47 protein-coding genes, 2 tRNA genes and 2 pseudogenes (1 of these 51 running past the window's edge) are annotated in these 57,671 nt (G+C 36.7%); 33 read left to right on the top strand and 18 right to left on the bottom strand.

Annotation, left to right across the window (positions count from 1 at the left end; genetic code table 11):
* Positions 1 to 442 carry the 5' portion of a RidA family protein gene (locus ACFIKR_RS06085; protein ID WP_375607219.1) on the bottom strand. 20 nt of this gene lie to the left of the window's left edge, so 442 of the gene's 462 nt are visible here — the first part of the coding sequence; its start codon is at positions 440 to 442; the stop codon falls past the left edge of the window.
* Positions 443 to 587: 145 nt separating this feature from the next.
* Between ACFIKR_RS06085 and ACFIKR_RS06080 the strand changes: the two genes are divergently transcribed.
* The 13 genes from ACFIKR_RS06080 to lpxB all read left to right on the top strand — a co-directional run bounded on the left by ACFIKR_RS06080 (position 588) and on the right by lpxB (position 14,691).
* Positions 588 to 1,424 carry a cell envelope integrity EipB family protein gene (locus ACFIKR_RS06080; RefSeq protein ID WP_273788136.1) on the top strand — a complete coding sequence of 279 codons (837 nt, stop codon included), beginning with the start codon at positions 588 to 590 and terminating at the stop codon, positions 1,422 to 1,424.
* 167 nt (positions 1,425 to 1,591) lie between these two features.
* Positions 1,592 to 2,371 carry a 30S ribosomal protein S2 gene (gene rpsB / locus ACFIKR_RS06075; RefSeq protein WP_012755041.1) on the top strand — a complete coding sequence of 260 codons (780 nt, stop codon included), beginning with the start codon at positions 1,592 to 1,594 and terminating at the stop codon, positions 2,369 to 2,371.
* A gap of 102 nt (positions 2,372 to 2,473) precedes the next feature.
* Positions 2,474 to 3,397 (top strand): translation elongation factor Ts, encoded by a 924-nt coding sequence (gene tsf / locus ACFIKR_RS06070; RefSeq protein WP_375659232.1) that lies wholly within the window; start codon positions 2,474 to 2,476, stop codon positions 3,395 to 3,397.
* Positions 3,398 to 3,554: 157 nt separating this feature from the next.
* Positions 3,555 to 4,274, top strand: a complete 720-nt coding sequence (gene pyrH / locus ACFIKR_RS06065; RefSeq protein ID WP_375659231.1) for a UMP kinase — start codon at positions 3,555 to 3,557, stop codon at positions 4,272 to 4,274.
* 37 nt (positions 4,275 to 4,311) lie between these two features.
* Positions 4,312 to 4,872 (top strand): ribosome recycling factor, encoded by a 561-nt coding sequence (gene frr, locus ACFIKR_RS06060; RefSeq protein ID WP_375659230.1) that lies wholly within the window; start codon positions 4,312 to 4,314, stop codon positions 4,870 to 4,872.
* Positions 4,873 to 5,617: 745 nt separating this feature from the next.
* Positions 5,618 to 6,433 carry a phosphatidate cytidylyltransferase gene (locus tag ACFIKR_RS06055; RefSeq protein WP_375659229.1) on the top strand — a complete coding sequence of 272 codons (816 nt, stop codon included), beginning with the start codon at positions 5,618 to 5,620 and terminating at the stop codon, positions 6,431 to 6,433.
* A 15-nt stretch (positions 6,434 to 6,448) separates the two neighbouring features.
* Positions 6,449 to 7,597 (top strand): RIP metalloprotease, encoded by a 1,149-nt coding sequence (locus ACFIKR_RS06050; protein WP_375659228.1) that lies wholly within the window; start codon positions 6,449 to 6,451, stop codon positions 7,595 to 7,597.
* A 203-nt stretch (positions 7,598 to 7,800) separates the two neighbouring features.
* Complete coding sequence (bamA, locus tag ACFIKR_RS06045) at positions 7,801 to 10,197, top strand: outer membrane protein assembly factor BamA (protein WP_375659227.1); 2,397 nt, start codon at positions 7,801 to 7,803, stop codon at positions 10,195 to 10,197.
* 65 nt (positions 10,198 to 10,262) lie between these two features.
* The gene (gene lpxD, locus ACFIKR_RS06040; protein ID WP_375659226.1) at positions 10,263 to 11,309 is read left to right on the top strand and encodes a UDP-3-O-(3-hydroxymyristoyl)glucosamine N-acyltransferase; all 1,047 of its coding nucleotides are present in this window, start codon (positions 10,263 to 10,265) and stop codon (positions 11,307 to 11,309) included.
* Position 11,310: 1 nt separating this feature from the next.
* On the top strand, positions 11,311 to 11,778 hold the full coding sequence (gene fabZ, locus ACFIKR_RS06035) for a 3-hydroxyacyl-ACP dehydratase FabZ (protein WP_375626256.1): 468 nt from the start codon (positions 11,311 to 11,313) through the stop codon (positions 11,776 to 11,778).
* Positions 11,779 to 11,802: 24 nt separating this feature from the next.
* Positions 11,803 to 12,627: an acyl-ACP--UDP-N-acetylglucosamine O-acyltransferase gene (lpxA, locus tag ACFIKR_RS06030; protein ID WP_375659225.1), complete on the top strand. Its 825-nt coding sequence runs from the start codon at positions 11,803 to 11,805 to the stop codon at positions 12,625 to 12,627.
* A gap of 2 nt (positions 12,628 to 12,629) precedes the next feature.
* On the top strand, positions 12,630 to 13,502 hold the full coding sequence (locus ACFIKR_RS06025; protein WP_375659224.1) for an LpxI family protein: 873 nt from the start codon (positions 12,630 to 12,632) through the stop codon (positions 13,500 to 13,502).
* Positions 13,495 to 14,691, top strand: coding sequence for a lipid-A-disaccharide synthase (gene lpxB, locus ACFIKR_RS06020; RefSeq protein ID WP_375659223.1), 1,197 nt, complete (start codon positions 13,495 to 13,497; stop codon positions 14,689 to 14,691). Before ACFIKR_RS06025 ends, lpxB begins: the two co-directional genes overlap by 8 nt.
* 20 nt (positions 14,692 to 14,711) lie before the next feature.
* On the opposite strand, the gene ACFIKR_RS06015 is transcribed toward lpxB, so the two are convergent.
* The 7 genes from ACFIKR_RS06015 to gltX (ACFIKR_RS05985) form a co-directional block, all read right to left on the bottom strand.
* Positions 14,712 to 15,485 carry an amino acid ABC transporter ATP-binding protein gene (locus ACFIKR_RS06015; protein ID WP_375644674.1) on the bottom strand — a complete coding sequence of 258 codons (774 nt, stop codon included), beginning with the start codon at positions 15,483 to 15,485 and terminating at the stop codon, positions 14,712 to 14,714.
* Between the two features lie 78 nt (positions 15,486 to 15,563).
* On the bottom strand, positions 15,564 to 16,271 hold the full coding sequence (locus ACFIKR_RS06010; RefSeq protein WP_375659222.1) for an ABC transporter permease: 708 nt from the start codon (positions 16,269 to 16,271) through the stop codon (positions 15,564 to 15,566).
* The gene (locus ACFIKR_RS06005; protein ID WP_375659221.1) at positions 16,268 to 16,990 is read right to left on the bottom strand and encodes an ABC transporter permease; all 723 of its coding nucleotides are present in this window, start codon (positions 16,988 to 16,990) and stop codon (positions 16,268 to 16,270) included. The genes ACFIKR_RS06010 and ACFIKR_RS06005 overlap by 4 nt, the downstream gene beginning before the upstream one ends.
* Before the next feature lie 79 nt (positions 16,991 to 17,069).
* The gene (locus ACFIKR_RS06000; RefSeq protein WP_375659220.1) at positions 17,070 to 17,822 is read right to left on the bottom strand and encodes a transporter substrate-binding domain-containing protein; all 753 of its coding nucleotides are present in this window, start codon (positions 17,820 to 17,822) and stop codon (positions 17,070 to 17,072) included.
* Positions 17,823 to 18,312: 490 nt separating this feature from the next.
* A complete protein-coding gene (locus ACFIKR_RS05995) occupies positions 18,313 to 19,065 on the bottom strand; it encodes a transporter substrate-binding domain-containing protein (RefSeq protein ID WP_375659219.1) in 753 nt (250 codons plus the stop codon).
* Positions 19,066 to 19,786: 721 nt separating this feature from the next.
* Positions 19,787 to 21,082, bottom strand: a complete 1,296-nt coding sequence (gene gltA, locus ACFIKR_RS05990) for a citrate synthase (protein ID WP_375659218.1) — start codon at positions 21,080 to 21,082, stop codon at positions 19,787 to 19,789.
* A 262-nt stretch (positions 21,083 to 21,344) separates the two neighbouring features.
* Positions 21,345 to 22,775, bottom strand: coding sequence for a glutamate--tRNA ligase (gltX, locus tag ACFIKR_RS05985; protein WP_375659217.1), 1,431 nt, complete (start codon positions 22,773 to 22,775; stop codon positions 21,345 to 21,347).
* A 112-nt stretch (positions 22,776 to 22,887) separates the two neighbouring features.
* Between gltX (ACFIKR_RS05985) and ACFIKR_RS05980 the strand changes: the two are divergent.
* From ACFIKR_RS05980 to gltX (ACFIKR_RS05950), 7 genes and pseudogenes are all read left to right on the top strand, one after another.
* Positions 22,888 to 25,226 (top strand): annotated as a pseudogene (locus ACFIKR_RS05980) (ComEC/Rec2 family competence protein).
* Between the two features lie 396 nt (positions 25,227 to 25,622).
* Positions 25,623 to 26,327 carry a ribose-5-phosphate isomerase RpiA gene (gene rpiA / locus ACFIKR_RS05975; protein WP_375659216.1) on the top strand — a complete coding sequence of 235 codons (705 nt, stop codon included), beginning with the start codon at positions 25,623 to 25,625 and terminating at the stop codon, positions 26,325 to 26,327.
* A 111-nt stretch (positions 26,328 to 26,438) separates the two neighbouring features.
* Positions 26,439 to 27,008, top strand: a complete 570-nt coding sequence (locus ACFIKR_RS05970) for a DUF2059 domain-containing protein (protein ID WP_375659215.1) — start codon at positions 26,439 to 26,441, stop codon at positions 27,006 to 27,008.
* Positions 27,009 to 27,212: 204 nt separating this feature from the next.
* A complete protein-coding gene (gene gor, locus ACFIKR_RS05965) occupies positions 27,213 to 28,604 on the top strand; it encodes a glutathione-disulfide reductase (RefSeq protein ID WP_375659214.1) in 1,392 nt (463 codons plus the stop codon).
* 68 nt (positions 28,605 to 28,672) lie between these two features.
* Entirely contained in the window at positions 28,673 to 30,052 is a 1,380-nt protein-coding gene (locus ACFIKR_RS05960; RefSeq protein ID WP_012755064.1) for a class II 3-deoxy-7-phosphoheptulonate synthase, read from the top strand.
* Positions 30,053 to 30,174: 122 nt separating this feature from the next.
* Positions 30,175 to 31,836, top strand: a complete 1,662-nt coding sequence (locus tag ACFIKR_RS05955; RefSeq protein ID WP_375659213.1) for an NAD+ synthase — start codon at positions 30,175 to 30,177, stop codon at positions 31,834 to 31,836.
* Positions 31,837 to 31,846: 10 nt separating this feature from the next.
* Entirely contained in the window at positions 31,847 to 33,220 is a 1,374-nt protein-coding gene (gltX, locus tag ACFIKR_RS05950; RefSeq protein WP_375659212.1) for a glutamate--tRNA ligase, read from the top strand.
* Between the two features lie 59 nt (positions 33,221 to 33,279).
* On the opposite strand, the gene ACFIKR_RS05945 is transcribed toward gltX (ACFIKR_RS05950), so the two are convergent.
* Together ACFIKR_RS05945 and ACFIKR_RS05940 are read right to left on the bottom strand one after the other, a co-directional pair.
* Complete coding sequence (locus ACFIKR_RS05945) at positions 33,280 to 34,683, bottom strand: DEAD/DEAH box helicase (protein ID WP_375659211.1); 1,404 nt, start codon at positions 34,681 to 34,683, stop codon at positions 33,280 to 33,282.
* Positions 34,684 to 34,829: 146 nt separating this feature from the next.
* A complete protein-coding gene (locus ACFIKR_RS05940; protein ID WP_375659210.1) occupies positions 34,830 to 35,603 on the bottom strand; it encodes an NAD kinase in 774 nt (257 codons plus the stop codon).
* 263 nt (positions 35,604 to 35,866) lie between these two features.
* On the opposite strand from ACFIKR_RS05940, the gene ACFIKR_RS05935 reads away from it, so the two are divergent.
* The 5 genes from ACFIKR_RS05935 to ACFIKR_RS05915 all read left to right on the top strand — a co-directional run bounded on the left by ACFIKR_RS05935 (position 35,867) and on the right by ACFIKR_RS05915 (position 39,286).
* A tRNA-Arg gene (locus ACFIKR_RS05935) sits at positions 35,867 to 35,943 on the top strand.
* Positions 35,944 to 36,427: 484 nt separating this feature from the next.
* Complete coding sequence (locus ACFIKR_RS05930) at positions 36,428 to 36,631, top strand: YbfB/YjiJ family MFS transporter (protein WP_375659209.1); 204 nt, start codon at positions 36,428 to 36,430, stop codon at positions 36,629 to 36,631.
* A gap of 137 nt (positions 36,632 to 36,768) precedes the next feature.
* Positions 36,769 to 36,906 carry a YbfB/YjiJ family MFS transporter gene (locus ACFIKR_RS05925; RefSeq protein ID WP_375659241.1) on the top strand — a complete coding sequence of 46 codons (138 nt, stop codon included), beginning with the start codon at positions 36,769 to 36,771 and terminating at the stop codon, positions 36,904 to 36,906.
* A 214-nt stretch (positions 36,907 to 37,120) separates the two neighbouring features.
* Positions 37,121 to 37,330 (top strand): hypothetical protein, encoded by a 210-nt coding sequence (locus ACFIKR_RS05920; RefSeq protein ID WP_375659208.1) that lies wholly within the window; start codon positions 37,121 to 37,123, stop codon positions 37,328 to 37,330.
* A 1,608-nt stretch (positions 37,331 to 38,938) separates the two neighbouring features.
* On the top strand, positions 38,939 to 39,286 hold the full coding sequence (locus ACFIKR_RS05915; protein WP_375659207.1) for a DUF6990 domain-containing protein: 348 nt from the start codon (positions 38,939 to 38,941) through the stop codon (positions 39,284 to 39,286).
* A 513-nt stretch (positions 39,287 to 39,799) separates the two neighbouring features.
* Here the strand turns inward: ACFIKR_RS05915 and ACFIKR_RS05910 are convergent.
* The gene (locus ACFIKR_RS05910) at positions 39,800 to 41,368 is read right to left on the bottom strand and encodes a TerC family protein (protein ID WP_375659206.1); all 1,569 of its coding nucleotides are present in this window, start codon (positions 41,366 to 41,368) and stop codon (positions 39,800 to 39,802) included.
* A gap of 437 nt (positions 41,369 to 41,805) precedes the next feature.
* Here ACFIKR_RS05910 and ACFIKR_RS05905 point away from each other — a divergent pair.
* Positions 41,806 to 41,881: transfer RNA gene (locus ACFIKR_RS05905), tRNA-Lys, on the top strand.
* A gap of 829 nt (positions 41,882 to 42,710) precedes the next feature.
* Positions 42,711 to 43,100: a hypothetical protein gene (locus tag ACFIKR_RS05900; protein WP_375659205.1), complete on the top strand. Its 390-nt coding sequence runs from the start codon at positions 42,711 to 42,713 to the stop codon at positions 43,098 to 43,100.
* 350 nt (positions 43,101 to 43,450) lie between these two features.
* Here ACFIKR_RS05900 and ACFIKR_RS05895 read toward each other — a convergent pair whose 3' ends face one another.
* The 4 genes from ACFIKR_RS05895 to ACFIKR_RS05880 all read right to left on the bottom strand — a co-directional run bounded on the left by ACFIKR_RS05895 (position 43,451) and on the right by ACFIKR_RS05880 (position 49,254).
* Positions 43,451 to 44,404 (bottom strand): YbhN family protein, encoded by a 954-nt coding sequence (locus tag ACFIKR_RS05895; protein WP_375659204.1) that lies wholly within the window; start codon positions 44,402 to 44,404, stop codon positions 43,451 to 43,453.
* Between the two features lie 15 nt (positions 44,405 to 44,419).
* Positions 44,420 to 46,171 (bottom strand): YbaL family putative K(+) efflux transporter, encoded by a 1,752-nt coding sequence (ybaL, locus tag ACFIKR_RS05890; protein WP_375659203.1) that lies wholly within the window; start codon positions 46,169 to 46,171, stop codon positions 44,420 to 44,422.
* A 99-nt stretch (positions 46,172 to 46,270) separates the two neighbouring features.
* A complete protein-coding gene (gene secD / locus ACFIKR_RS05885) occupies positions 46,271 to 48,784 on the bottom strand; it encodes a protein translocase subunit SecD (RefSeq protein WP_375659202.1) in 2,514 nt (837 codons plus the stop codon).
* Between the two features lie 92 nt (positions 48,785 to 48,876).
* Positions 48,877 to 49,254, bottom strand: a complete 378-nt coding sequence (locus ACFIKR_RS05880; RefSeq protein WP_375659201.1) for a hypothetical protein — start codon at positions 49,252 to 49,254, stop codon at positions 48,877 to 48,879.
* Between the two features lie 180 nt (positions 49,255 to 49,434).
* Between ACFIKR_RS05880 and ACFIKR_RS05875 the strand changes: the two genes are divergently transcribed.
* From ACFIKR_RS05875 to ACFIKR_RS05860, 4 genes are all read left to right on the top strand, one after another.
* The gene (locus ACFIKR_RS05875; protein WP_375659200.1) at positions 49,435 to 51,810 is read left to right on the top strand and encodes a mechanosensitive ion channel domain-containing protein; all 2,376 of its coding nucleotides are present in this window, start codon (positions 49,435 to 49,437) and stop codon (positions 51,808 to 51,810) included.
* Positions 51,804 to 52,076 carry a hypothetical protein gene (locus ACFIKR_RS05870; RefSeq protein WP_375659199.1) on the top strand — a complete coding sequence of 91 codons (273 nt, stop codon included), beginning with the start codon at positions 51,804 to 51,806 and terminating at the stop codon, positions 52,074 to 52,076. Before ACFIKR_RS05875 ends, ACFIKR_RS05870 begins: the two co-directional genes overlap by 7 nt.
* Before the next feature lie 565 nt (positions 52,077 to 52,641).
* Positions 52,642 to 53,598, top strand: coding sequence for an outer membrane protein (locus ACFIKR_RS05865; RefSeq protein WP_375659198.1), 957 nt, complete (start codon positions 52,642 to 52,644; stop codon positions 53,596 to 53,598).
* 548 nt (positions 53,599 to 54,146) lie between these two features.
* Entirely contained in the window at positions 54,147 to 55,322 is a 1,176-nt protein-coding gene (locus ACFIKR_RS05860) for a tyrosine-type recombinase/integrase (RefSeq protein WP_375659197.1), read from the top strand.
* Positions 55,323 to 55,447: 125 nt separating this feature from the next.
* On the opposite strand, the pseudogene ACFIKR_RS05855 reads toward ACFIKR_RS05860, so the two are convergent.
* The 3 genes and pseudogenes from ACFIKR_RS05855 to ACFIKR_RS05845 form a co-directional block, all read right to left on the bottom strand.
* A pseudogene (locus ACFIKR_RS05855) lies at positions 55,448 to 55,650 on the bottom strand (hypothetical protein).
* Positions 55,651 to 55,781: 131 nt separating this feature from the next.
* On the bottom strand, positions 55,782 to 56,009 hold the full coding sequence (locus tag ACFIKR_RS05850) for a hypothetical protein (protein ID WP_375659196.1): 228 nt from the start codon (positions 56,007 to 56,009) through the stop codon (positions 55,782 to 55,784).
* Positions 56,006 to 56,668, bottom strand: coding sequence for a lysozyme (locus ACFIKR_RS05845; protein WP_375659195.1), 663 nt, complete (start codon positions 56,666 to 56,668; stop codon positions 56,006 to 56,008). Before ACFIKR_RS05845 ends, ACFIKR_RS05850 begins: the two co-directional genes overlap by 4 nt.
* A 181-nt stretch (positions 56,669 to 56,849) precedes the next feature.
* Here ACFIKR_RS05845 and ACFIKR_RS05840 point away from each other — a divergent pair, with 181 nt between their 5' ends.
* Together ACFIKR_RS05840 and ACFIKR_RS05835 are read left to right on the top strand one after the other, a co-directional pair.
* Positions 56,850 to 57,173, top strand: a complete 324-nt coding sequence (locus tag ACFIKR_RS05840; RefSeq protein ID WP_015857128.1) for a type II toxin-antitoxin system RelE/ParE family toxin — start codon at positions 56,850 to 56,852, stop codon at positions 57,171 to 57,173.
* 12 nt (positions 57,174 to 57,185) lie between these two features.
* Complete coding sequence (locus ACFIKR_RS05835) at positions 57,186 to 57,497, top strand: DNA-binding protein (RefSeq protein WP_208439803.1); 312 nt, start codon at positions 57,186 to 57,188, stop codon at positions 57,495 to 57,497.
* The last annotated feature ends 174 nt before the right edge of the window (positions 57,498 to 57,671 follow it).

Here is a 57,671-nt window from a genome sequence, read left to right as displayed (position 1 = left end):
CAACTTCTACAGGAACATCCATAGGAAGAGAGGCAACACCAATAGCAGAACGGGCGTGTTTTCCAATTTCACCAAGGATATTAACGAATAAATTAGAAGCTCCATTGGCAACAAAAGGAATATCGGTAAAATGAGAATCTACAGCCACAAAAACAGTAATTTTTACCACACGTTTTATTTTATTTAAGTCACCTAGAGTTGCCTTGAGTTGAGCGAGAATATTGAGAGCGCAAGCTTCGGATGCTTTTTGGGCTTGTTCGGTATTCACAGTTGCACCAACTTTACCGATGGCTATTGGTTTTCCATTAATAAGAGGGAGTTGTCCAGAAATAAAGAGTTGATTGCCACTTTGTGAAGTGGTGATGTAATTGGCAAGGGGGGAGATTACTTCAGGAAGAGTGATTCCGAATTTCTCTAAGTTTTTTTCAATCATATTGGTCATAATTTAAACTCCATAGCTGCTCTATAATACATTCATTGTATAATCTATTTTTTGATTTAAGGAAATGTGTGGTTAATTGAGAAATTAGCCTTTTTTGCCTTATTGTATGATGTTATGCAACGGGGATAAAGTTTGGAATTTGGGAATGATTAGATCATTATTTATAATAATTTTATATATTGTTTTTTTATGTACAGCGAGAGCTGAAGAGCCTATTTTTATTGTACCTCATCGAGCAATTTATGATTTTCATCTCGATAGCGTTTCTCATGACATGACAATTTCTGCGATGTCAGGGCGAATGGTTTACGAGCTTACTGGTTCGGCATGCCAAGGCTATAGCACACGTTTTCGTTTTATTAGTCGTGTTCACATTGAAGATATGCCGGTACGTTTAACGGATCAACAGACGACGAGTTATGAAACAGGAGACAGCCGTACATTTCGTTTTAATATTACAGATCAAGAGGGAGAAGAGGTTGCGCATCGTGCTGAGGGGGTCGCGGAGCGTACTCAAGATGGTATTACAGTTACCTTAAAAAAGCCAAAAGAAAAAGAGTATAAGCTTGCAATGGCTGAATTTCCAATGATGCAACTAAAAAATATTATCCGCCATGCAAAAGCAGGGCATCATTTTTACAATGTTACTGTATTTGATGGGACAAATAAAGCAGATAAAGTTATAAAAGAAAGTATCGTCATAGGGGAAAAGAAGGCGCTTTTATCTGATAGCGAAACGGAAAAAGTGAGAAAATTGGATGAAGACGAATATTGGCCTGTTACAATTTCTTATTTTGATGATGGAGAAAATAAAGATGGTTTGCCGGTTTATCGTAGCAGTTTTCTCTTACATGAGAATGGTATCATGCGTGATCTTCATATAGATTATGGAACTTTTTCAGTGCGTGCAAAATTGAACAGTCTCGAATTCTTGGAACTTGGAAAAGATCTTAATCAATGTGAAAATGCAAATATTAAATGATTAAAGAAAATGACTTGAAAAAGAATCAAATATTAGTATGTTGGCGCTATTCCACACGCGGAGTTTGGGTGTTTGTAAATAATTTGTGAGAAAATTCTAGCAAGCATCCGCCGGTAGTAGGTTTTCCTGCTTTTTCCGCGGAGGTTGAACCGGAAAGGATAAGATTTATGGCACTACCCGATTTTACTATGCACCAGCTTTTAGAAGCAGGTGTGCATTTTGGTCACCAGACTCATCGTTGGAATCCCAAAATGACTCCTTATATTTATGGTCAGCGTAATAATATCCATATTATTGATCTTGCTCAGACCGTTCCGCTTTTACACCAAGCGCTTAAACTTGTTTCAGATACTGTTGCGCGTGGTGGTCGTATTCTCTTTGTTGGTACGAAACGGCAAGCATCTGACATTATCGCGGATGCGGCGAATCGTTCTGCCCAGTATTACGTTAATGCACGTTGGCTTGGCGGCATGCTCACAAACTGGAAAACGATTTCCAATTCGATACATCGTTTGCGAAAGCTTGACAAAATTCTTGCTGCTGAGGCGCAAGGTTTTACCAAAAAAGAACGTTTAAATCTTGAACGTGACCGTGAAAAGCTTAATCGTGCGCTTGGTGGTATTAAAGATATGGGATCTGTTCCAGATCTTATATTTGTTATCGATACGAATAAAGAAAATATTGCCCTTCAGGAAGCAAAACGTTTAGGCATTCCTGTTATTGCTATTATTGATACAAATTGCGATCCTGATGATGTAACGCATCCGATACCAGGTAATGATGATGCTTCACGTGCAATTTCTCTTTATTGCGATCTTTTTGCTCGTGCCGCCCTTGATGGTATTGCACGCCAGCAAGGAGCAATGGGTATCGATTTAGGAGCTCAAGTTGATGCGCCTGTGGAGCCTATTTTGGAAGAAAATGCGGTTGCAGAAGTTTCTGAATAATATAAAACGCCTAATTAAGGTACTTTTATTGTCTAAAGAAGAAGTTATAGGCGTGCAGAGGGGTTTTGCACGCTTTCACTATTACAAAATAAAGAGGCAAATATGAGCATTACTGCTGCACAAGTAAAAGAACTTCGAGAACTATCTGGCGCTGGTATGATGGACTGTAAAGCCGCTCTAGCTGAAACCAGTGGTGATATGGAAGCTGCTGTTGATTGGCTTCGTAAAAAAGGAATAGCTAAAGCAGATAAAAAGGCCGGTCGTACAGCGGCTGAAGGATTAATCGGTGTCGTATCAAAAGATTTAAATGCGGTTTTGGTTGAGATTAATTCTGAAACAGATTTTGTTGCACGCAATGCCGGATTCCAAGATATCGTGCGCAATGTAGCAACTGCTGCTTTAGATACGCCAGGCGATGTTGAATCTGTTTCTGTTTCTCTTTATCCAGGTTCTGAGAAGACTGTAGAGCTTACGATTAAAGATGCAATTGGTACAATTGGCGAAAATATGACGTTTCGTCGTTCCGCTAAATTGTCTGTTGAGAATGGTGTTGTTGCGACTTATATACACAATAGTGTAGCTGATGGTCTTGGTAAGCTTGGTGTTTTGGTTGCGATTGAAACAACAGGAAAGAAAGAGGCTGCTCTTGCTTTTGGTCGGCAGGTTGCGATGCATATTGCGGCAACCAATCCGTTAGCACTTACAGCACAAGATGTTGCTGCTGCTGCTGTTGAACGTGAAAAAGCAATTTTTTCAGATCAAGCACGTCAGTCTGGAAAGCCTGAAAATATCATTGAAAAAATGGTAGAAGGACGTATGCGTAAGTTTTTTGAAGAGGTTGTATTGCTTTCTCAAGCTTTCGTTATGAATCCTGATATGACTGTTGAGGCAGCTTTAAAGGATGCTGAGAAATCAATTGGTGCACCAGCAAAAATTACAGGCTTTATTCGTTTTGCATTGGGTGAAGGTGTGGAAAAAGAGGAGTCTGATTTTGCTGCAGAGGTTGCTGCTGCTGTAAAAGGCTAGTTATTGCAAACTCTTGATCAGAGATTTAAAATCATATCGTTGGTTGTAGAATCTCTGATGGGAACAATGTAATTGTTGAGAGGGCGTCACGTGAAAAAAGTGATGCCCTTCGTGATGTCAAAAGCAAAAAGTCAATGTGCTTTTGGGGAGATTATTAATGGCATTAGCACTTCCGTATAAACGTATTCTTTTAAAGGCTTCTGGTGAAGCTCTTATGGGGGGGCAGAGTTTTGGCATTGATGTTTCTGTTGTAGACCGTATTGCCGCTGATATTGCAGAAGTGCGCACAATGGGGATAGAAGTTGCGGTTGTTATCGGTGGGGGAAATATTTTTCGTGGCGTTGCTGTTGCTTCGCGTGGTGGGGATCGAGTGACAGGGGATCATATGGGAATGCTTGCAACTGCTATTAACTCTTTAGCATTGCGAACATCTTTGACAAAATTAGGAGTTGAAACTGTTGTACTCTCTGCGATTGCTATGCCACAAATTTGTGAAAGTTTCTCGCAACGTAAAGCAATAGCTTATATGAATCAGGGAAAAGTTGTTATTTTTGCGGGTGGTACAGGAAATCCATTTTTTACCACTGATTCTGCTGCTACTTTACGTGCAGCAGAGATTGGTGCGGATGTCCTTCTTAAAGGAACACAAGTTGATGGTATTTATTCAGCCGATCCAAAGATAGATCCTACGGCTAAGCGTTTTGACCAATTAACACATGTTGAAGTTTTGCAATGGGGATTATCTGTTATGGATTCAACGGCGGTCACTTTAGCGCGTGAGAACAATGTACCGATTATTGTGTATTCCATCCATGAAAAAGGCGGTTTGGCTAAGGTCTTGAATGGAACAGGACGCTTTACAATAGTATCGGAATAAGGGTAAGCTTCAAAGGACAATTGAAGGAGACAGAATTATGAATGTTACATCAATTATGGATGATCTTAAACGTCGCATGGATGGTGCTATTACGGCTTTTAAACATGAATTAGGTGGTTTGCGGACTGGACGTGCATCGGCCAGTTTATTAGAACCGTTGACCGTTGAATCTTATGGTTCTGTTGTGCACATAAATCAGGTTGCTAATATTTCTGTTCCCGAACCTCGGATGCTTTCTGTTTCTGTATGGGATAAAACGATGGTAGGAGCTGTAGAGCGCGCTATTCGCGATTCTGGTCTTGGTTTAAATCCCATAACTGATGGTACGAATTTACGTATTCCTTTGCCTGAGTTAAATGAAGAGCGCCGTAAAGAACTTGTAAAAATTGCAAATCACTATGCAGAGCAGGCGCGTGTTGCTACACGTCATGTTCGTCGGGATGGTATGGACAATTTGAAAAAGTTAGAAAAAGATGGTGAAATTGGACAAGATGAAGCCCATAGTTTGTCTGAAAAAGTTCAAAAACTCACAGATGAAACTATTGCTGATATTGATAAAATTTTAGCCGTAAAAGAATCTGAAATTATGCACGTTTAAGACGGTTTTGTCGCTAGAAAAAGGATGTTATACTTCCAGCCTGTAAATTGTTTCTATGGATAATAGTGGGGAGTAGAGTGCTCTGTGATAGTAAGGTGTGATGCAGGAAGGTACTTTATCGTTTTATCATCTTGATATGGAAGGGATTGATTAGAAAGGGCAGATGTTTTTGTTTTTAATCTGCATGGTAAATCAAGCTCTTTGCAGGAGGACACTATTGAGCAGCATGGTGGGGGCTTTTAGTTTAGCATGTCTTTGTTAAACTACATAATGAAAGTATTATTAGAAATTATTCAAATATTCTAAGATGAGGGTTGGGGAAAGAATATAACGCAAAAAAATAAGCCTAATCTTTCTTTTGTTTCCCATTATAAAACATGTGAGTATAATCGATCAAGCAGATGTTATGTGGCGTAATTCGTTTTTAAATGACGAATAGTTGATAGAGAGACATTTTTATACGAAACCTATATTAGTTAATTTATATGGGACATAGATAGCTGCTTTTTCATTTTATATTTGAGAAAATATTAAAAAAATATTTTAGGATTAATCCTGACGGAGATTTTTGAAGCTGTTTTCATTGATTATTAGTTTCAAAAGCGCTATCTTGGTAGACTGAATTATTTATGATAAATTATAAGAGAAATTTATACAAGTATGGAATAAAAATACTGCGTAGGGAGGTTTTTCTTACGTCAATTTTAGAGCTTGTATTTTCTATTTTTATTGTTTGGATGTTGTTTTGTCTAATTTGGTTTATCGTGTTCTGACAGCTTTTGTGTTTGGCGTTATTGCGTTGTATCTAACATGGTTGGGAGGAATCTTCTTTTTTTTATTTGTATGGGGCATTGGCGGTTTTGTTCTTTATGAGTGGATGAGTATTACTAAAGAGAAATGGTGTATTTTACAAAAAATATTAGCAAGTACCTTTTATTTGATCTTTGGCTTTTTTTTAGTGTTGAGTGTATCTGCTTCATTGATTTTTTGTGTTTTAATCGTTTTGGCTGCGGTGTTGGCTATTATATCTATAAAAAAGAGTGGTTGGGTTTTTTGTGGTTTTTTATATGCATCTTTTCCTGTTGTTGCTTTATGCTTTCTACGGGATCATGAAATGTTGGGGTTCCAAGTTGTTATTTTCTTATTTACGATAGTGTGGGGAACAGATATTGGTGGGTATTTTATCGGACGTGCATTAGGGGGGCCTAAATTAGCACCACAATTTTCCCCTAATAAAACATGGTCAGGAGCACTTGGTGGTACATTTGTCGGAGTTTTCGGTGGTATATGGGTTGCTTTTGGATTTTTTGATATAAATTTAGCAAGTTTTTTTGTGCCACTTCTTACACTTGTTTTGTCAATTGTTTCACAATTGAGTGATTTAGGGCAATCATGGCTCAAAAGACGGTTTTCTGTTAAAGATTCTAGTTCTTTATTGCCTGGACATGGTGGTTTTATGGATCGTATAGATGGATTGGTAGGGGCAGCTTTTCTTCTTTATTTAATTGGTTCATTTATGTCTGATATGGATGCACCTTTTAATCTTTTTAGTATGATCTAATTGGGAGAAGGTAGTTTGGGACTTTTAAATTATATCGTCACTATGGGTGATTTTCTTTTAAGAAGTTTGAGTATTCTTTTCATCATTATGATTATCATTTTTGTGCACGAATTTGGGCATTATCTCATTGGTCGGTGGTGTGGTATTAAGGCGTTAGTTTTTTCGCTTGGATTTGGGCCAGAAATAGCGCGTTATACAGATAAGCATGGCACGAAGTGGCGCTTAGCACTTATCCCCGTAGGAGGGTATGTAAAGTTTGTTGGAGATGAGGAAAAAATCGATATGGTATCATCCCAATCATCTCTGATTGTTGATGGTTCATTTGCTAGTGCGCATGCTTGGAAAAAAGCAGCAACTGTTTTTGCCGGTCCTTTTTTCAATGCCCTTTTTACTGTTGTTATTCTAACATTTTTTTTCTTTATCTATGGTCGTGTAGCCATTGAGCCCGTTGTTGGTTCTTTGGTAAAAGATAGCCCTGCTCTTCAGTCCGGTTTGGAGTTAGGTGATCGTTTTGTTGAAATGGATGGACGACGGGTTGAAAGTTTTGAAGATTTGATGAATTATGTAGCTTTTCATGGAAGAGAACCCATAGAGTTTAAAATAGAACGCATGGGGCGATTCTTTACAACGGTGATTACTCCGAAAATCGTTGAGCGAGATGATGGATTTGGTAATCGAACACGAAGTGCTATGATAGGTGTAGGTGTTCCTATTGATTTAAATAATCCTGCACATTTAGATCCAACTTATATAAAACATATTCGCTATGGTTTTGTAACAGCTGTAAGAGAAGCGTCAGATCGTACTGTGTTTATCGTCACTCAAACCGTTCTTTTTATGAGTCGTTTAATAGGAGGAAAAGAGGACCGTTGTCGGCTAAGTGGACCTTCTAAAACCGTTAAAATTGCTTGGAAAGTGAGCGAGACAGGTTTTGTCTCTTTGTTGAATTTGGCAGCTTTTCTTTCAATAAGTGTTGGGCTTATTAACCTTTTTCCGATTTTACCGCTTGATGGTGGGCATCTTTTATTGCATGTCATTGAGGTCATTACTAGGAGGAAAATATCTGCTAAAATTCAGGGAATTATTTTTCGTTTAGGTTTTTCCATTCTTCTCCTTTTTATGATCTTTGTCTTTTTTAATGATTATTTTTGTTGGTTTAGCTAATTAAATTATGGAAAACGCTTTATAAATTGAGTAATAATAGCGAAAACAAATTGAAGGTTGTTTACCATGTCTGCAAAATGTTGTGGCGTCGTACATTATAATGAGTAATTAAGGAATGAAAAGTCTCGCTGTAAAAAGGTTGTTATGGCAGTTAGCTTTTTAAGGCATCATGTCCAAGGAACAAGAGTAAGGTAAAAAAGCCAATGACTACAAATTCAAAGTTTTTAAATGCAGCATCTGTATTGGTGTTAAAGATGGGGATGATTGCCCCAGCAACGGTTTTTATGTCAATTGCTGCGGTTGGAGAAATACAAGCGTCTGTAGTCCGTTCTATTGAGGTTCGTGGGAATAAGTTTGTAAGTTCTCAGGCGATTCGAGACAATATGGGGATTAAGGCTGGACAAGGGGTTTCCAGTGCTGATGTTGATAATGCTGTGAAGAATCTTTTCGAATTGGGTTTATTTTATGATGTTAAAATAAATCCGGTAGGTGATAAATTGGTTGTATTCGTAAAAGAATATGAGGTTGTCAATCAGATATTGTTTCAGGGAAATAAATCTTTTAAAGACCCAGATCTTAAGCGGTTTATTTCTTTAAAACCGAATGAGCCTTTTAATTCTGCTAAGCTTTCTGCTGATATAAATACAATTCGTGAAGCTTATAAAACTCTTGGTCGTAATAATATCACTGTCAACGTTCAAACGATTAACCTTGGAAAAGGGCGGGTTAATGTAGTATTTAATGTTGTTGAAGGGCGAAAAACAAAGATTGGTGATATCACTTTTAAGGGGAATAGTGTCTTTGGAAGTCGTCGTTTGCGTGATGTGATTTCAACAAAAACTTCAGGAATTTTTTCGAAGTTATTGGGAGGTGATGTTTACAGTGAAGAGCGTCTCGCTGCTGATGAAGAAGCTTTACGTCGCTTTTATTATAATCGTGGTTATGCAGATTTTCGTGTAGTCTCTTCTAAAGCGACTTTTGATGCAGCAAGCAATACATATAAAATTTCTTTCGTTCTTGATGAGGGTGTGCGCTATAAAATTAGTGATATTCAGGTTGAAAGTGATGTTGATGGAATTGACGTTCAATCTGTGAAAAGGGTGCTTAAAACCCAGCCAGGTGATGTTTATAGCGCAGAAGATATTGAACAGTCTGTTGCAATTATTAATAACAAGGTTGCTGATTCGGGATATGCTTTTGCTAAAGTTGAGCCGAGGGGAAATCGTAATTTAGCAAATCATACAATTTCAGTTTTATATAATATTGAACAGGGTACACGTGCTTATATTCAGCGTATTGATATACGTGGCAATGAGAAAACGCGTGATTACGTCATTCGCCGTGAGATTGATTTAAACGAAGGGGATGCTTACAATCAAACTTTATTACAGCGGGCAAAACGTCGTCTAGAAAGTTTAGGTTTCTTCAAAGCCGTTAATATTTCAATGGTTCCCACAGATCAATCTGACCAAGTTATTTTGGTAATAGATGTCGTTGAAGCTTCAACAGGAGATCTCTCTCTTTCTGGAGGATATACAACAGGGGGAACAAGTCCTGGTATGTCACTTGAAGTTTCTGTTACTGAACGTAATCTTGGGGGACGTGGTCAATATGTTCGTTTAGGATTAGGTGCGGGGCAAGAAAAATCTCGTAATTATAATTTATCATTTGTTGATCCTTATTTCTTAGGGTATCGTTTATCTGCTGGCGTTGATGTTTTTCGTAGTACTTATCGTGCTGATAAGGCCTATGATGTACGACAGACAGGTGGATCGCTACGGTTTTCATTACCTATTAATAATCAATTATCTGCTAATGTAGCTTATTCTTATGTACAGGAAGAATATGATTTTGGTGGAGAGTATGATTTTGATAAAGAGAGTGATGTAATAGAGTTATATGGGAAATATTCTGGTGCGATTGTTCAAGCTGCAAAACAAAGCCCTTGGAAACGTTCATCAATTAGTTATGGTTTCACCTATAACACGATTGATGATATGAGATCCCCCCATGATGGGTGGTACGTGCATCTTCTTCAGGAATATGCAGGGCTTGGTGGAAGTGCAAAGTTCTTGAAGACCACGGGTAAGGCGATGATGTACAAGACTCTTTCTGACCAGAAGGATATTGTTGGTTTGCTTTCCTTTGGGGGTGGTTATATCCACGGAATGGGCCGAGATGGTGTTCGTATTTTCGATATGTTTAAAGCGAATACTGATATGATTCGAGGGTTCAAATATAATGGAATAGGTCCGCGTCAGGTTTCCAGTAAGGGTGAGGTTTATTTCTTGGGGGGAACGACATATATGAATGCGACTGCTGAAGTACAGTTTCCTATCCCTGTTGTGCCTGAAGGGTTCGGGTTGCGCGGTGCTTTATTTGCGGATATTGCCACGCTTTATGGCAATAATTATAAAACCGTTTTTAAGGGTGAACCGTCTGTTACCAATACCAAAAGTGCTTGGCGTTCATCTGCAGGTGTGAGTTTGATGTGGGATTCTCCGTTTGGTCCTTTGCGTTTTGATTATGCTTGGCCAATAACGAAGCAGGAAGGTGATCGTTTGCAACAATTGAATTTTGGTATTTCTACGAAGTTCTGATTTGAGCGATTTTAAGAAGGAAAAACTTGAAGAGAATAGCTTAAGCTGGGAGAGAAAGTGTTTTGATGGCGGATACATTTTTTTTTACGCCGTCCCGGCAATTGACAGTTGCAAATGTTGCTGAGTTGACGGGTGCAAAGCTTCTTAATCCAGAGTTTTCTCATAAAGTTATCAATACTCTTTCTTCACTTGAGAGTGCTGTGGAAGGTTCTCTTGTTTTTGTAGAGCATCGGAAGTTTTCTGATGCTTTACAGGACAGTTCCGCTGTTGCTGTTTTTTGTACGAATGAGATTGTTTTTAAAGTTCCCGAAACTATGGCAATTTTGGTAACATCCACACCACAGCGTGACTTTGCTCAGATTGGTCGTATTTTGTTTCCAGATTCTGTCAAGCCAATGCCTTGGTTAGGATCGAAGGGGATTTCATCGCATGCGCATATTCATCCAACGGCTAAGTTGGCACATGATGTGTGTATTGAAGCGGGAGCTGTTATTGGTAGAAATGTTGAGATTGGTGCAGGAACTCTCATTTCATCCACAGCTGTTATCGGTGAAAATTGCCGTATTGGATGTGACTGCTATATTGCTCCTAAGGTAACAGTTCAGTGTTCTATAATAGGTGATAAGGTTCAGCTTTATCCTGGTGTTTGTATTGGGCAAGATGGTTTTGGTTATGTTGGGGGCGTTTCTGGAATCGAGAAAATTCCACAGCTTGGTCGCGTTATTATTGAGGATGGTGCAGAAGTTGGTGCGAACACGACAATTGATCGTGGGACATTTCAAGATACTGTTATTGGTGAAGGAAGCAAGATTGATAATCTTGTACAAATTGCCCACAATGTAAAAATTGGCCGCTATTGTCTTATTGCTGCTCAATGTGGCATTGCGGGAAGTACATCGATAGGGGATATGTCTCAGCTTGGCGGAGGTGTTGGAGTAGCCGACCACATCATAATAGGTAAATGTGTTCAGATTGCTGCTCGTAGTGGTGTTATGAATGATATTCCAGATGGTGAAAAATGGGGAGGTAGTCCAGCGCGACCATTTAAACAATGGTTTCGTGAAGTAGCGACGTTGCGCAGTATGGGAAAAGTTAAAAAGGAGAAACGCTGATATGATCAGCAGTGAAAAGACTAAAAACTTAGAGGCTGTCGATATTGAAAAACTATTATCAATATTACCGCACCGTTATCCGTTTCTATTAATCGATCGTATAGTTGATATTGATGGTGAACAAGGAGCTATTGGTATTAAAAATATAACGATTAATGAGCCGCATTTTACGGGACATTTTCCCGCAAAGCCTGTTATGCCTGGAGTTTTGATTTTAGAAGCTATGGCACAAACGGCAGGAGCAATAGCACTTTTAAATTTAGGCAATAAGCAAACAAATTTAGTTTACCTTATGACGGTTGATAATGCGAAATTTCGTAAGCCGGTTATGCCTGGTGATCAGCTCAAGATTCATGTTCAGCTTTTGAAAAAAAGATCTGGTATGAGACGTTTTTCGTGCGTTGCAAAAGTAGAAGATGTCCGCGTCGCTGAAGCAGAAATTGCTGCGATGATTGTCGAAGAAGAATAAACGATATTTGATGGGAATTTAAAAATGTCCGGTACAAAAATCCATCCAACTGCTCTTGTGGAGAAGGGAGCGCAGCTTGGTGAGAATGTACAAGTTGGACCGTTTTGTCATATTAGTTCAGATGCTGTTATTGGTGATGGATGCAGTTTGATGAGTCATGTTGTGATAATGGGGAAGACAACGTTAGGAGCCAAGAGTAAAGTATTTTCTCATGCAGTTTTGGGGGGAGATCCGCAAAATAATAAACATAAGGGAGAGGCTACGACTCTTTCGATTGGTAAAAACTGCACGATTCGTGAAGGCGTAACAATGCATAGGGGGTCCGATTCGAGTGTAGGAATAACAGTTGTTGGTGATAATTGCCAATTTTTTTGTTATGCTCATATCGCTCATGATTGCCATGTAGGGAATCATGTAACATTCGCAAATAATGCGATGATAGCTGGTCATGTTATTATTGGTGATTATGTGATTATTGGTGGGGGTGCTGCTGTGCATCAATTTGTTCGTGTTGGGCATCACGCATTTATTGGTGGTGTATCGGCATTGGTTGGTGATCTCATTCCCTATGGAACAGCTGTTGGGGTACAGGCAAAACTTGCTGGCCTCAATATTATTGGCATGAAGCGTGCAGGACTTGAGCGTCAAGATATTCATGCACTCCGTCATGCGGTTGCCATGCTTTTTGATCATAGCAAACCATTTAAAGAGCGTGTCAGTGATGTTGCTTCTTTCTATTCTTCTTCTCAGTCTGTTCTTGATATAGTTAATTTTATTAAGGAAGAAGGAAAACGTTTTTATTGTACACCAAAATTTGAAGGTGATAGAATAAAAGAACATAGGGATTAAAAATGCTTATTTGGGGAGCCAGAAGTTTTCTTTCCGGCCGTACTGCTATTATAGCAGGAAATGGTGTTCTACCGATTACTGTTGCGCAGGCTCTTGAGAAGAATGGAGAGAATCCTTTTCTTGTGCTTTTGCGTGGTGAGGCAGATTCTGCTCTTTATCGCTATGAGCATTGCGAGCTATCAATTGTGGAGTTAGCGCGACTCGTTAAAATCTTAAAAGAGGCTAGAGTTTATAATGTTGTTTTGGCAGGTGGTGTGAAAAAGCGCCCACTTCTTAAACAATTGCGGTTGGACTGGACAACATTTTTAGCTCTCCCTAAGTTAATCGGAGCTTTGAAGAGAGGGGATGATGCGTTATTAAAAGTTTTTATACGGATTATTGAAACGTATGGTTTTCGTGTTGTTGGTGCTCACGAGATAGTCGCAGATCTTTTAGCTCCCATAGAGTTTGATTTAACAGTGCGGCGTGCTACGCAAAAAGAGAAAAAAGATATTTTTTTAGCAGCAGAAGCAGCAAAGCTTTTAGGTCAATTAGATATCGGGCAAGCCGTTGTTGTTGTCCAAGGAAGGGTGGTTGCACTGGAGGGCGCTGAGGGAACTGATAATATGTTATGGCGTGTTTGTGAAATGCGAGAAAGAGGGCAAATTCCCCTTAAAGGTGGCGTTCTTGTAAAATGTGCAAAACCACAACAGGATAATCGCGTTGATTTACCATCAATTGGGCCCGCGACAATAATGAATATTGCAAAAAGTGGTTTATCTGGTGTTGCAGTGGAGGCAAATAGAAGTCTAATATTATCGGTGAAAACAACAATAGAAAAAGCCAACAAATATTCTCTATTTATAGAGACATTTGAAAAGTTTGCTCATGAATAATTGTTTCTTAAAGATTGCTGTGGTTTTAGGGGAGGAATCTGGTGATTTACTTGCGTCCGATTTAATTTCTTGTTTATCACAACAAACAGGACGCAATATTCATTTGATTGGTGTTGGGGGGAGGCATTTAAAGGCATTAGGTTTAAAAAGCTTTTTTGATTCCCATGATATTGCTTTAATAGGTTTAAAGGAGGTGTTGAAAAAACTACCATTATTGTTGCTACATATTCGCAATTTATCCAAATTTATTGCACAAGAACAACCTGATTGCCTCATTATTATTGATAGTCCTGATTTCACGCATCGTGTTGCAAAAAAGGTGCGCGTTTTAGCGCCTTCTATTCCTATCATTAAATATGTTGCACCAACCGTTTGGGCATGGCGTCCAGAGCGCGCTAAAGCTATGCGCAAATTTGTTGACCATGTTTTAGCGGTTTTTCCTTTTGAAGAAAAGATTATGCAAGATTTGGGTGGTCCTCCCACGACTTATGTTGGACATCGTCTTTTGACATATCCTCCCCTTTTGATAGTTCAGTCAGAAAAAAAATGCCAATTAGAACAAAGAAATTTGAGCGATACACAAACATCATCGCCTACATTAGTTATTTTGCCAGGATCACGCAATTTAGAAATTCGTTCTTTAATGCCTATTTTTCGAGAAACAGTAGAGATTCTTGTACAACGTATTCCTCATTTACGTATTATTTTACCAACCTTACCACGTTTAGCGGATAAAATTCGTGATTTTGTACAAGGCTGGAAAAGCAAAGTGGAAATTGTAGTTGGTGAAGATGCAAAATGGCGTGCTTTTACACAAGCAGATGTTGCACTTGCAGCATCTGGAACGGTTTCACTTGAATTAGCATTAGCTAAAATTCCAACAGTCCTTTGCTATAAACTTGATCGTTTTTCTAAATTCTTTATTTTCTCTAAAATAATTTTATGGAGTGCAGCTCTTCCCAATATTATTTCTGATAAGCCTATTGTACCGGAATATTTTGATGAATTTTTACGCCCAGGTATGTTAGCAAGACAAGTAGAACAACTTTTGTTTAATCCTTTAATACGACAGGCACAACTCGATGCCTTTGAGATGGTAGAACAGAAAATGAAAACTGAAGTACCATCGGGGGTTGTTGGCGCACAAACAATTATCACTCTTTTAAAAAGCAGGAATAAAATTGTATAAATAAAGCAATATGTTAATGATTAATATTTAATTTTAGCAAGAAAATTACAAGCACGTTGGCTTTTAGGATTAGTAAAAAATTCTTCAGAGGCTGTATCTTCAACAATTTTTCCATTTTCTAGAAAGAGTATTCTTTCTGAGACTTTACGTGCGAAGCCCATTTCATGGGTAACACAAAGCATTGTGATCCCTGTATCGGCCAATCGAGCCATCACGTCTAAAACTTCTCCTACACTTTCTGGATCAAGAGCAGAGGTTGGTTCATCAAAAAGCATGACTTCAGGTTCCATACAAAGTGCACGGGCAATCGCAACACGTTGCTGTTGCCCACCAGAAAGTTGTAAAGGATATTTTTCACAGTGTTTTTCAATACCAACATGCGTTAAGTAGCGAATTGCCCGTTCTTGTGCTTGTTGTTTGGAAAGTCCTTGAACTGTCATAGGTGCTAAAATACAATTTTGTATAACGCTCATGTGGGGAAATAAATTAAAATTCTGAAAGACCATTCCTATCTTACGAAGAACATTTTTTTGCTGTTGTATAGGAGCGGTATGGATATCAACATTATGGATACAGATTGAACCCTTTTGTGCTTGTTCTAATTGATTAATACAACGGATTAACGTTGATTTTCCTGATCCCGATGGTCCACAAATAACGATATGTTCACCAGCTTGAACATTAAAGTTGATATCATGTAGGACCTGAAAGTTTCCATACCATTTATTTAGATTTCGAATAGAGATCACAGGGTTTTTACAGGGAGAGATCGATTTATTATTTTTCAAATTCATCTTATTTTATTCTTTCATTGATGAATAACTTGATTAATTCAACATTTTTGTTTGTAAAGTTTTTTATGATCATTTTATTTACCGTAAATATCGAGTGAGGCGCTGTTCGATAAAAACAATAAAACGATGAATGAGTTCAACGATAAAGAGATAGATAAGAGCAGCCCAAACGTAAACTTGAAAATCGAAAGTCCGTGAATAAGTGAGTTTAGCAACCCCCATTAAATCATAAACAGTAATAAGTGAGGCAAGAGCACTGGATTTAATCATTAAAATCAACTCATTTCCTAGGGGGCGTAATGCTACAATCATTGCTTGTGGAAGAATAACTCTAAAAAATGTGACAGAGTTGCTTAGACCTAAAGCTTTTGATGCTTCACGTTGCCCAATTGTTACGGATAGAAAACTTCCTTTAAAGATCTCAGATTGATAGGCAGCAGAATTGAGAGTAAAAATAAAAAGACAACAATACCACGCGTTTTGAAAAAACCACCACAAACCAACCTGCTGCCAGAAGTCATTCATTGAACCAAGTCCATAATAAAAAAGGAAGAGTTGAGCTAATAAAGGAGAGCCACGGAAAAAATAGACATAAGCATTTGCACAATACTGTAAAAATGTATTTTTTGATAAACGTGCAAAAGCGATAAGCATACCAAGAAAAAAACCAAGAGAACAAGAAATAGAAACAAGCTCAACAGTAACAATAAAGCCATTAATAAATTTTGGCCCATGATGGCTTAAAAGATCAGGATTGAAAAGGAAATAAAGCCACTCAGGAATCATTGCCGTAGCACCTTTTTATCGCCTATTTGAGCGTATGTTTCCAAATGGCGTAAGATTGCCGTAAAAACCGCTGAAAATAACAAATAGAGTAAGCATGCTACAAGATAAAATAGCATGGGTTTATTGGTAGCAGCGACAGCTAAGTTCGTTTGTCGCATGAGGTCAACAAGTGCGATGGTTGAAACAAGGGATGTATCTTTCAGTAAAGTAAGCCAATTATTAGAAAGTCCTGGCAAGGCATTTCGGATGAGCTGAGGGAAGACAATACGAAAAAATGTGGTTGACCGTGAAAGGCCTAAAGCTTTAGCCGCTTCATATTGGCCTTTATCAAAAATATTAAATGCTCCAAGCCAAACTTCACAAGAAAAAGCTGCAAGAACCATACTAAGCGCAAGAACACCAGCAACAAAAGCATTGATACTGAACATGATTTCAAAATTAAAATAGTCAAAGACATTCTGAATAAGGCTTTGTAATCCGTAGTAAACTAAAAACAAAGTTAAAAGCTCTGGTAGTCCACGAAATACAGTTGAAAAGAGGCGTGCAATCGCTTTGGCCATTTTAATATTGGATCGAATCATCACTGCATTTAGAAGACCTAGAGGAAGTCCTAGAAGTCCACAACATAATGCCAATGACAATGTCATTCCTGCACTAGAAAGTATAACCGCTCCCCATCCACCATTGCTAAATGATAGCAATGCTAAATTTTCAATCATTCTTGTGTTCCTCATGAAAGAGTTAGATAATATTTTTTAGAAATAACTAGCGGGTTTCATTTAAACATCATATTGATATTTAATAGATCTCACTTGTAAAATATTTTCTCATAATTTTCTCATAAGTTCCATCTAAACGGATTTCTTTTAGCGCCTTATTGAACTTATTTTTAAGATCATTATTATTTTGACGCAGTGCAATTGCAACAGGAAATTTTGTTTCTTCTAGAGTTCCAAGGAGGAGACAGCAATCTTTTCCTTCATTTTTAAGCCAATTTAATGCTTGTAATTTATCAACAATAATCACATCAAGTCGATGATTTAAAAGGTCACGATTCACTTCTATTGTGGAAGGGTAGAGTTTGATTTTTACCTCTTCAGAAGCATAATGATCTTCTGCATAGAAAGCTTGTGTTGTATTTGATTGTACACCAAGATTTTTACCTCTAAAGTCTTGTGTTGAGATTTTTTTAATTCCCGAAGCTTTGGTAACAATAACAGCCAGTGCTGTATCGTAGTAAGGATCTGTGAAGTCAATTTTTTGTAAGCGCTCTTGTGTGAGAGAGAGGGAGGCAACGATAGCATCATATTTTTTTGCAATAAGTCCAGGAATCATTCCCTCGAAGTCTTGTGTGACAACAGTACACTCAACATTCATTTTTTTACAAAGTGCATAAGATATATCAATATCAAGTCCCTGCAATTTATTATTTGAGTCAATATAACTAAAGGGAGGGTAGGTGCCTTCACTCGCAATTTTTAATGTTTTCGCATCAGCCAATTGGGTGAATAGTGCGGCGCTTATTATAAGAGCTCCTGCTAATAGTTTCATGATGTTCTCCTATTGGATAAGCGGGCAAATATGAAATCACTATGTTTTTATAATCTGTAAGCTTTTTTGGAGCAATTCAAAAATTTATTGATGTTTATTTTAGATCATTATGTTGGACATTATTATCAAAAAAATTATCTTTTTTATTGATAAAAAAAGAATAAATATCTTATTGCTTGTATGATAGGTTAATTTTCACGAAATGATTGATTTGAATCATTTCATGAATAAAAACTAAAGATTTTTCTTGAAAGTAAGGCTATTCAATTTGAACATAAAGAAAAATTAGATTTTGATACGATAAAATACAACCTTATTGTTGTCATTACATTCTATAAAATGTTTAGATATCGAGAAACAATTAAAGTTATTTTGATAAATGTAAATTTTCTTATAAAAATGCCGAATTTCCAATTATATTTGCATGTCCAATAAAGAGTTAAAAAATACTCCTTAAATATAAAAACTGAACTTTAATTCATAGTGATATCTAATCGATATCGAAAGTAAAATACTTTTTCATAATTTTTTCATAGGTCCCATCGGCGTGGATTTCTTCTATTGCTTTATTAAAACTGTTTTTAAGATCATTATTATTTTGACGGAGTGCAATTGCAACAGGAAATTTTGTTTCTTCTAGAGTTCCTAGGAGGATACAACAATCTTTTCCTTCATTTTCAAGCCAATTTAATGCTTTTAATTTATCAAAGATAATGATATCAAGCCGATGGCTTAAAAGATCACGATTAGCTTCTATTGCTGTAGGATAAAGTTTGATATTCACTCCTTCAGAGGCATAATGATCTTCCGCGTATGCAGCTTGTGTTGTATTCGATTGTACTCCAAGATTTTTACCTCTAAAGTTTTGTGTTGAGATTTCTTTAATTCCAGAATTTTTAGTAACGATAACAGCGAGTACAGTATTGTAGTAAGGATCTGTAAAATCAATTTTTTGTAAGCGCTCTTTTGTAGGAGAAAGGGAAGAAACGATAGCATCGTATTTTTTGGCAAGAAGACCGGGAATCATCCCCTCGAAGTCTTGTGTGACAATAGCACATTCAACATTCATTTTTTTACAAAGCGCATAAGATATATCAATATCAAACCCTTGAAGTTCGTTATTTGAGTTAATATAACTAAATGGCGGGTAAGAAGCATCGCTTGCAATTTTCAGCGTTTGAGAATTGGCCGATAGGGTAAACAGTGTTGCACTTATTATAAGAGCTCCTGCTAATAATTTCATTATGTTCTCCTATTAGATAAGCTGGCAAATATGAAACCATCATGCATTTTTATAATCTGTAAGCTCTTTTGGAGCAATGTAAAAAAATTATCTGTGTTCATTTTGCTATCATTATGCTGGATATCATTATCAAAAAAAATGATTTATTCTTATTAAGTATGGGAATAAAAAATACAGGAAAGAAGTAAACCCCTTGTTGATTATATGATGATTTTTAATAATTTTATTTAAAAATCAATAAGTTACCTTAAAATGGAAATTATTAACTTAAATACAAAGAAAACTTCAGCTCTTAAAAGGATAAAATGTAAAGTATTTTTATTCTAATCTACTTGAATGGGGATAAGAAGTTTTTGGCATTTTAAAGAAGCACGTAATGTAAACCTTTTGCAATTTTATCTGGAGAAAATAGAAAGTAAAATTCTGACATTGTTAGATTTTAATATGTAATAAGGTTTTTAAACATGAGGGAATGACAAGGGATACACTTTCATTAAAGATAATGAGAATTATAAGGTAAAATTTTCAATTTCTTTTTGCTAAATGTTTGGCTAATTTGCAGAAGAGTATTATCAATTTAAAACTTAGAATTTTTTAGTAAATTTTTATGATGACGTTACCTATGTAGAGTTTTAAAATCACGTTTTATAAAAATTCTTAAAGGATGTTTTGGGATTATTTTCAATAAAGCTTCAGTAAACTGAAGCTTTATTGATTTTTTTTAATTTGCACGTTCATCTATAGGAACATAGTCACGCATAGCATAGCCTGTGTAGAGTTGTCGAGGACGACCAATTTTTTGTGCAGGGTCCTCAATCATTTCTTTCCATTGTGCCACCCACCCGACACTGCGCGCCAATGCAAAAAGAACAGTAAACATTTCAGTTGGAAAACCTAGAGCTTTTAATGTAATGCCGGAATAGAAATCAACATTGGGATAAAGCTTTTTCTCAATAAAATATTCATCACTTAAGGCAATTTTTTCAAGTTCTATTGCAACATCAAGAAGCGGGTCATCTTGAATGTTGAGTTCTTTTAAAACTTCATGACAGGTTTTTTGCATGATTTTTGCACGTGGATCATAATTTTTATAGACACGGTGCCCAAAGCCCATAAGGCGGAAAGGATCATTTTTATCTTTTGCACGTGAAATAAATTCAGGAATTCTTTCAATAGAACCTATTTCTTGTAGCATTTTTAGACATGCTTCATTGGCTCCACCATGCGCTGGTCCCCAAAGGCAAGCAACACCTGCAGCGATACATGCAAACGGATTAGCACCTGATGATCCTGCAAGACGTACCGTAGATGTAGAAGCATTTTGTTCATGATCTGCATGAAGGATAAAGATTTGATCCATCGCCTGAGCAAGAACAGGGTTTGTTTTATATTCTTCACAAGGAACAGCAAAGCACATACGGAGGAAATTTGCAGCATAACTAAGATCATTACGTGGATAAACAAATGCTTGTCCGATACTGTATTTATAGGCCATAGCAGCAAGCGTTGGAACTTTTGAGATAAGACGAACAGAAGCAATCATTCTCTGGTGAGGATCTGTAATATCAATAGAGTCGTGATAGAACGCAGACATAGCGCCAAGGCAGGCAACCATGACGGCCATAGGATGAGAATCACGGCGGAAGCCATGGAAGAAGCGTGCAAACTGTTCGTGTACCATGGTATGCTGCATAATACATCGATCAAATTCATTTTTTTCTTGCTGTGTTGGGAGTTCACCATAAAGTAAAAGATAACAACTTTCGAGAAAGTCTCCTTTTTCAGCTAATTGATCAATAGGATAACCACGATAAAGCAATATGCCTTTATCACCGTCGATATAAGTAATTTTTGATTCACAAGAAGCTGTTGAAGTAAAACCAGGATCATAAGTAAAAATATCGGCTTTTTTGTAGAGAGAAGCAATTTCAATGACTTCAGGTCCACTCGTGCCTTTACGCAAGGGAAGCTCTACTTTTTTATCATTCATAATAATATATGCGTTATTCTCAGACATTCGGTATTCCTTTCAGATCCTTCACTTCTAAAAAATAAGACTCTGCTTCATCAGAGTAGGGGATGTATAACTGAAGCTTTTCTTACATATGTTTAAGGGTAGATTGCCTCTAAAAGTGAGTACATGCAATTTAAAATATTTCCTTATTGATCATTATTACTCAATAAAAAATGTATTTCAATGATATAACATAAAAAACTCTTCTAGAGCGCGTTGAGATATCTGTATAGATATCTATTTGAAGAAATATACTCAGTACACATTATGAGCATATTGTTGTGATAAGTTGATCCTTGATGCGATGAAGGGATTCATCGCGTCCTAACAAAATAAGAACATCCAAAACACCTGGTGATGTTGCACATCCTGTAAGAGCTGCGCGAAGTGGTTGGGCGATAGATCCAAATTTGAGATTCTGTGTTTGTATACAAGAGCGAAGTGTTTCATCTAGAATTTTTGTATCCCAAGAGGGGCAAGCTTTCAGGGCAAGATAAAGATCATTTAAAATGGTCCGGCCATTTTTATCTAAGAGCATTTGTGCTTTTTCATCAAGTTGTAAAGGTCGTTGCGTAAAAATGAAGGAGGCATTGTCAATCAGTTCGCACAGTGTTTTTGAACGTTCTTTCAAATGCGGGATTGCTTTTAAGAATTGAACACGGCGTTTTTCATCAAGTCTTTCAATAATTTGTGCTCCCCTATCGGTTTCTGGTAGAATATTAAGAGCGGCATCAAAAAGTTCTTGATCATTACTCATGCGCATATAGTGTCCGTTGATGGAATCGAGCTTTTTGAGATCAAAACGAGCAGCACCTTTGTTAATATCCTCAATGTCAAACCAAGAAATCATATCTTTAAGCGACATCAGTTCGTCATCACCATGACTCCAACCTAAACGGACAAGGTAATTGCGCAAAGCAGCAGGAAGATATCCCATTGTTCGGTAGGCATCAACACCGAGTGCACCATGCCGCTTTGATAATTTTGCACCGTTTTCACCATGGATAAGAGGAATATGTGCCATAACAGGAATATCCCATCCCATTGCCTTAAAGATGATCATTTGTCGGGCAGCATTGGTAAGATGATCATCCCCACGTATAATATGTGTGATGCCCATATCATGATCATCAACGACAACAGCATGCATATAAGTAGGCGAACCATCAGAACGCAAAATAATAAAGTCATCGAGATCTTTATTAGGAAAACGAACATCACCTTGAACACGATCATGTACAATCGTTTCTCCATCTTCAGGGGCTTTGATGCGAATAACAGGCTTAACACCTTTAGGAGCTTCAGAACAATCACGGTCCCGCCAACGTCCATCATAACGTGGTGGGCGCCCTTCTGCACGGGCTTTTTCACGCATTTCAGCTAACTCCTCAGGTGAAGCATAACAATAATATGCTTTGCCGTTTTTGACCAACTGTTCGGCGATTTGGCGGTGACGTTCAGCACGTTCAAATTGCGAAATAGGGGTGCCATCATAACTAAGCCCCATCCAGTGCAAGCCATCTATAATAGCTTTTACAGCTGCTTCTGTTGAGCGCTCTCGGTCTGTATCTTCAATTCGTAAAAGCATTTTTCCACCGGTATGTTTTGCATAAAGCCAATTAAAAAGAGCAGTACGAGCGCCACCAATATGAAGGAAGCCAGTGGGTGAAGGGGCAAAACGAGTAATAACAGACACGAAATATTTTCCTTTAAACTGAGATATTACTTATAGAACTTTATAGAAAAATCATGTTAGCATAGGTGATGGGGTGTGCAATAGCCATATTGCGAGTTAAAGTGGGGGGCGGATATTTTATCAAAGTAAAGTTAAAGAGGGCTTATCCGAAAAATCTGTTACAGAAAGAGAAAAGCCATGTCAAATAGGGCAGAGTGTTTTTTCTAGATATGATGATGCAAAGAACGGCAGTTATAACCAACAAAAACTTTTTTTTATTGACGCTCTCAAAAGAAGTCATCATTCGTTTTCGCAAATGGCTAGAAGATTGTATCAATAAAGAAGTTTCTTTTGGTATTCTTTTTTCGCTGATTTTAGTCTTTTTTGCCCTAGGAATCATTTTTTATTTTCATTTAGAGTGGGAGCCAAGTTGGGGACAATTGGGGGCGTTGGTCAGTATTTTTCTGGGAATATTCTATATTGCACGTTTTTATCAAAAAATATGGATTCCTGTGGGATTTTTGTTTTGTATTATATTGGGTGCTTTGGCGGCAAAAATAGAAACGTGGCGTATTGCAACACCCATGTTAAGCAGTGACATTGTCACCACATTGACGGGAAGAATTGTTTCTATTGAGTCAGGCACCAAAGGGGGATTTCGTTTAGTTTTGGATGTTTTGAGTACAGAAAAGCCCATATTATGCCATAGTCTTCATCGTATTCGTTTATCGGCAAGATATTTGCCATCTGGCTTAGCAATTGGTGATGGACTATATGGGAAAGTTAAGATTCGTGCATTTTCTGGGCCAGTGCGTCCAGGAGGCTACGATTTTAGTTTTCATAATTATTTTAAAAGAATTGGGGCACAAGGCGTTTATTTAGGAAAACCAAGAAAAATATCGGTTTCGCAGCCTGATGGAATATTCGCTATCATTCTACAGAAAATTGAAAATTTACGCACGAAGATGACACAAAGAATCCGTATAGCACTTGAAGGAGAAAAGGGGAGTGTAGCTGCTGCTCTCATAACAGGGCAGCGTGCTGGCATTTCAAATGAGACAAATGAAGCATTACGTACGGCTGGATTAGCCCATATTTTATCAATATCCGGTTTACATATGGCGTTGTTAAGCGGCATAGTTCTTTTGAGTATCCGTAGTTTTTTAGCATTTTTTCCAGTTTTTTCTTCCTATTATTCCAGTAAAAAATTTGCTGCTATCGTTGCGTTTATGATAACAGCTTTTTATTTGTTATTGTCGGGCTTAGCAATATCAGCGCAAAGAAGTTTTGTGATGATTGCTGTTATGTTGGTTGCTATATTGTGTAATCGCTCTGCTATAACAATGCGTAATTTTTCTATTGCAGGGTTGATAACTCTGGCGATGACACCCCATGAAATATTAGGTCCTAGCTTTCAAATGTCCTTTTCTGCGACTGCTGCTTTGATCGCTTTTTTTGATTGGTGGAGTGGAAGATCATTTTTTCGTAAAAGAAAAACAACACCCTCTTATGTTGGAGGAGGAGTGATAAATTTTGCTTTCTTATCGATGCTTTCAACATGTGCTTCTTCCCTTGTTGCAGGGAGTGCAAGTGGAATTTATGCTGCGTATCATTTTTCTAATACGGCATCTTTGAGCATTATCAGTAATGCTTTTGCTTTGCCTGTCATTTCAATTTTCGTCATTCCTTTTGGATTAATTGCAGTCCTCGCAATGTTAGGAGGATTCGAATGGCTCCCCCTTCAAATTATGGGGTTTGGTGTTGATCTTGTGATAAAGATTGCGCATGTTATCAAGGCTATTTCTCCTGATTTGAATCCTGGTTTTATGCCGTTATCTGCGTTGGTTTTATTGAGTATAGGCTTGGTTGGACTGACTTTTTGCAAAACACTCATCCGGCTCTTTTTTAGTTTGTTTATTTTGGCTGGTATTTCTATTTGCGTAATGCATTCACCTGTACAACTGATTATAGCAGATAATATGCGTCTCGTGGGCGTTATCCATGATAAAAAATTATATATTGATCGTTACCATATTTCTAAGTTCACGACATCCATATGGAAAAAGTCATTTCGTGTGAATGAAACGATTAAACCAACAAAATATGGTCCTTCGTTGCACGGACAATTTATTTGTGATTATCATGTATGTACGTCATTATTAGAGAATGGATTAAAAGTGGTTGTTTTACAGAGAGAAATAGATCAATGTGTAGAGGCAGATATTCTCATTCATACATTTGTAATGCGTAATCCAACATGTTATAAGAAGGCAAAAATAATATTTACGCCTCAACAATTGTTATCACGAGGAAGCGTTATGATGACCAAAGATGGAGATATTATTTGGTCTTCGCTAGGGTTTCATAGACCATGGAATATGCACAGACAGCATTCATAAAAAATATAATCTATCATATTTTGCTTCACATTTGGATAATGACAAAACAAAAAATAATAGAAGACTCTTCTGATAAAATTTTGCGGTATTTAAATTAGTAAGTTTATCAAAGTTATTGAAACGAGATAATAATCTACAGTTTTCTAGAAATAGATGTTTTTTATATCTGATCATTTTAAATTTTTCAAAAAATTGATATGTGCATCCTATTGATAGCACAAGATAAATCAAAAATTCTTATTGAATGAGAAAAATGCTAACAAATTTTCTCAAAGAAATAAAAAAGATAATTGTTGATTATTCTATTTTATTCTTATCATATATTTCTATAACGAGTAACATCTCTTCAAGCAAAAGATGATGGTAAATTTAAATAGATTGCGTCAAGAGGTTATCTTTTATTATCATTATTATCGGTGGTAATAGGGGTGATAAATGCTGCTTATACGGATAAAAGGCAAAGTTATTCATGAATGTTCCGCAGTTAAAAAAAATGGCAGCTATTAAAGCGCTTGAATTTATTGAAGATGATATGCTGCTTGGTATTGGATCTGGTTCGACAGTCAATGAATTTATTCGTCTTCTTGGTGAACGTGTTGCGGATGGTTTGCGAGTGACTGGTGTTGCTACTTCACGATATTCTGAACAACTCTGTCGTAAGTTCGGAGTGCCTGTTAGCACTTTAGAACAAATACCTGAATTGGATCTTGATATTGACGGAGCAGATGAAATTGGTCCTGAGATGATGCTCATTAAAGGTGGAGGGGGAGCATTGTTGTATGAAAAAATTGTAGCATCGGCATCTCGTGCAATGCTTGTCATTGCTGATGAAACAAAGGTGGTAAAACGACTTGGTGCTTTTGCACTACCAATTGAAGTTAATCCATTTGGTATCCATACAACATGTAGAGCCATCGAAAAAGTCGCTGATGATTTAGGGCTTTCTGGAGAAATTGCATTGCGAATGAATGGAAAAAATCCTTTTGAAACAGATGGGGGGCATTTTATTCTTGATGCATTTTGGGGCTGCATTTTGCAACCAAAACCATTATCGGATGCACTTCTTGCCATTCCTGGTGTTGTTGAGCATGGCCTTTTTTTGGGATTGGCTTCACGTGCAATTGTCGCTATGGCCGATGGTCAAACAAAAATTTTAGAATCTTTTGATCTTTAGAGAAGACAGTTCCATGACAATATGTTAGCACAATACAATAAATCAAAGAGTATTGAAATTTTGAATAAGTAACGCATTTGAATTATAATTAATTATCGGGGTAATCATTAAATGAAAACAATATTTTCTTTTCAGCGTTTTGTCGTATATTTAGGTGTAGTTGCCGTTTTTGTTGTGAATATTGGAATGGCTTATGCACAAGGTGTGAGCGATCAACATTTAGCTTCAGCTAGAAAGGCTATAAGTGCCATTCACGCAACGGATCAGTTTGATAGTTTTTTACCAAATGCGGTAGATGATCTTAAAACTGCACTGATGAGGGATGATCCAAATTTGGCAGAGGCTATTTCTGATATTGTTGATAAGCAGGCGCTTGCTTTAATTAAAAGGCGCTCTGATCTAGAAAAAGAGATTGCTCATGTATATGCAAAATATTTTACTCAAAAAGAGCTTGATGCAATAACAGCATTCTACAGTTCTGATACCGGTAAAAAGTTTTTGACAGAAGTTCCCAATATCGCACGTGATTCTTATTCAGCATTTGATACATGGCGTTCTGCGCTTATGCGGGATTTTGTAGAAAATGTGAAAAAAGAGATGTCTGCAATACTTAATTTGAATAATTCTACTATGCCGACAAATATGCCTATAAAATCAGAATCTTCAGAAAATAAAAAATAGCTTGATTGATATCATGACAACCACTGGGCAATTTCTGATTTTTTTAATAGCGGCGGATTTCCCGCCGTTTTTAATATTTTAATGAGAGTAGGTCTTTTTAGAATACGGCTTTATAAAAAATGCTTATTCAAAAGAAAAAAAGACTTTCATTTGATAATAAATGATCTTAGCCTATTCTTGCAGATACATAAGAAGGAATAATTCGTGGGCTCTTTTGACTTTGATTTATTTGTTATTGGAAGTGGTTCTGGTGGAGTGCGTGCAGCACGGCTTGCTGGAGGACTCGGTAAGCGTGTTGCTATAGCAGAGGAATATCGGATAGGGGGCACTTGTGTTATTCGTGGTTGTGTTCCCAAAAAACTTTATGTTTATGCATCACAATATGTAAAAGAATTTAAGAAAAGTGTTGGTTTTGGGTGGAAATATGCGGATCCAATTTTTAGTTGGGAAAAGTTGGTTGCAGCTAAAAATAAAGAAATATCAAGGTTAGAAGGGCTGTATCGTAAGGGGTTAGAGAATAATAATGTGCATATTTATGAAAGTCGTGCTACTTTTGTAGATGATCACACATTAGAGCTTTCTGCCACGGGTGAGCGGGTAAGTGCAGAAAAAATTTTGATTGCAACAGGGGCAAAAGTTGCACCAAATACTTCCATAGAAGGCGGTGGATTTTGCCTCACTTCTAATGAGATTTTTGACCTTGATCAATTCCCAAAATCAATAGTCATTGTTGGTGGAGGGTATATTGGTGTTGAATTTGCTAATATTTTTCATGAATTAGGTGTAAAAACAACGCTGCTCCATCGTGGTGATTTAATCCTTCGTGGTTTTGATCATGATTTGCGGCAATTGCTCAGCGATGAAATGACTGAAAAAGGGATTTCTATTTTCTACGGCGTAACAATTTCTAAAGTGCAGGCTACAGAAAATTGTTATGAAGTTATTTTATCAAATGGGCAAACGATTAGTGTCGATCAGATTATGTTGGCTACAGGGCGTGTACCAAATACAACGGGTTTAAAACTTGAGCGGGCAGGTGTTCAAGTGGATGAATTTGGTGCAGTTGTTGTTGATGAAAGAATGACAACAAACATACCCCATATTTGGGCTGTTGGTGATGTAACAGGTCATATTCAATTAACACCTGTTGCGATTCATGATGCAATGTGTTTTGTGAAGACTGCGTTTGAGAATATTCCCACGACACCTGATTATGATTTAATTACGACGGCAGTTTTTTCTCAGCCAGAGATTGGAACAGTTGGTCTTTCAGAAGAAGATGCGGTACGTCGTTATAAGCGTCTTGAAATTTATCGTACAGTTTTTCGCCCTATGCGTAATGTTCTTTCTGATAGTTCAGAGAAAATGCTTATGAAACTCATTGTTGATGGTGAAAGCCGTATTGTTGTGGGCGCTCATATTTTGGGGGAAAACGCTGGTGAGATGGCACAGCTTATTGGGATAGCTCTCAAAGGGAAGCTGACGAAGGATATCTTTGATGAAACGATGGCAGTGCATCCAACGATGGCAGAAGAATTGGTAACGATGTATAAACCAAGTTATATATATGAAAATGGGAAGAAAATAGAAAGTTAAACAGCATATATTGTGGTAAAAAGCTTTTGATATGCCAATCTGTAAGATTAATCTTTAGAGAGAGTGTAATGATAAAAGAATGGGCACCTGACTCTTGGAGAACAAGGCCAATTAAACAAGTTCCGACTTATCCGGATAAGTCTATGTTAGAGGATGTTGAACGAAAACTGAGAAGTTATCCTCCTTTAGTTTTTGCCGGTGAAGCACGTGATTTAAAAAATGAATTAGCAGCTGTTGCAAAAGGACAAGCTTTTTTATTGCAAGGTGGTGATTGTGCCGAAAGCTTTGCTGAACATGAAGCTGATAATATCCGCGATTTTTTTCGTGTATTTTTGCAAATGGCGATTGTTTTAACCTTTGGTAGTTCTAAACCGGTTGTTAAAATTGGTCGTATTGCTGGTCAATTTGCAAAGCCCCGCTCTTCTGATATCGAAAGTAAAGAGGGAGTTGAATTTCCTGCTTATCGGGGGGATATTATTAATGGCATTGAGTTTGAAGCCGATTCTCGTATTCCAGATCCGCAACGGATGTCTATGGCTTATCGCCAATCTGCGGCAACACTTAATCTATTGCGTGCTTTTTCACAAGGTGGCTATGCTAATTTAGAAAATGTACACACATGGATGTTGAGTTTTGTTTCTAACAGTCCGCAGGGGGAACGTTATGAATTATTGGCAGAGCGTATTTCTGAAGCAATTGATTTTATGCGTTCCATAGGGATTACATCCAAAACACATTCTTCATTGCGTGAAACATCTTTTTATACCAGTCATGAAGCACTTTTGCTTGGTTATGAAGAGGCTTTGACTCGGATTGATTCAACTTCAGGAAATTGGTATGCAACATCCGGTCATATGTTATGGATTGGTGACCGTACACGTCAGATTGACCATGCTCACGTTGAATATTGTCGCGGCATTAAAAATCCTATAGGATTAAAATGTGGTCCTTCCATTGAGTCTGATGAGCTTTTAAAATTAATTGATATTTTAAATCCAGAAAACGAGCTGGGGCGGCTTACTCTCATTACGCGTTTTGGGTATGATAAAGTTGAAAATTATCTGCCTAAACTCATCCGTGCCGTTGAACGTGAGAAGCGTGCGGTTATATGGTCATGTGATCCAATGCATGGCAATACAATTACTGCCAATGGTTATAAGACGCGTCCCTTTGATTATGTTTTAAAAGAAGTAGAGAATTTTTTTGCAGTACATCATGGAGAGGGAACTTATCCAGGAGGCATCCATATTGAGATGACAGGTCGTGATGTTACTGAATGTACAGGAGGGGCGCATGCTATTTCTGTAGACGATTTATCTGATCGTTATCATACGCAATGTGATCCACGGTTAAATGCAGATCAAGCGTTAGAATTGGCTTTTCTTGTTGCTGAACTCCTTAAAAAAAATCGTGTGACTGATTCGTTAGGAATTGCTGTTGGTGGGTAGGAAAAAATTGCCTAATATACTTTTAGGTCATTATGGCAGAAGAGAATTTTTAAAAAAGTGATATTTCCTGATGATGAAGAATAAGTTGTGGTTGCTAAACTGATGAAATGATACAAAGGCTTATGAAAAATGATTTTCGGGTATCAATTGCCCAATTAAATCCTATTGTTGGTGATATTGAGGGGAATTTTTCTTTAGCTGCCATGGCACATCAAAAGGCCAAAGAAGAGGGGGCTGATCTTGTTTTATTCACGGAACTTTTTATAAGCGCTTATCCGCCGGAAGATCTTGTTCTAAAACCTGCTTTTACAAAAACATGTGAAGAGACTGTTAAGAAATTAGCAAAGATAACCGTAGGCGGACCAGGAATTGTCATTGGTCTTCCATTAAGACGCAATGGCAATATTTACAACGGTGTCATGCTTCTTGATGAAGGGCGAGTCATTGCCGAAAGTTTGAAGTTTGATCTACCTAATTATGTTGAATTTGATGAAAAGCGTTTATTTTCTTCAGGCCCACGACCTGAGCCTCTTATCTATCGTGGGGTAGGACTAGGAATAGTGATTTGTGAAGATATTTGGAATGATTCTTCACTTTGTGCGGAGCTTGGTAATAAAGGAGCGGAAATTATTCTTGTCCTTAACGGATCTCCCTACGATCGTAATAAAACCTTAAAACGTATCGATGTTGTTCATACGCAAGCTCTCCGATCTGGGGTAGCAATTATTTATGCTAATCAAGTTGGTGGTCAAGATGAGCTCGTTTTTGATGGTGGGTCTTTTGCCTTGAATGGAGAAGGAAAAAAGATATTTCAAATGAAGCACTTTGATAGCCATATTGCTTTGAGCCATTGGCAAAAAATAACGACGGGATGGCACTGTATTTCAGGTCCTAATGAAAGTCTTCTCAATGGATTAGCGGCCGATTATCAAGCTTGTGTTTTAGGTTTGAGAGATTACGTTAATAAAAATCGCTTTAAGGATGTTATTCTTGGTCTTTCAGGAGGAGTTGATTCAGCCCTGTGTGCGGCAATGGCGGTGGATGCTCTTGGCTCTGAGAGAGTTCGCACCATTATGATGCCTTATCACTATACTTCACAAGAATCGTTAAAAGATGCTAAAGAGTGTGCACAACTTCTAGGATGTCATTATGAAATAATACCGATTGAGCAACCTGTTGAAGCTTTTTTGAACACAATGGCGCCATTTTTTTTAGGGTTGCCGTCTGATGTGACAGAAGAAAATCTTCAAAGCCGTGTACGTGGAACTATTTTAATGGCACTTTCCAATAAATTTGGCTCAATGGTAGTGACAACAGGCAATAAGTCGGAAATGGCTGTGGGATATGCAACACTGTATGGTGATATGAATGGCGGGTTTAATCCTCTTAAAGATATTTATAAAATGCAGGTTTATGCATTAGCTGAGTGGCGCAATAAAAATCACTTGCACAATTTGAAAGGACCAGAAGGAATTGTCATTCCATCCAATATTATAGAAAAAGCGCCTTCTGCAGAGCTGCGGGAAAATCAAAAAGATGAAGATTCTCTTCCGCCTTATCCTATTCTAGATGATATCTTGCAATCTCTTATAGAAAATGACATGAGTATTTGTGATATTATTAAACGTGGGTATTCACGGGAAACTGTTGAGAAAGTTGAACAGCTTCTTTATGGTGCCGAATATAAAAGACGACAATCTGCACCCGGTGTAAAAATCAGTTACAAGAGTTTCGGACGCGATCGTCGCTATCCCATAGTCAATCATTTTCGCGATAAAAATTGAGTATTATTTTATGGTTAAAGTTCGTTTTGCTCCCTCTCCAACAGGTTATATTCATATTGGCAATATCCGTATTGCGCTTTTCAATTGGCTTTATGCGCAAGCGCATAATGGAGCATTTATCTTGCGCTATGATGATACAGATGTTGAACGTTCTAAACAAGAGTATATCGATGCTATTGCTGTTGACCTTGAATGGCTTGGTATTCAACCAGATGCAATTTATTACCAATCTAAGCGATTTAATCGATATGATGAAGTTGCGGAAATTCTCAAACAACGCGGGCTTCTTTATCCCTGTTATGAGACTGCAGAAGAATTAGAACGGCGTCGTAAAATCCAGCTTTCACGCAAATTGCCTCCTATTTATGACCGTGCAGCATTAAAATTGACAGCAGAAGAGAAAAAAAACTTTGAATCACAAGGTCGTAAACCCCATTGGCGTTTTCTTCTCCCTAATTTTGAAAATGATCCTCTACAAACAAAGCGAACAGAAGTTTGTTGGAATGATGCAGTAAAGGGAAAGCAGACGATTGATTTGGCTTCTCTTTCAGATCCTGTTCTTATTCGTGAAGATGGAAGCTATCTTTATACATTGCCGTCTGTTGTTGATGATGTAGATATGGCTATTACGCATATTATTCGTGGGGATGATCATATTACAAATACAGGCGCTCAAATTGCTCTTTTTAAAGCTCTTAATGCAGAATTACCGGTTTTGGGCCATATCAATTTATTGGCAACAGTTTTAGGAAAAGGACTTTCAAAACGTAACAATGATCTTTCTATTCGTTCTCTACGGGAAGAAGGATTTGAATCTATAGCTGTTCAATGCCTTGCCGTTTTGATTGGGACATCGCAAAATGTGCATCCCTATCCCAATCAAGCAGCGCTTTTAGAACATTTTAATCTCCAAGATACGTCAAGATCCGTTGCAAAATTTGATATTGCTGATCTTCTTGCTTTAAATAGTCATCTTGTTCATGAATTAAACTATGAGGAAGTAAAAATGCGCCTTAAAAAACTTTCTATTGAGGGAGATAAGGCGGAATATTTCTGGAACGCGATAAGAAGTAATATTAATAAAGTCAATGATGCTGTTTTGTGGTGGAAAATCATTCATGATGAACAGAATTTTGATACAGTGGCACTAGAGGATCGTGCTTTTGTGCGCCAATCACTCGATTTCTTACCTGAAGGTGCTTTGAATGAGGAAAGTTGGAAAATTTGGACAACAGAATTAAAAGAAAAAACAGGACGTAGTGGGAAAGCTTTATTTATGCCATTACGTCAGGCACTTACAGGCATGGACCATGGACCTGAAATGGGAAAAATTTTGCAGCTTTTAGGGCGTGAAAAGGTAGCAGAAAGACTCTCTAGAAAATAAGAGCGGCTTTTTTTAAAGCATTTCGTTCATTTCATTCTTAAAGAGAGTAAAGAACGAATTTATTTACACGTTTTTATAAGCATGAAAGCAGGAATATCATCACCAAATCCAAGGGGCGTGTAATTCTTATTTTTTCGTGGGCGTTGTTGCTCAGATGGCTTCTCTTTATTATTTGCATTTTTGACATATTCTGTTTTATTCTCTTCTACAGATTTTTTAGTGTGAGCAACAGGCTCTTTTTGAGCAGTTTTCTTTGATGATTTTGAAGATTTTTTCTTTACAACAATATCTTCTGTTTGATCATCGGCTATTAAAGTTGAGAAATCTCCATTGAGCCATTCAATTTTTTCATTACTCATTTCCTCAATGGCATTGATATATTTTTGATCAGCTTTTGTCACAATTGTAAAAGCTTTTCCGCTACGATTTGCACGCCCTGTACGACCAATTCGATGGATATAGTCTTCAGCATGTGTAGGGACATCATAGTTAAATACATGACTTACAGCTGGGATATCAAGTCCACGGGCAGCAACATCAGATGCAACAAGAAGCGTGAGTTTATTGTCTTTAAAATCGGCCAATGTGCTCATGCGCGAGTATTGGTCCATATCTCCATGAAGTGCCCCTACACTAAAATTATGCCTGACGAGAGATCTAAAAAGTTCAGAGATATCTCTTTTTCGATTACAGAAAATAATAGCGTTTTGAAGCTCAGCACCTTCATTATGAATAAGTTCTCGCAAAACAGCTCTTTTATCCCATGACTTACTTCCAGATTTGACGAGCCGTTGTGTAATTGTGGTTGCGGTTGAGGATGCTTTTGTAACTTCAACAGATACAGGAGAATGTAAAAATTGTTTCGTTAGTTTTGTAATTTCTGGCGCCATTGTTGCAGAAAAGAACAAAGTTTGACGCGTAAAAGGAGTTAGCTTACAGATGCGTTCAATATCAGGAATAAAGCCCATATCCAACATGCGATCAGCTTCATCAATAACAAGGATTTCAACGCCCATCAGGAGCAGTTTACCGCGCTCGCAATGATCAAGAAGGCGTCCTGGCGTTGCGATAAGAACATCAGCTCCCCGTTCAAGTTTGCGATCTTGCAGTTCAAAAGAAACTCCACCAATCAAAAGAGCAACATTTAAACGATGATTTATTCCGTATTTATCGAAATTTTCTTCAACTTGAGCTGCAATTTCTCGTGTTGGTTCTAAGATGAGCGTACGGGGCATTCGTGCTCTTGCACGACCTTTTTCAAGGAGAGTGAGCATAGGCAATACGAAAGAAGCGGTTTTACCTGTTCCCGTTTGGGCGATTCCTAAAACGTCTTTTCTTTGAAGGACATGCGGAATTGTTTCACTTTGAATAGGTGTTGGAGTTGTATATCCCGCTGATTTCACCGCATTAATAACCTTTGCGGAAAGACCTAAATCATCAAAACTGTTTAAAGATGGTATCATTTTTTTATCAATTGCTCTGTGATTTTAACTGCGCTACCTAAATGATGATTATAACCAATATTCTACACTCTTAAAAAGTGTTAAGATGTTTTCACAAAAAAACTAACTATAACAATCATATACATATAAAACGCATAATACAATCATTAATAGCGAAATTGTTCTGATAAAATGCGCTCATCCCATGAATGATTTGAGTCAAAAAGGATTGAAGCTGTTACTTCTGTTGCCATTGAAATAGTAACTGAATGAACAGATTTAACTTCAATATTATCTGCAGCAGCGTTGACAGGGCGTTTGTCAGGTTCAAGCATATCAAAGCGCACTATTACTGTATTGGGAAGCAAAGCTCCATGCCAACGCCGAGGGCGAAAAGGACTAACGGGAGTGAGGGCCATAAGGGGGGCCATAAGAGGTAAGATAGGTCCTTGTGCTGATAAATTATAGGCGGTCGATCCAGCTGGTGTAGCGACGAGGACACCATCACAACTTAATTGTTCCATGCGTACATTGTTATCAATGGTGATGCGAATTTTTGCAGCTTGATAAGATTGCCGAAAGAGGGATACTTCATTAATTGCAAGCGCCTCGATAGAATCTTGATATTCAGATTTTGCAATCATTCGCAGGGGATGAATTTCTTTTTTATGTGCGACAGCAATACGATTGGGCAATTTTTTTTCATGAAATTCATTCATAAGAAATCCTACAGAACCTTGATTCATGCCATAAATAGGTTTGCCTGTGTTCATGACGTCTCGTACGGTTTGTAACATTGTTCCATCACCACCGATTGCAACAACAATATCAGTTTCTTCCAGAGAAGAATGACCATAAACGGAAATTAATTTATGGGTAGCTTTGATAGCATCCTCAGTTTCTGCGGAAATAAAATGAAAGCGACTTGGTAATGTAGTCATTAAAAAATTATCCTGATATTTATAATGTATGTTGTAACTTATTTTTGAGAGTTTTGAAGTTGTAACAAAAGCTCTTTTTATAATAAAAAGAGCATTGAATAAAGAGAAGTTATTTCAAGGTAAAGTATCATTGAAAAATAAGAGGAGTGCGTTGTTAGATAAGTTACAAACAAGTAATTTTTTTATTAGAATGATAATTTAGCATTGAAGCTAAGAGTATGATTAGTTAAAAGACCATAACTGATTTTAATAATCAGTTTGAAGCACCCGTAGCTCAGCTGGATAGAGCGCTGCCCTCCGAAGGCAGAGGTCACAGATTCGAATTCTGTCGGGTGCACCAAATTCTTCAACTTCATACCATCCTAAATAACAATATTACCTAAGAAGAAGTTAATTTCCTCTTTTATGAAAATGGTCATTTGAGTTGTTTATTAAGTTTTATAGCGAATAAGAAAATGATTTTAAGAGAAGTAAAATTTACGATTGCGTATATAACTTTTCGGTTAGTCATTTTGAATATCGAGATAAAAAGCAAGATTATCTAAATATGCTTTCAATTTAACTATAAACATTTATAATATAAAAATACATATTAATTCAATATATTATTGTATAATTGATCTGGCAATTTTGACAGTAGATCGTTAAATATATCGTTTTGAGCATTAAAATAGATAGCTAAATTTGCTTTTATTCTATTTTGGGAGCTAAAGGCTGTTATGGCGAGATGGAACGCGGATGAGGAATATCACCAGTTAAAGGAATAATAATGGGGATAAAAATAATCGTCAAGATTTGAATTATTTCAAAACGCTGTATTCGGTATGGTTATTATGGTTTTGAGAATGGGTATCGGGAAATTTCTCTATACACCAATATTGCCAGTTATATTGGATGAGGGATTGTTTACCTTTAATCAACTTTCTCACATAGCTAGCGCTAATTATGGTGGGGGAGTATGTTCTTTACGTTTGGCAGAATTTGGAATATCTCTCGTGCTCCTCACATGCTATCTTGTGCAGCTATAGTAATGAGTGCACTTATTATTTTATTTCCATGGCGTTAACACTTGGTCCTTTTGATCCGATTTGCTTCTAGTGTTTTGAGTGTAGCAATGATGGTTTTGAGTCCTATTATGGTCATGTAGCATAGCCATAATGGGCGGATTATTGCTTCGCTTTATGCAGGTGTAGGAGTTGGTGTTCTACTAGGTAATGAATATGTTATTATTAGTTTGAACAGGGCGCTTGATGCGACAAACATTTGGTTTGAAGTCGGCTTAATGTTTGTTCAAAACTTTTAAAAACATACAGGTTTAATTATGACAACAATATCAAAAAACACTCCCGTTATTTATTCCATTGCAAATGAAATCGCTCCTGTTAATAAGAAAAAACATCCAAAAAATATGAATTGACCAATCAAATGGATTTCGTGACTAGTCATATATTGTATCGCATTTGTGCTTTAAAAGATTTTGGTGATGTAAAAAAGCGATCTAGATAGTTTTATTGAAAATGAAAACAACCATCTCTCATGATGACAATTGCTGGGTTGCTGATAATGCATGTGTTGTAAAATCTGGTCGTTTTTATGAAAATGCAAGGGGCTATGGCAATGCTGCCATTGGTGGCTATGTGTATGGCAATGCCCTTATATGTGATAAAACCCGCGTGTATTCTGGTGCTCATGTTTATGACAATGCTCATCTTTCTTATAACGTTTGAGTTTATCATTATGCGCGGGTTTATGGAAATGCAAAATTATCCGGTAGTGTACCTATTCATAGCAATGCCGAGGTTTATGATTATGCTGTTGTTAGTATGGCAAGGTTTATGGCAATGCCAAGATCTCTGGTTATTTCGTGATTAGAGGTAATGTATATGGTAATGCAAGAATAAAAAGACATAGCGATTTATATTCGGTTCTCATAAATTATGAGGTTTATGAAAGTGATAACGTTGTCAAGCTTGATAAGCAGAACAAATGACAGGCGTGGAGAGCACCTTTATGATGGCTATAAACCCATCATAAAAGAGAAAATTCATAAAAGAAAGCCGTGCCAATTGATATGACGCGGCTTTTAAATAGAGGAGCTACAGATCATACAAAAGAAATCAATAATGAATGTATATATACAACGTATCATATTGCAAGCGCTCTATTTTATTGATTAAAACTTATCAAAAGGAACGTAAATGACAGGTATGATTTTTAATCATTCATTTGAATTACAGAACCTATGAACACTTTTTTATGGTTATAAAACGTATTAAGAATAACGCCCTCATTTTTGAGGGGGAATTTGAAACAAAGCACACTATCAAAATGCCTCTTTTAAAACGTTTTTTGCTTGTTTGCTTGCGTTATATCATTAAAAGGCTTTTGATTTCATAAAACATAACATTATCAACTTTATTATCTGTTGTGATGATAGTATCTATATAATACCTACTTGTCATTTACTAACTTTTTAGTAAGCGGCGCTTTAAAATCGACTTTCTTTAAATCCTTTTATGTGTTCTTAATGAATTAAAATCTATCTTATGATAGCTTCAAACGATTACGTTTTTAACAATGCGATTTGTGTGTAGATAAAAACGTATCATAAAATTTATGAATTGTTATGAATGATAGCTTCTTTTCACGTCATTTGAATGTTTACATGCGTTATAACATTTGCATCATAATTTGCTTTTTATAGTCTATTCATACATGGCAATTGTTTATAAAAAATGGTCAATTGAATCACGTATAAAAGTGTGGATTCTAAATGGAATTTATATAAAATAATTTCACACAACGTATTGACTTTGTTGTGTGTTTTTTATGATAAGATTCCATCTCGTTTAGACGTTGCAAAAGAAATCACCAAAGATCTTATTGATAAGATTCTTCTCTTACACGGCAGTATCAATTTTGTTTGCAAAAACCCTGCTTCGCTTTTGACTTTTGATATGGATACGACCTCTTTTGAGGTAGAGCAAAGAATTTTTTAACCATAGAGAGTGCAACAGCGCTCTTCAAAAATCTTGATTGGTTTGTTGAGGAAATTAAAGAGGTAGATAATTACTCAGCACGTTATCAACTACCAGATCATGAAGTACAAGTTCTTTATAATGACGCAATTATCAAAGGTTATCCGCAATTTGATGTTGAATTTTCGGTTAGTACTGGTATTTTAGCTGCTGCCTGCATGGTAATTAATTCCTATCAATTCTCAGCACTTACAAGATCTAAAACTTGATTTTGATAAAAAGTGGTTGAGAGTTTGTGAAGAAGAAATATGTGCGAATTGATTGGAATTAGAGCTTGATTATGTCTTGAAATGGGCGATGGAAAAAATTGATCTTCATAAATGCTTTTATTCCAGATATGGAGCATTACCTTGGCAAAAGAGTGAAGTTGAGGCACATAAAGTTATCAAGATAGATGATGCAGATTATAGCTTACTTCATATTGCTGCACTGGTTTTATTGGGTGATGTTGCAACCTTACAATCTTATTATCAAAGTTTTAGTGCAGGGGATCATTTAGGCTTTGATGAAAATACCCAACAGATTCATCTTGAACGTGCATTGGCTTTAGCTAAAGAAGTGGTGAAATCTAAGCAACTCAGCTACACTTTAGTTGCAAAAGTAGCAAAAAATATGAGCCTTCTGGAAGAAAAACAAAGTTCTTAATAAGAGTGTTCCAGAGCGGCGGAGCTTCATTCTTTGAAGGAAAAAATAGCTAAATTTATCGAAACAAAAGATAAGAAATATCAAGAAGATCTCAAAAAATTATAGGAGCCAGAGTCTAGTTTAACACTGCCATCATCAGTTGAGTGAACCCAACAATGGCGGAGCTCTATCCATTGGCGGAAATCTGATGTTTGAAAGAGGGGTTCTTGATGTGAAGGTAATATTGTAATAAATAATTATTATAAATTCAATATGTTATATATATTCTTTATTTTTGATATTAATGACCATTGACAAATAATTTTGCACCACTTTCTCTCTTACAGCTTTTCGTAAATTATCAATAAAAATTTTTTGTAATGAAAAATTCGTTGATAACATAACTTTTGTATGTTCATTACTTTACGCTTAAAAAATATAAAAATAATGAAATGCAATTAAGTCATCAACTTCTTATTCTTTTCAATTTTTAATCATAAAAAATCTTTTTATTCATCTTGCTTATAAAAAGAATTAGCTTCTTTCTGGTAAGACAATTGGAGAAATAAGGATTTTAGATATGTTTCGACGTTCCATTTCAATCACTTTAAAGTGTAAACCATCAGTTTCAAAACTTTCTCCCTCATTTGGTAAATGACCAAACTGCCAAAGCATAAAGCCTGCCAGAGTCGTATAACGATCTGCTTCATCTACAAGGTTACGCCCAAGATAACCACTTAAACGGCGGATATCAGCATATCCCTCAACAAGAAGACTGCCATTTTCAAGTCGTTCTGCGATCATGAGTTCTTCATCGTCATCAGGAAAGTCTCCTGCAATAGCTTCAAGAATATCGGTTGGTGTTGCAATTCCTTCAAAAGATCCATGCTCATCAACAATAATTGCAAGCTGAATCGAAGAATGACGTAATTGCTCCATCAATCGTAAAACACTTGTATTTTCATGAACAACGAGGGGTTCTCGCATAGCTTTTTTCCAATTAATCTTTTTCCCCTCAGCCAAATTCAAAAGAAGATCTTTTGTCAATGCAACGCCAACAAATTCATCTACTTTTTCACGCGCAAGAATTAAGCGGCTATGTTTAACCTTTTGTAATTCTTCACGCATTTCATTTTCATTAGCATTTAAATCTAACCACTCAATCTCATTACGTGGCGACATGATAGAGCGAACAGGGCGATCAGCTAAATCGAGAACACCACGAATCATCTCCTTTTCTTCTGGTCTAAACAACTCAGAAGCAGCAGCTTGTTCCGCAATAACGTCTACTGTCTCAGCAAGGTGACTATCTTTGCTTCCTCCTCCTAAGAGCCTCAAAACAGCATCAGCTGTTCTACTGCGTAGATCATTCGTTTTAATCATTTTTTCACGGTTACGACGTCCAATTTGATTAAAAGCTTCGATGAGAACAGAAAAACCAATAGCAGCATACAAATACCCTTTTGGAATATGAAAACCAAATCCTTCAACAATGAGAGTAAAACCAATCATCATCAAAAAACCAAGACAGAGGATTACAATAGTGGGATGACGATTAATAAAACGCATAAGAACACCAGATCCGCACATCATTACTCCCATAGCAGCTATGACTGCGATATACATAACTGTTGCCTGCTCTTTTGCAATCATACCTGTTGCGGTAATAATACTGTCTAGTGAAAAAACGGCATCCAGCACCACGATTTGAACAATTACTTGCCAAAAAACAGCATAAGCAACGCCTGTTTTTCTTTCATGTGATACCCCTTCTAACCTTTCATGTAATTCTAGCGTTCCCTTTGCTAGCAAAAAGGCTCCACCACCGATTAAAATAAAGCTATGCCAACTAAAGACAAAAGATGAAAGTGAAAGAATTACCCTATCGAGTCTCATAACCCATCCAATAACTGTAAGAAGGAAAAGCCGCATAATTAATGCTAAAGTAAGACCTAGAAAGCGTGCGCGGTCACGCAAATGCAGTGGCAATTTTTCAGCTAAAATTGCAATAAAGATAAGATTATCTATTCCTAAAACAATTTCGAGAAAAACCAACGTGATCAAACCAAACCACGCATGGGGATCAGTGATCCATTCCATCATTCCTTACCTTTTAGAAGCTTAAAAGCGCGCGATTGACAAAAAAAATTCATAGGCTTTTATTCGTATATTGGATCATGAACATTGAATGTAAAAAAACTTATATTCAACGAAAAAAACAGCAAAATATTGCTTGAATGCATGTGATTATTGATAAAACAAAATGATGCCCCATCCCGCTTACAACCACAAGAAGGTTCCTCTAAATTTTTCTCGGGCATTATACTCGATAATCCTCCAACTATAGGTTCTGTACAACAATCAGAACATTTATTTAGAAAGTTCCTTATAATGGGTTTATTTTTATATAAGATCAAGTGGTGAATATCATATTTTTAATCTTACAGACAATGAGTCTATATAACAAACAACAAAATATCTGGACATCCATCCTTAGGAGCGTTATAGAAACGCTCATTCTCATCTTTTGAGAAGCTTATGGGTGATTAGCTCAGTCGGTAGAGCAGCTGACTCTTAATCAGCGGGTCGTGGGTTCGATCCCCTCATCACCCACCATTCGATTTTATACTGTTTATTGATTGCGTAAATTTTTTAAAGGTACGAGTTGCTAAATAAAATTGGGGAGTAGGATTTTCCCATATGCATGTGTTTAAAAGTGAAGATTGTCGATATAGCTTAGTCATCAGGTGTTGTACTTTTAGGGGTTTAAAGAACTTCGAAAGGACATTTAAAGATCTTTTAATGCGTGTTGTTTCTTTTTTTTAAATCGCAATTGGTAAGAAGAAGTTTCTTACCAACAATTGTGTTATTTAAAGGGGTATAAAAATCAACAGTTTTCACTTTTTTTAATATAAATTGACTAAATTTTTTTGGATTTTTAGCATATTGTTTAAAGATAGAAGAAACTTTACACTTTAGTTGTGTCAGCAGCGTGGATATTTTTTGATAACTCTCCCACTTAAACAAAAGATCTCTGTAATAATCATCAGTATTCCAAGAGGGTGAATCAAGATAAAACAAAGTAGTTATCTGGACATAACAGGAATAAAATTAGATCAGTTTAATGGTTTAAAGCTAATACCTGCTAAACGACAGAAAATAAGCTTTAATAGGGCTTTAAGTTTTAGAATATTAAACCGTGCGATTACGTTATACTGTCTTTCCGTTAGCTTAACCGTTAAAAATATAAACATTAAGAAAGCTGCTCAGAATCATTATAATATATTGATTCATAATAATTAATTATTCTTTGTTTGAGGAAACTTTACTGTCATAAACTTCTTTTGTTTTAATCTCTCTTATAATGAATTAATTAAACTCATTTATTTGTGCATTATAAATGGGATTAACGTGTAGATAAAGACTATTAAAGAAAAGCATAAAAATGATTCTTATTAAAGTTCTTAAGCGTCAAAAGTTATCACAACATTGGAAAAATAGTATAATGGTGCAGGCTTGCTCTTTTATTAAGTATAAAGATGATGGTGCAACAATGGCTTTACTATTATCCATTTACGGGTGTTATTGTGTAATGGGGAAGAGCACTGAGAGAGGTTTCTTAAAAAAGGTATGTAAATTGGCAACACGATGGTGTTTTCTCTTTGAGAGGCTTGATTCTATTAAAGAACGTGACAAACAAAAGCGTGACACAATATGTATACACATTATTCCTATATTTTTGAGAGATGAAAATTTTGTAAAGTTTTTCCTTGTATTTTTATATGATCGTTTAGGAAAAATTCTTTTATTAAAAGGGTTCTTTAAGTATTCTTGATTTATATAATTTTTCTTTTTTAAATAATAAAATGAAGTTATTTTCAGATAGAGGTTTTTAAATTTGAGTATTTGTTTTTTGCAATGATGTGCTTTATCCAACATAAAAATCGATTACATAATAAAATAGTACTTTTAATATTCAAGTTTATGGGAGTTTTTTTGAAGGAAAATAGATAAATATTTCTATATTTTTCGTAAAGTAAGATTCTTATAAAAGGAGACCTTCAAGTTTCAATGTAAAAAAGATAAATACAAATAATGATTGTATTAATTTACATATACAATCGCATTTAGCATGATTATAGTCATTTATAGGAACACAAAAAAAAGTCGTTGATAGCCTTTTGTTTATTCAGGGGGTGTTTTGGGGGATCTTTTCCAATATTGATGTGCTTCAAAAATGGCGACCACAAACAATGAAATGATGAGCGGTATAATCAAATAAAACATTCTAAAGACAATAAGTGCTGCAATAACATCGGTTGGATTTATATTGGGCATGCCTGTTATGAAGAGAGCTTCAAGAACTCCTACTCCTCCTGCTGGAGCATTGGAGAGAAGGGTTATCGTAAAAGATGCTAGGAAAACACCAAGAACAGAGATAAAATGAATATCTGCGTTGTGTGGGAGAACAGCATATATAATTCCTGCCGCTCCTAAAAGCTCTAGAGGGCTAATGAGAAGCTGTTGAATAACAATTTTCAGCCGTGGATATGAAAGTTGAATTTTCTTACCCAAGCGTAAGGGTTTTAACTGAAGCCAGCTGCCAAACGTATAAAGTGCTATACAGCTGAGTAAAATTGCTCCACTTGTTGTCCCGAGCCATTCAGGAAGTTCTTTATGAATGAGGGTGATAATTTCGGGTTGTAGCACCAAAACGATTCCCAAAAGTAAGACTGTGCCGATTACAAAAGTAAAAGAGCAGAAACCTACTAATATTGCGATTTCTGTTCCGTTTAATCCTTTCATTTTATAGGCACGATAGCGCACAACGGCACCAGAAAAAACTGAAGCACCGATATTGTGTGAAAGAGCGTAGGTTGTAAATGAACATATAGCGATAAAAATCCAAGAAATTTTATGACCTAGATGTTGCAAGGCAATTCGATCATATCCAGCAAGAGCAGCATAAGCTAGGAGAGAACATAAACAGGCTAATAACCAGTGCTGTGCATTCAAATCGCTCAAGCGCTCCAATACATCCCCAAATGAAATGGCGGAGAGTTTCATATAAAGAATCCGAATAGATATCAGCATTGCTAAGATACCAATCAATGGCCATATAAATTGCTTTATTTTCACGATTCTTTATCCATTTTATGTTTTCTGTAAATCTTCATGATTGAGCATATTCTGTACAGATCTTCGTTCCATTATATACTCTATGATGCCATTGGCAATTTCTTCATTATCCGTTACTACAACATCAGCACCTAAATCAATGAGATATGTTGTTTCTATGTCGGATAATGCATGTGTGATTATCTGGATATCTTTCTTCATATCCCGTATATTCACGATACATTCTCCTACTTCAATGGTGCTTAGCATTGTAATAACAACTTTATCTGCATTACTTATGTTTGCTGCGTTCATTATTTCTTGTTGAATGATATTGCCGCAAATAGCCTCAAAGCCATCTGTAATCGCTTTATCAGAGAGGCGTTTTGATTCTTCTACGATCACTATAGGTTTACCTCTATTTATTAAAGATAATGCAACACACTTACCAATACGACCATAGCCAATAATTACGATATGGTTATTTTTTAAGGTCATCGGTAAAAAATCTTGGTTAGAATCTTGTGGATCAATATCAATAATTGCTTGGGTACTTTGTGAAGATGCAGATTTTTTTTCTAGACGTTTTTTAATTTTATTACAGGCAACGAAAACAAGAGGATTGAGCAAAATGGAAAAAATTGCTCCTCCAAGAATTAAATCATGAGCGTCATTGTTTAAAAGTCCTAAGCTTAAACTTAAACCAGCAAGGATAAAGGAAAACTCTCCGATTTGGGCAAGGCTTGCAGAAATAGTCAAAGCTGTTGCATTAGAATAGCGAAAAGCCTTAACGATGAAAAATGCAACTGCAGATTTTCCGATTACGATAATGAATAAGGTTGCTAAGAGAGGAAAAAAATGAGTTAAGAGTTTCTCTGGGTCAAATAACATGCCTACAGAAACAAAAAAGAGAACAGAAAAGGCATCGCGCAGTGGTAAAGATTCTTCCGCGGCACGGTGGCTTAATTCTGATTCGCTCATGACCATACCAGCAAAAAAAGCACCAAGAGAAAGAGAAACACCAAATAAATGAGCGGCTCCGAAAGCTACTCCTAATGCAATAGCAAAGACGCTAAGACGAAATAATTCACGTGATCCCGATTGTGCGCTCATTTTTAAAAGCCATGGGATAACGCGTCGCCCAATGACGAGCATAAGTGCAATAAATACAATCACTTTCAGGATGGTGAGACCAAAAATACCCCAAATACTTAAATCCAACCATTGAACAAGAGGATCCAACGCTTCTTTTTTGGTATTGCTGAGGGCACTTGCCAAGGAAGGGATGAGGACAAGTATAAGGACCATTGCTAAATCCTCAATAATTAACCATCCAACGGCAATGCGTCCTTTTTCTGTTTCAATAAGATGACGCTCTTGCAAAGCACGTAGCAGGATAACAGTACTTGCTATGGATAAAGCAAGGCCGAAGATCAAACTACCACTGAAGTCCCATCCCATAATCAAACCAAGGCACAAACCTAGAAAAGTAGAAAATGCCATTTGTGCAATAGCAGCGGGGACAGCAATAGCTTTGACAGATAAAAGATCTTTTAATGAAAAGTGGAGCCCAACACCAAACATCAGCAAAATAATACCAATTTCAGCAAGTTGATTAATGATGACGGAATCTATTTTAAATCCGCCTGTATTGGGTCCCACAATAACACCGGCTAATAAATAGCCTACAAGTGGTGAAATACGCAAACGGCTAGCAATCATTCCCAAGAGAAATGCTAAACATAAACCTGCAACAATAGTTGTGATAAGTGGTGTGTCGTGGAGCATGGATTATTTACTATTCTTGATCAAAAAGCGAATGAATGAAAATGACTATATTTCTATGAGAAGAGAAGCGAAATGTATTATACGTATTAAAGGGCATTTTTATTTCACTTTGGTATTTGCACGATTATTTCGCTCACGCCACCAATTTCCTAGCAGGAGTAAAATAGGAGCAGCAATAAAGATAGAGGATGATGTTGCAATAATAATCCCAAAGACCATGGGCAATGCAAAATTATGAACAGCACTTCCACCCCATATCGCCATGGGGAGCATAGCAAGAATTGTTGTGGCTGATGTAAAAAAACAACGTACAAGAACCTGATTAATTGACAGATCAATCAGCTCGCGCAACGGCATTTTTTTATAAAGACGCATATTTTCGCGCATCCTATCATAGACGACAACTTTATCATTTATAGAATATCCAACAATTGTTAAGAGTGCAGCGATAGCCGTTAAATTAAAATCAAATTGAAATAAAGCAAAAAAGCCAATCATTTTTGTGGTGTCTAGAATGAGAGTGATAATTGCTCCAATAGCAAAGAACCATTCGAAGCGTAACCATATATAGAGAGACATGGCAATAGCCGCAAGGATAACAGCAGTAAAAGCAGCTGTGGCAAGCTCGCCTGAAATTTTGGGACCAACAACTTCTATTTGATCGAATGTAGTATCGGGATAGATATTTTGTACAGCTGTTTTGACCTTATCAATGGCGACGGTTTGTTGTGCTTCGCTACCGCTTTGTTTCTGCATGCGAATTAATACGGTGTTTTCGTTATCAATATTTTGCAAGGTAACTTCACCAATATTAAGAGTAGAAAGCTTGGAACGCAGAGTTGCTAGATCTGCTGGTGCTTTCGTGGTAATACTCATTTGGCTTCCGCCAATGAAATCAATTCCGAAGTTCAATCCAGGCTTAAAAAAGAGAAAGACTGAAGCCATTGATAAAACAATTGAGACGCCAATACCAATGAAACGTGCTTTCATAAAGTGGAAAGTTGTGTTTTCTGGCATGATGTTGAAAGCAGAGTGAATATGTAATTTTTTAATTTTCCATTTACGAACGATCCAAATCATGATGATGCGTACAATGGTGATATTTGTAAACATGGAGATGATAATACCAAGCAACATTGTTACGGCAAAACCACGAACGGGACCGGTACCAAACCAAAATAGTAAGACAGTCGCTATAATTGCCGTAACATTTGCATCAACAATGGTTGCAAAAGCGTGTTTAAATCCACGATCTAGGGCTGCAAAAGCACTCACACCTTTTCGACTTTCTTCACGGATACGTTCATTGATGAGAATATTAGCGTCAACGGCAATACCGATGCCTAAAATAATACCAGCAATACCAGGTAGCGTAAGCGTAGCTCCCAAAAGACTCAGTGCAGCAAATGTTAAAATCGTGTGCAGAGCTAGTGCTATATTGGCAATTAATCCCCAAATGCGGTAGAGAAGAAAAATAAAAATTGCAACAAGAATAAAGCCAATTATGCCGGTGTAAAGTCCCATTTGGATGGCATCAGCACCAAGATTTGGACCTACGGTTCTCTCTTCAATGACCGTGAGTGGTGCGGGGAGGGAACCAGCACGAAGCAGAGCAGCCAGAGTTGAGGCTTCTTTGGGGTCAAAGTTTCCTGTAATTTGACCTTGTCCATTGGGAATGACACTATTGATGGTAGGAGCGGTTAAAACCTTATTATCTAGAACAATGGCAAAAGGACGGTTAATATTTTGTCGTGTTATATCGGCAAATATTTTTGCACCAGCGGAATCTAGAGTAAATGAAATAATGGAACGCCCTGGTATTTGGGGGTCAAAACCTGCACGGGCATCTTTCAGGACATTTCCATCTAAAGCGATTTGATCATAAATTGCATAATGCTGTGTTGCATCAGTATATCCAGGAAGAATAGAAACACCTATAGGGGGATTATTGGGGTCCACATTAGAAGGAACAAGATGAAAACTCATCTTAGCGGTTGTTCCTAAAAGATCACGTAGTTGTTTTGGATCTTGTAGTCCGGGCAATTGGACCATAATACGATCATTTCCGACCTTTTGGATGGCTGGTTCTGAAACACCAACTTGATCTATACGGCGACGGATGATTTCTAAGCTTTGTTCAATAGCATTGCTTACACGGTCTTTTATACCAGCTTCCGTTAATGTGACGCGGAGAGTTTCATTTTGAGCACTGATCGTGATGTTATGTTCTGTTGTACCAAAGCTACTGTGTATGGGGGTTATTAATGTTTTCAAAGCAGAGAGTGCTTTTTCAGTTTGCGATGGATCAGAAATAAGGGCAATAATGCTATCTTCAACGATACGCACACTTGAGGTGCGGATTTGTTTTTCACGCAATACATTGCGTACACTGCCTAAAACTATGTGTAACTGATCGCGTTTTAACGTTTTGCTATCAACCTCGAGCAGGAGAGAAGAGCCTCCTTGAAGGTCAAGACCAAGTGCTACACGGGTGTCGGGTAAGAATTTCGAGTTTTTAACTTGTTCGTATGAAAATAAATTGGGCAAGGCAACATAAATGCTGCTTAAAAGAATAAAACAATAAAGGGTAGTTAACCAACCAGGTGTACGCATGATATATTCCGCTAATAGGCAATCTAACAGTTATTTAAAGTTAAAAGCACAAGTAAAATAAGATGATCGTTTTATAATTCAAGGAAGAGAATTTAAGTGTATTCATTAGGAGGAGCGCGTTTATTTGAGAAATATTGCGTTTTAACGCTACGAAATCGTGTATCAATAGCTGGAATCTTTATTAAAAAGAAATCCAATGTTAGGATTTTTTGAAAGGTTCTCGTAAAAATAGATTCTGTATGGAGTGTTACAAGTTTTTTGTTTTCAGTTGTGGTAACATTCAACTGATCACATTTATTGTGTAAATCAAATCTATTCGTTTTAATGATATTATTGGTGTGTGATTGTTTGATTAAATAAGCACGCGTTCCTAGGTTGCTCGTCAAGAATACACCTAAACTGGATAGAAAAATCCAAGTTGTCAAAGGAAGAAAATTTTCTTTTTTGCAATAGAGGTGCAAAAAACACATGCTAGAGTGCCTTCTTTAATCTTATTGAATTCAGCTTATTTATTATCCTTTTCTCTTATTATCAGTATTATAGGATAAGGGAAAGCTTTTATAAGATTATTCTACAAAAGTTGAAAATATCTGCTTTATACCATATTTAAAAGAGAGGAATAAAATACTTTTTGTGCATATAAGGTAGATATGTATTCATTTTGTAGAAAAAACATCCACATACTTTTCCTTCTTTTGGGGATTATCCTTGTATTTAATTCTGGTGCATGGGGAAATAGGGGGGCACAAAATACAATTGTCGAACAAACGATTGCTTCTTATTCAGTTGATGAAATTATTCAACAACAACAGTTGATTATTGAGACTCTTAAAAAAAATACTGAAACGTTAAAAAGAGATTTTGACAGAAAATCAGAAGATGAGCGTGCTTTAGAAGAATTGCGGTTACGTGCACAAGATATCAGTGAACGTGCTATTGAGGCAGCATTTGTTTTGCGTCCTCCTCTTAATGAGATTAATACACTTCTTGATCAATTAACGGAGCTCCATCGTGACGTAAAAAAATTGAAAAACTCAGTGAAGGAATATTCTTACTTGATAGAGCAAAAAGCTAAAATTAACAGTATCATGCTTCGTTTTGAAGAAATTTTCTTAGCGGCAAATAGAATAGCTGAACTTTCTATTTCTCAATCTCGGGAGCTTTTTAAACGCACGCTTACGTATAGGCATGAGTTTTCAATTCCGATGATTAAACAGCTCGCCCAAAAAACAAAAGAGGCTTCATCAGATTTTCTTTTGTTATTAAATTATTTGTGGAACTTTATATTTTATTTCAAGTTGTTACAGCTATTTCTTTCCTTTTTAATTCCACTTTTTATTACTTTGGGTCTTTCGTATTTTTCTCGAAAAGTTCTTGTTCATGTGTATTGCCACTTTAGGAAGTCTAATGAGGAAATATCTTATTTACAACGCTTATTGATCGCCTTTATTTCAGTTCTCTTACCTTCGCTTGTATGTACTTTTTGCGTTTATCTTGTGTTGTTTTTGTTTCGTAGTTTTAACTTAGATCTAGGTAAGCTTACAACAGTTTTTGATATGATAGGTTGTCAAATTATTTTAGTATTTTTAATCAATCGCTTAGCAATTGTTCTTTTATCTTCGAATATGCCCCATGTACGTCTTCTCAGTATTGCACCATCGTCTGCTTATCAATTAGTGATTTTACTCACTGCTTTAGCGGGTGTGTTGGCATTTGACGCTGTTCTTGATAGTATTTATCAAATCATTTCAGCGCCTCTATCTTTAACAATTGCTAAAAGTTTTATTGCTGTTTTTCTTGTAGCGATATTGCTGTTTATAATATCATTGGTACCTTTGCGATTTAGACGTAAGCGTTTTCAAGGAGAAAAAAAAGAGCCATACTTTTGGCCATTTTATATACGCATTCCTCTTATTGGCTTGGGGGTACTGCTCTTTGTGTTGAATCTTTTAGGTTATGTTGGTCTTGCGCGTTTTATTATGCAGCAAATTATGATTGATGGAGCATTTTTAGTTCTCATGTATTTAGGAATACAAAGCGTTCAAGCACTTGGAACTAAAGGCCAATTTATGAAAACAACGGTTGGTCATCTTTTGATGCAGAGGTTTCATTTAGAAGAAAAAACGATGAATCAATTGGGAGTTTTTGTGAGCGTTTTTCTCAATTTATTTGTTGTTGTATTTTGTGCAATGCCAATTGCTGTACAGTTTGGATTTTCCTATTCTGATTTGAAAGCAGTATTGTGGCAATTGGTTACTGGTTTTCAGATTGGAAATATTACTCTTTCTCTGATTTCTATTATAACAGGAATTATTTCTTTTTGTGTTTGCTGGTTTCTTATTCGCCGATTTATTGGTTGGTTAGATAGTGTGGTGTTGGTTCATGGAGAGTTCGATTCTGGTATACGTAATTCTATCAAAACAGTGATAAGTTATGGAGGCGTTGTTGTGTCTGCTTTGACGGGATTGTCAATGGCAGGTTTGGATCTTAGAAATTTCGCTCTTATTGCTGGAGGACTTTCACTTGGTATAGGTTTTGGTTTACAGAATATTGTCCAAAACTTTGTCTCTGGACTTATTATTTTAGTTGGAAGACCATTTAAAATAGGAGACTATATAGAATCTGGATCAGTAGGGGGTGTTGTTAAGCGTATTAGTGTGCGTGCAACGGAACTTGAGACCATTCAGCGTAAGACGATTATTATTCCCAATTCAAGCCTTATTAATAACAACGTTAGTAATTGGACACGACGTAATAAAGTAGGACGAATTGATATATCAGTTACTGTATCATCTAAGGTTGCTCCAGAGCATGTTGCTGAAATTTTGTTAGAGATTGCTTCTGCGACAGAAGGCGTTTTAAAAAATCCTATCCCACAGGTGAGTTTTACAGCATTTGATCGTAAGAGTTTTTCCTTTAACTTGGCTATTTATGTGCCTAATATTACCTCATCCTCTCATGTAACCAATGCTCTTCGATTTAGCCTATATAAGCGTTTTGCTGAGGAAGGAATCTTAGAATGCTGAAATATACTTATGTTTTGATTACAGTTATTCTATTAAGTATTTTTACCATAACAGCTTTTGCTGCAACAGTGAAGAATACTGATTTAAAAATACAATCTCTTATTATTGTTGAAGGAAGTATACCTTCAAAAATTTCTTTAAATACTCATCAAACAATTACAATTTGTATGAAGGGATGTTTTATAACTTTTCCTAATAAAGACCGTTTTGCAATAAAGGCAGATGATAATATAGAAATCAGTAGGGGAAGAGCAATTTTTAAATAAAATGATTGAGAATTTTAGTTTGGAGACAAGATTTAGAAGGATAGTGATATTGTGCGTAATTAATAATCTCATCCTTTAGAAATTGCTAGAAAAAAGGTATGATTTTAATATAAAATAGGTTTGTTTTTTTATACTTTGTAGAATTTACAGTATGCATTTTGGGTGTAAGAATATAGAGGTATTTATAATATTTTTAATGAATATCGATTTTCTAAAAATAGTTACACAATTTTAGAATTTTTCTTACGAAAAAAGGCAAAAAAATATACTATTTTGTGATTTTTTTGCATTTGTTTTGATACAAAATGTTTTATATTTCCTCATTTAAAAAATATAATAGGTATTTTTATTAAATAATTTGTTATTTGAAGTATTCATTATTCTAATATTTTAAAATTTATTTGATAATATTAAATTTTGATGTAAAGATATATTAATCTAGTGATAGATTTAAATGTAACTATAAAGGAGTACATGTGATTTTGCAGCATAAGAATTTATAAAACTTTGTTTTTCTAAATGTGATTTTTGATTATATTTAAATTTAGCAATGGGGTATAATTTTATGAATACAAAATTTATAACAGCATCTGTTTTTTCTTTAATTTCACCTTCTATAGTACAGGCTGCAGATGTGGTGGCTCATGAAGAGCCAGTACATGTTGCCTCAGAAGTTGTTGCTTCTTCACCTTTTTCTTGGGCAGGTATTTATTTCGGGGGGCAAGTGGGTGGCTTTTCAAGTAAGACTTCTGCGATAACGCGTGATGTTGATATTCCTCTCTATCCTGATGAGGAGAGTAAAAGTAAACCATGGATACCCGTCGAGAAACAGTATATGCCTGAGCTTTCTGGATTTATAGGTGGTTTTTATGCGGGTGTTAATTTTGATCTCGGTAATAATTTTATTGTGGGGATTGATACGGATATGCTTTTAACGGAAAAAAAGGATACAAAAACAAGATTTCAGGTTGATGAATCGAGTGCCGGTGGATCGGGTACTGAAGGATCGGGTACTGAAGGATCGGGTACTGAAGGATCGGATACTGAAGGATCGGATACTGAGAAACCAGGAATAGAAGAAAAAAGTCGAAAAAAGGCAAAACTTGTCAGGAGACAGGGTAGAGGCTTTTCTCGCTCTGTTGCAGAGGATAAAGAAGAGAAAAACAGTTTAACTTTTAATCATACGTTAAAACAAAAATGGACAGGTGCTACACGGGTGCGTGTTGGGTTTTCTGCGGGGCGTGTGATGCCTTATATTGCTGGTGGTGTTGCTTATGGACAGTTTCAAGATATTTTGTCGACGGTAATTACGGGAGTTGAGCCCTTTAATAAGACATCAGATGCAACAAAAACGATGATTGGTTATACTCTCGGTGGTGGTGTTGATTTTGCAATGACAGATCATCTTGTTGTGCGTGCGGAATATCGTTACTCAGATTTTGGGAAAAAGAAATTTAAAGACGAGGTTGAAGTTAAGTATAAGACGAATGATTTTCGCGCAGGAATAGCTTACAAATTCTAGTTGTGTAGGATAAAGGAGCTTAAATTTAAGAGGTCCTATCTCTTTGATAGGGCCTTTATTTTTTTAATGTTATGCATTGTAAATGCTATTTTATGGTGAAGAAAGGGTCTTTGATTTTGAGTGATGATGAGGAGATACGAAAGAATTATTTAAATTCTTAATTGTTAAGAATGAAAATTCTTTGGTTCACAAGGTATAGTTAAAATATTTATTTGCAAAGAAGGAATGATTCGTTTTTTTGTATTATTACGATTATCACATGATAATATCATTATAGCGTTAAAAAAGTAAACTTAAAGATAGTTTTTCTATCTAAATAGTTAGAAAATCAAGAAAATTCACATAGAGTGGTGCGGACGGCGTGCACGTTTGTACACCAATTTTTTCTTTCCTTAGAACTCTCTACAATATCACTTGATAGCGCGGTTTATCTTTTTTCTATTTAATAACTAGTTATTTTTATTTTATTTATTAAATCGCCTTTTATATATAATCTTAGTACCAGATGAAAGCGCTCCAAGCGCGATTCAAAAGGTGGTTTTTAAAAGGTGGTTCGAAGAATAAGAACACGTGATAGACTATCTGTCTTATCTGTAAAAAATCTATCTAAAGGCAAATATGCTGACGGAGCTGGTTTATGGCTTATCAAAACTGCACCAGATCAAGGACGATGGGTTTTTAGGTTTGACCTCAATAAAAGACGACGAGAAATGGGATTGGGCTCTTATAGCAATGTATCTTTAAAAGAAGCACGGCTCAAGGCTTCAGCTTGTCGTGATCTTTTGGATCAAGGAATTGATCCAATTCACCAAAAGAAAAAAGAAAATTTGCGTCGGGCAGGGGGTGGTATTTCTTTACGAGAAATTGTCTCAAGTGCTTTTGAAGCGAAAAAAAACGAATTGAAAAATGAAGGAAAAGCAGCAAGGTGGTTAACACCTCTTGAGTTACATGTTTTTCCTAAACTTGGTGATATGCCAATCACTGAACTGACGCAAGTTGATATAAAAGGATGCATTTCTCCCATTTGGAAGACAAAAAACGAAACAGCAAGTAAAGCTCTATCTCGCTTGAATATAGCTATAAAACATGCGGCGGCACTTGGTATAGATGTGGATATGCAATTGATACCAAAAGCAAAAGCTTTATTAGGAAAGTTTATTCAAAATACCCAAAATATTCCAGCAATGCCATGGAAAGAAGTGCCTAAGTTTTTTCAATCTTTAAATGATGAGCTTGTATCAAATCTAGCTTTAAAACTTCTTATTTTGACGGGTGTTCGTTCTACGCCAATTAGGCATATTCGGTCAGAAGAGATTTATGGATCAATATGGATTATCCCAAAAGAAAATATGAAGGGAATTGTTGGAAAGGTTTCTGATTTTCGTGTGCCGCTTACAGCTGAAGCGCTTGCTGTTATTGAAAAAGCAAAAAAAATAGAAAAAAATGGTTTTTTATTTTCAGGGAGTTCTGGAAAGCCTATATCTGATGTAACACTTTCTAAATTCATGAAAGACAAAGGTTTTAATTATAGACCTCATGGTTTTCGTTCAAGCTTACGGGATTGGATAGCAGAGACAACGTCAACACCATTTGAAATTGCAGAATTTGTTCTTGCGCATTCAGTTGGTAGTTCAGTAATGAAAGCTTATATGCGAACGGATTTTTTAGAGCAACGCCCTGTCCTCTTAGAACAATGGGCGTCTTTTATATCAGGAAAGGCTTGATAATATGTTTATTGTCGAGTCAGGTGTCTAAGAAACACTTCAGCGGTTAGCGGATAGATTACGGTATAAGCTCTCTTTCCTCGCTTTAAAAGCAGGAGGGGATAAAGCTTTTAGTTTTTGGTTAGCTACTGTTTTAAATGTGCAAAGACATTGTCTATCGCATCCATAGGACGAGGAAAATCAAGGATCAACAAAAGATAAAAAACGCTATCCATTTCGTATAACGAGACATCACTTTTACACTTTTGTAGGTCATGATGATTTCTTGAAGTATTTCTTTTTCTGCTTCTGTAAGCTCTATATCGTCTTGTGTTTTTTTTCTAGCCATGTTTCCACCCACACACGCGTTCACCTAGATTATTGTGCTTTAAGATCTCTCTTGCTAAGTTTGAACTGATGGCGTTCAGATCTTTCCGGCTTAAATAAATTGGCAACCAGCCAACACAAGAAGAAACATATTTATTTGTTGCGCAACCAGTGAGAGAGAGCAGTACGCACATCAGCATCACTTTTTTGATTAACTTCACTTTCCACCTCCAGACGTGTTGTGGCTGCTTTTAAAGCTTTTTCTGTTTGCTTTTGTTGCTCTGCTTTTTTCCCAAGAGTAAAAGCTCTTGCTAATGCAATAAAAAAAGCGGCTAAAGCCGCGCCTATTAGCATCAAATTTCTTTTCATCCATAAGATCATAGGCGGTGCTCCTGAAAGCGTTTAGCAACAAAGAAAATACCAGCACATGCGGCTAAGACCATAATGGTTGCCAAAGCCCATTGGATTGGTCCATTGCCTGCTAACAAGCCGCCAAGACCTGAAAAAGAGCCAATAATCGGTGCAAGTGCTTCTGCTTTGAAAACCCCCGTTGGTGCTTGCGTTTCTACTGTTTGATAATTGGAAGAAACATAAGCCCCTTTTGCCCATAGCCCTGTTTCTGCTGCGCGCCGGTGTGCGAGACCTTCAAGACGCTTCCCGCCTGCTTTGGTCCATTTCTGTAGCTCTGCAGGGACAGCTTCATATTCACCTTGATTGAGTTTTTTTAACAGTGTCGAGTTACAAAAGGCTCCTGTTCCTACATTATAGCAAAAGGATACTAACGCCGCGAATTGTTCATCCGTTAATGAAACTGTCACAGCGCGTTCAACGGCATTTTCAAATTGTCTTAAGTCTTGGCAAAGAAGTTCTTCTGCTTGCTTTTCAGTGATTGTCATGCCTTCGTAAATAAAAGGCTTTCCAGCACTGTTTGTATGTCCATAACCTATTGTCCACACCCCAATGGCATCTTTATAGGCGTTCAAACGCAAACCTTCCCATTGTTTGATAAGTGCTAGTCCTTCTGATGATATTTTTCGCATATGTTGCTCCATAAAAAAAGCTCCGCAAAAAGCAGAGCTGGATTAAAAAATTGACATCTTTCTCATTCGGAAAGATAGCTTGGTTAGCTTCATGTCTCTTTTTCATTGGAATAAAAGAAGATTTTTTCTCAACTTTTAATTTCTCTCTTGACAAATATTCGTTTATAAACGAGTATACATCATGTTTGAAATACGTCACTACCTTACTTCTGATGGCAAAGACTTGATAGCTGATTGGCTGCGAAAGCTCCGTGATATGCAGGCTAAAACTGCAATTATTCGCCGCCTTAATCGTTTAGAGCAGGGGAACTTTGGCGATTTCAAGCCGCTTCGTGAGGGTGTTCATGAATTGCGTATTAATGTTGGTCCTGGCTACCGAGTTTATTATGTCCAATCTGGAAAGACCGTATTGTTGCTATTATGTGGTGGCAGCAAAAAAACACAAGAGACTGATATCACTCGTGCATGTGCTTGCTGGCGTGATTGGCAAAACCGTGAAGATTAAAGGAGTGTAAAAATGAAAGACCGTAACCATGATGATGCAATGGCAGAAATATTCCGTGATGATCCTGAGTTGGCAGCGGCTACCCTTGATGCAATCCTAGCAGATGGTGATCAGGGTGAGCTGCTTGTAACTCTACGCCAAATGGCCAAAGCTTATGGTGGTGTTCAAGCTGTAGCTAAAGCAGCCAACTTGAACCCAACACAACTTTACCGTACACTTTCAGAAAAAGGTAATCCAGAGTTCCGCAGCTTGAATGCTTTACTGCGTACCATGGGGTTTCGTTTGGCTGTACAGCCTCTTGAACGACCAGTTCCACACGTGTAACTTTAGTTCCACTCCCCACCTTTAAAGATAGGGAAGGGAGGTATTTAAGCAATCATTTTTAATGAGGGGCTCTACATCTGGTTTATAACCTATCATGTATCCTCTTCATCCATATGGATGACGCCTTCGCCTTCGTCACATGCGTTTGGTGGGGCGTTTGGATCAAGGGTATCA

This window comes from Bartonella sp. MR30HLJHH, assembly GCF_042194195.1.
Lineage (GTDB): Bacteria > Pseudomonadota > Alphaproteobacteria > Rhizobiales > Rhizobiaceae > Bartonella > Bartonella grahamii.
Note: the sequence above shows the minus strand (reverse complement) of the source record. Positions and strands in the feature narration are given on the sequence as shown.

What these genes read in the sequence shown, in the direction of transcription:
- gltA (WP_375659218.1), bottom strand. Translation starts at nt 21,082, where the DNA reads ATGTCTGAGAATAACGCATATATTATTATGAATGATAAAAAAGTAGAG.
- secD (WP_375659202.1), bottom strand. Translation starts at nt 48,784, where the DNA reads ATGCGTACACCTGGTTGGTTAACTACCCTTTATTGTTTTATTCTTTTA.
- ACFIKR_RS06005 (WP_375659221.1), bottom strand. Translation starts at nt 16,990, where the DNA reads ATGATTGAAAATTTAGCATTGCTATCATTTAGCAATGGTGGATGGGGA.
- ybaL (WP_375659203.1), bottom strand. Translation starts at nt 46,171, where the DNA reads ATGCTCCACGACACACCACTTATCACAACTATTGTTGCAGGTTTATGT.
- ACFIKR_RS05880 (WP_375659201.1), bottom strand. Translation starts at nt 49,254, where the DNA reads ATGTGTTTTTTGCACCTCTATTGCAAAAAAGAAAATTTTCTTCCTTTG.
- ACFIKR_RS06080 (WP_273788136.1), top strand. Translation starts at nt 588, where the DNA reads ATGATTAGATCATTATTTATAATAATTTTATATATTGTTTTTTTATGT.
- pyrH (WP_375659231.1), top strand. Translation starts at nt 3,555, where the DNA reads ATGGCATTAGCACTTCCGTATAAACGTATTCTTTTAAAGGCTTCTGGT.
- ACFIKR_RS06015 (WP_375644674.1), bottom strand. Translation starts at nt 15,485, where the DNA reads ATGAATTTGAAAAATAATAAATCGATCTCTCCCTGTAAAAACCCTGTG.
- ACFIKR_RS05915 (WP_375659207.1), top strand. Translation starts at nt 38,939, where the DNA reads ATGGAAAAAATTGATCTTCATAAATGCTTTTATTCCAGATATGGAGCA.
- bamA (WP_375659227.1), top strand. Translation starts at nt 7,801, where the DNA reads ATGACTACAAATTCAAAGTTTTTAAATGCAGCATCTGTATTGGTGTTA.
- ACFIKR_RS05900 (WP_375659205.1), top strand. Translation starts at nt 42,711, where the DNA reads ATGATTCTTATTAAAGTTCTTAAGCGTCAAAAGTTATCACAACATTGG.
- ACFIKR_RS05940 (WP_375659210.1), bottom strand. Translation starts at nt 35,603, where the DNA reads ATGACTACATTACCAAGTCGCTTTCATTTTATTTCCGCAGAAACTGAG.
- gltX (WP_375659212.1), top strand. Translation starts at nt 31,847, where the DNA reads ATGGTTAAAGTTCGTTTTGCTCCCTCTCCAACAGGTTATATTCATATT.
- ACFIKR_RS06010 (WP_375659222.1), bottom strand. Translation starts at nt 16,271, where the DNA reads ATGATTCCTGAGTGGCTTTATTTCCTTTTCAATCCTGATCTTTTAAGC.
- ACFIKR_RS05970 (WP_375659215.1), top strand. Translation starts at nt 26,439, where the DNA reads ATGAAAACAATATTTTCTTTTCAGCGTTTTGTCGTATATTTAGGTGTA.
- ACFIKR_RS05850 (WP_375659196.1), bottom strand. Translation starts at nt 56,009, where the DNA reads ATGATCTTATGGATGAAAAGAAATTTGATGCTAATAGGCGCGGCTTTA.
- frr (WP_375659230.1), top strand. Translation starts at nt 4,312, where the DNA reads ATGAATGTTACATCAATTATGGATGATCTTAAACGTCGCATGGATGGT.
- ACFIKR_RS05960 (WP_012755064.1), top strand. Translation starts at nt 28,673, where the DNA reads ATGATAAAAGAATGGGCACCTGACTCTTGGAGAACAAGGCCAATTAAA.
- tsf (WP_375659232.1), top strand. Translation starts at nt 2,474, where the DNA reads ATGAGCATTACTGCTGCACAAGTAAAAGAACTTCGAGAACTATCTGGC.
- ACFIKR_RS05995 (WP_375659219.1), bottom strand. Translation starts at nt 19,065, where the DNA reads ATGAAATTATTAGCAGGAGCTCTTATAATAAGTGCAACACTGTTTACC.
- rpiA (WP_375659216.1), top strand. Translation starts at nt 25,623, where the DNA reads ATGAATGTTCCGCAGTTAAAAAAAATGGCAGCTATTAAAGCGCTTGAA.
- ACFIKR_RS05870 (WP_375659199.1), top strand. Translation starts at nt 51,804, where the DNA reads ATGCTGAAATATACTTATGTTTTGATTACAGTTATTCTATTAAGTATT.
- lpxD (WP_375659226.1), top strand. Translation starts at nt 10,263, where the DNA reads ATGGCGGATACATTTTTTTTTACGCCGTCCCGGCAATTGACAGTTGCA.
- fabZ (WP_375626256.1), top strand. Translation starts at nt 11,311, where the DNA reads ATGATCAGCAGTGAAAAGACTAAAAACTTAGAGGCTGTCGATATTGAA.
- lpxB (WP_375659223.1), top strand. Translation starts at nt 13,495, where the DNA reads ATGAATAATTGTTTCTTAAAGATTGCTGTGGTTTTAGGGGAGGAATCT.
- ACFIKR_RS05875 (WP_375659200.1), top strand. Translation starts at nt 49,435, where the DNA reads ATGTATTCATTTTGTAGAAAAAACATCCACATACTTTTCCTTCTTTTG.
- ACFIKR_RS05835 (WP_208439803.1), top strand. Translation starts at nt 57,186, where the DNA reads ATGAAAGACCGTAACCATGATGATGCAATGGCAGAAATATTCCGTGAT.
- ACFIKR_RS05845 (WP_375659195.1), bottom strand. Translation starts at nt 56,668, where the DNA reads ATGCGAAAAATATCATCAGAAGGACTAGCACTTATCAAACAATGGGAA.
- ACFIKR_RS06025 (WP_375659224.1), top strand. Translation starts at nt 12,630, where the DNA reads ATGCTTATTTGGGGAGCCAGAAGTTTTCTTTCCGGCCGTACTGCTATT.
- ACFIKR_RS05945 (WP_375659211.1), bottom strand. Translation starts at nt 34,683, where the DNA reads ATGATACCATCTTTAAACAGTTTTGATGATTTAGGTCTTTCCGCAAAG.
- ACFIKR_RS05955 (WP_375659213.1), top strand. Translation starts at nt 30,175, where the DNA reads ATGAAAAATGATTTTCGGGTATCAATTGCCCAATTAAATCCTATTGTT.
- ACFIKR_RS05920 (WP_375659208.1), top strand. Translation starts at nt 37,121, where the DNA reads ATGAAAACAACCATCTCTCATGATGACAATTGCTGGGTTGCTGATAAT.
- ACFIKR_RS06000 (WP_375659220.1), bottom strand. Translation starts at nt 17,822, where the DNA reads ATGAAACTATTAGCAGGAGCTCTTATAATAAGCGCCGCACTATTCACC.
- ACFIKR_RS05910 (WP_375659206.1), bottom strand. Translation starts at nt 41,368, where the DNA reads ATGATGGAATGGATCACTGATCCCCATGCGTGGTTTGGTTTGATCACG.
- lpxA (WP_375659225.1), top strand. Translation starts at nt 11,803, where the DNA reads ATGTCCGGTACAAAAATCCATCCAACTGCTCTTGTGGAGAAGGGAGCG.
- ACFIKR_RS05865 (WP_375659198.1), top strand. Translation starts at nt 52,642, where the DNA reads ATGAATACAAAATTTATAACAGCATCTGTTTTTTCTTTAATTTCACCT.
- rpsB (WP_012755041.1), top strand. Translation starts at nt 1,592, where the DNA reads ATGGCACTACCCGATTTTACTATGCACCAGCTTTTAGAAGCAGGTGTG.
- ACFIKR_RS05930 (WP_375659209.1), top strand. Translation starts at nt 36,428, where the DNA reads ATGGTTATTATGGTTTTGAGAATGGGTATCGGGAAATTTCTCTATACA.
- ACFIKR_RS05840 (WP_015857128.1), top strand. Translation starts at nt 56,850, where the DNA reads ATGTTTGAAATACGTCACTACCTTACTTCTGATGGCAAAGACTTGATA.